This window comes from Vibrio sp. J383, from assembly GCF_023503985.1.
GTDB classification, from domain to species: domain Bacteria; phylum Pseudomonadota; class Gammaproteobacteria; order Enterobacterales; family Vibrionaceae; genus Vibrio; species Vibrio splendidus.
Map to the genome: position 1 here is coordinate 2,417,142 of NZ_CP097293.1, position 57,671 is coordinate 2,474,812.

Genomic DNA, 57,671 nt, shown 5'->3' on the forward strand with positions numbered 1-57,671 from the left:
GAAACAAGACGGGCTTAAGCAAAGTTTTGGTGGCGATACGCTGAATACTGCACTTTACTTATCTCGCTTAACAAAAGAGCAAGATATCAACACGAGCTACGTAACTGCACTAGGCACTGACCCATTCAGTACCGACATGTTAAAAAATTGGCAAGCGGAAGGTATCGACACGAGCTTAATAGCTCAGCTGGATCACAAACAACCAGGGCTTTACTACATCGAGACCGATGAAACTGGTGAACGCAGTTTCCACTACTGGCGTAGTGATGCTGCAGCGAAGTTCATGTTTGATCAGGAAGATACGCCTGCTCTTCTTGATAAGCTCTTCTCTTTTGACGCGGTTTACTTAAGTGGTATTACGCTGGCAATCTTGACAGAAAATGGTCGCACGCAGCTATTCAACTTCTTAGACAAATTCAAAGCTCAAGGCGGCCAAGTATTCTTCGACAATAACTACCGACCTAAACTTTGGGAAAGCCAACAAGAAGCGATTTCTTGGTACTTGAAAATGCTTAAGTACACAGATACGGCTCTGCTGACGTTTGATGATGAGCAAGAGCTATACGGCGACGAAAGCATTGAACAATGTATTACACGTACGTCTGAGTCTGGTGTGAAAGAGATCGTCATTAAACGTGGCGCGAAAGACTGCTTAGTGGTTGAAAGCCAAAGCGCTCAATACGTTGCACCTAACCCTGTAGATAACATCGTTGATACGACTGCCGCTGGCGACTCGTTCAGTGCAGGCTTCTTGGCCAAGCGCTTGAGCGGCGGTAGTGCTCGTGATGCTGCATTTGCAGGTCATATTGTAGCAGGAACCGTGATTCAGCATCCAGGTGCTATCATTCCTCTAGAAGCGACGCCTGATCTGTCTCTATAATTACGCACTTTAACTATTAATCAAGGGTTTGCTTAGTTGAAAGCAGGCCCACATTTAACGTGAGAAAGAATTCATGACGACATTAAATGAACAACTAGCAAACCTAAAAGTAATTCCTGTAATCGCGATCAACCGTGCTGAAGACGCTATCCCTCTAGGTAAAGCGTTGGTTGAAAATGGCATGCCATGTGCAGAAATTACACTACGTACAGAATGTGCAATCGAAGCGATTCGCATCATGCGTAAAGAATTCCCAGACATGCTAATCGGTTCAGGCACTGTACTGACTAACGAGCAAGTTGACGCATCTATCGAAGCTGGCGTTGATTTCATCGTAAGCCCAGGTTTTAACCCACGTACTGTTCAATACTGTATCGACAAAGGTGTTGCAATCGTACCAGGTGTTAACAACCCAAGCTTAGTTGAGCAAGCAATGGAAATGGGTCTTCGCACGTTGAAGTTCTTCCCTGCTGAGCCTTCAGGCGGTACTGGTATGCTTAAAGCACTAACAGCAGTTTACCCTGTTAAATTCATGCCTACTGGCGGCGTAAGCTTGAAGAATGTTGATGAATACCTATCGATCCCTTCTGTTCTTGCGTGTGGCGGTACTTGGATGGTTCCAACTAACCTTATCGATGAAGGTAAGTGGGACGAACTAGGCAAGCTTGTTCGTGACGCAGTTGATCACGTTAACGCTTAATCTGTTTTAGATTTCGTGATAAAGCCTCACTTCGGTGGGGCTTTTTGTTATCTGGCGTTTATTGCGCTGACTAACCGTAAAACACGCTCAATCAACGTTCTGTTTCCCCATACCCTATCGCCGTTCTCCCTATGGCCTCGTACAGCTCCGTGACTAAGACAGGCAAGAACGAGTGATGTAAGGCTTTCAAGCGACCTCAGTATGCATCTAGCGAAGCGTTACTGGTGCTCCCTACCGCTTATCCAGCTCCTTACCCATCCCTTTATCCGACAATATTCCTTTTAAATACGTCGTCAAACATCTCTCATAGCATGCACTGAAGACCACGATAGACAAAGTGAGCCGAAAGTGTGTCCCGTCGTCCAATTTAACGCCGACTCAGTGACAAACATTCCAAATACGCGTCTCTCTAGCACGAAAAAATTAATCAATAGCATGGAAAGGCTACAGAACCGCAGACAAACACAAAATAGCGACATAAAAACAATAAGCTACACTTAAATGCCAGAAACAATATTTTGCGATTTAGTACTGAGACTTAACGTGAATCCCGTCGCACAACCACGCTCAGTTGTAGCATATTTGTTACGGTTATAATTAAAATCTTATAAATAAGGCAAACCAAAGCCTCATTACTTATATTGTAATACATATAAACATTTAGACTTCAATTTGTCTTGGATCTAGAGTAATTCACAAAGACAATTAAAATCAATAAAAACAGAAGGTTAAATTAACTTACCGTGTGTACCCAAAAATCAATGCGACCTAGATCATACTAAAGACATATTGTAGTACAAATAAGCCTTTGAACGCGTTAATCTAAGCCCAGTTAATTATGATATTTAAAAGGCTGAAAAGATGACTATCGATACTTTTGTTGTTCTCGCCTACTTCTTCTTTTTAATCGCGATTGGTTGGATGTTCCGTAAGTTCACCACCTCTACCAGCGATTACTTCAGAGGGGGCGGCAAAATGTTGTGGTGGATGGTTGGTGCAACCGCCTTCATGACACAGTTTTCAGCATGGACGTTTACAGGTGCCGCAGGACGCGCGTTCAATGACGGTTTCGTTATTGTAATCCTATTCTTAGCCAATGCTTTTGGCTACTTCATGAACTATATGTACTTCGCTCCAAAGTTCCGCCAACTTCGTGTGGTAACTGCGATCGAAGCTATTCGTCAGCGCTTTGGTAAAACGTCTGAACAGTTCTTCACATGGGCAGGTATGCCTGACAGCCTTATCTCTGCGGGTATTTGGCTAAATGGTCTCGCTATCTTCGTAGCAGCGGTATTCAACATCCCAATGGAAGCAACCATTGTGGTAACGGGTATGGTTCTAGTATTGATGGCAGTAACAGGCGGCTCTTGGGCGGTTGTTGCTTCTGACTTCATGCAAATGCTCGTTATCATGGCGGTTACGATTACTTGTGCGGTTGCAGCTTACTTCCACGGTGGTGGCCTAACTAACATCGTTGCAAACTTCGACGGCGACTTCATGTTAGGTAATAACCTTAACTACATGAGCATCTTCGTACTTTGGGTTGTGTTCATTTTCGTGAAGCAGTTCGGTGTAATGAACAACAGCATCAATGCTTACCGTTACCTATGTGCAAAAGACAGTGAAAACGCACGTAAAGCGGCAGGCCTAGCATGTATCCTTATGGTTGTTGGCCCACTAATCTGGTTCCTACCACCTTGGTACGTAAGTGCATTCATGCCTGATTTCGCATTGGAGTACGCTTCAATGGGTGATAAAGCGGGTGATGCAGCTTACCTAGCATTCGTACAGAACGTAATGCCTGCAGGTATGGTTGGTCTTCTTATGTCAGCAATGTTCGCTGCAACAATGTCTTCTATGGATTCAGGTCTGAACCGTAACGCTGGCATCTTTGTAATGAACTTCTACAGCCCTATTCTTCGCCAAAACGCGACTCAGAAAGAGCTGGTTATCGTAAGTAAGCTAACCACTATCATGATGGGTATCATCATCATCGCGATTGGTTTGTTCATCAACTCACTACGCCACTTGAGCTTGTTCGATATCGTAATGAACGTGGGTGCATTAATTGGCTTCCCAATGCTGATTCCTGTACTACTAGGTATGTGGATTCGTAAGACGCCTGACTGGTCTGGTTGGTCTACGCTAATCGTTGGTGGCTTCGTTTCTTACATCTTCGGTATCTCTCTTCAAGCAGAAGACATCGAGCACCTATTCGGTATGGAAACAGCGCTTACTGGCCGTGAATGGAGCGACTTGAAAGTGGGTCTTAGCCTAGCTGCTCACGTAGTGTTTACTGGTGGTTACTTCATCCTAACTTCTCGCTTCTACAAAGGCCTATCGCCTGAACGTGAGAAAGAAGTTGACCAACTATTCACTAACTGGAATACGCCGCTAGTAGCGGAAGGTGAAGAGCAGCAGAACCTAGATACTAAACAGCGTTCAATGCTTGGTAAGCTTATCAGCACAGCAGGTTTCGGTATCCTAGCAATGGCTCTGATTCCAAACGAACCAACAGGACGCTTGTTGTTCCTACTATGTGGTTCGATGGTACTCACCGTTGGTATCCTACTGGTTAACGCATCTAAAGCTCCGGCTAAGATGAACAACGAGTCAGTTGCTAAGTAGCTAAACAGCTAAACAGCTAAACAGCTAAACAGCTAAATAAGCAGCTAACAAGTTAAACCAAAATGAAGCCCATGTTATTCGATAACATGGGCTTTTTGTTTGTCTACGGTTTATCAAAATGGAATATGAAACACATCTTTATCAATGTTCACAAATCAATAAAGTTACCTATCTCCTGCCCTCGTTTTATCTTCTTTTACAACCTTTCCAATGGTTTGATCTCTTTCTCTGATTGTTTCTGTTACTTTGAATGACAACATAAACACAACAGATAATTACAATGAAAAAAACATCACTATTACTTGCTTCCATTGCTCTGGCACTTTCTGGTGTCGCACAAGCTGACCAGCTAGAAGACATTCAAAAATCAGGCACACTTCGCGTCGGCACCACAGGCGACTACAAACCTTTTTCTTACTTCGACGGCAAAACCTACTCTGGTTATGACATTGACGTAGCCAAACATGTTGCAGAGCAGTTAGGCGTTGAATTACAGATTATTCGTACCACATGGAAAGATCTGCTAACCGACCTAGGCAGCGATAAATACGACATCGCGATGGGCGGTATCACACGTAAAATGCAGCGCCAGTTAAACGCTGAACAAACTCAAGGCTACATGACCTTTGGTAAGTGTTTTCTAGTCGCGAAAGGCAAAGCTGGACAATACGACAGCATTGAAAAAGTGAACCTTTCTTCTGTGCGTGTTGGCGTTAATATCGGCGGGACTAATGAGATTTTTGCGGATGCTAACTTGCAAGACGCGAGCTTTACGCGTTACGAGAACAACCTAGACGTTCCGCAAGCCGTTGCGGAAGGTAAAGTTGATGTAATGGTGACAGAAACTCCTGAAGGTCTGTTCTATCAAGTGACGGACGAACGTCTTGAAGCGGCACGCTGTGAAACACCGTTTACCAACAGTCAATTCGGTTACCTGATACCAAAAGGTGAACAACGCTTGTTGAACACAGTGAACTTCATTATGGATGAGATGAAATTGAAAGGCGTCGAAGAAGAGTTCCTGATCCACAACTCTCTTAAGTAACTCTTTACGATTTATACAGTGACAAAAAAGAGGCCAGCAATGCTGGCCTCTTTCGTTATGGTTAAATGGTTCGCTTTTAGTTTAATCGTTAGATTCTAATAGCTAGCCTCCAATTTGGCGTTAACCGTGAGTGATGACATTTTGTTGCACTAACGCATCCAGAATGTCTGACGGCATGGTGCCACTTAAGGTTAGTTGTGGCGCAAGGTCTTCAACCACAATCACCTGTTCTGTGGTCCCTAAACCATCAGGATTGATCGTTAGTTCAATATCATCCCCTTCCACTTTCGCGTCTATCTGTTGTAGCAATGCAGACATGTCTGGAGATGTATTCTTCAGCTCAGGTAATACTTCACGGAGATCGATTTGGTCTCCTTCAGACAGGCTGAAATCGGTAATGGTGTCTTCAACGCCATCTTCAATATTGAGCCATACAAACGAATCCATACCATTGCCACCAGTTAGAATATCGGAACCGCCGCCACCAATGAGTGTGTCGTTACCGTCACCGCCAACCAGCGTATCGTCACCCGATCCACCTACAAGTCGGTCATTTCCAGTTCCGCCAGTGAGGTTGGTATCAAAGTTACTCGCTAAAAGTTGCACATCGTCTGTTTCAGAAGACAGATCGAGATCTATTGGATTGGCAACAATATTGAGATTCAGATCGATGTTTTGAGATATTGCAATATCGTTGTTGTCCGCCTCTTCAGATACCGCCTCAACTTTCAAGGTGTAATTACCCGGGGTTAACGGCTTCCCTAATGATGACTGCTCGACGAGTCTGAGACTATCGATCGCATCAGCGGTAGCTATCCAAGTATCACCCACCAACGAAACCGTACCCACATCACTGGTTACATCAACACAACCCGAACATCACTAATCTTCAACGTTAACTCTTCAGTAATGTCCGTCAATGCAGCGACAATTCCAACTAAAGCGACTCCACTATTAGCGACCACAGATGAGCTGGTCGTAATGTTTCTCACATAGTTAAATGCCGGATCAATAGACAAGGTTGGCGCATTAGCGACTGGTGTCACTGCGATATTATAAACCACTGGTGCAGTTTCAATCGCGATACCAGAAGGGTTACCGCTGTCTTTGGCGATTACTTCTAAGCCAATGCTATTGGTTGGAGACAAGCTCGCATCGAGGTAGACACCGTTTGGACTGGTTGGCGTATCAATCAGCGCATTCAGGTCACTCAAAGTACCAACTAAGATAACCGAACCAGTGTTGTTGCCGTTGACCATCACTGTCGTCACTGCCGGAAGTGATACGTTCAATGTACCGTAATCCACTGTCAGCGTGACTGTCATTAAGTCATTAGAAAATGCATCCACATAATCTGGGTCACTAACATTGATACCACTCAATAGCTGACCAGCATCCTCGTCAATAATTGTAGTGACACTGTCACCATTAACAACAGGCGTATCGTTCACTCCGTCGACAATCGCTGTGATCTCTGCAGTATCTGTTAGGAAATCATTAGCGCCGTTGGTTGTACCATCATCCTCGACGGTATAGGTGAACTTAACGTTACCGTTGTATTCATCAGCAGCCGTAAATATCCAGTACGGGCCAGTAATCATAGCGTCATCAGCGCCACCGACGTTCTCGAAGCGCTGTAATTGGCCTTGGCCTTCATCGAGCACCAGATTAGTCACGGTAATCGTGTCGTTTTCCGGATCGCTCGTCGCTGTAATTAAGTCGCCCTCTTTAATGATCAACTGCCCTTCTTCAAGGATGTTTCCTAAGTCGATATCTGTTGCCACTGGCTGATCATTCACTTCCGTTACCACAACGCTAATTTCGCCGGTATCTGTTAAGAAATCATCAGTGCCGTTGGTTGTACCATCGTCCTCAACGGTATAAGTGAACTTAACATCACCGTTGTATTCGTTGGCTGCGGTAAATACCCAGTACGGGCCAGTGATCGTAGCATCATCAGCACCGCCCACGTTCTCAAAGCGTTGTAATTGGCCCTGACCTTGATCGAGCACCAAACTGTTCACAGTAATCGTGTCGTTTTCCGGATCAGTGGTTGCGGAAATCAGGTCTTCCTCTTTAATGACCAGCTGTCCTTCTTCAAGCATGGTGCCCAAATCAATGTCCGATGCCACTGGCTGGTCGTTGACTTCTGTCACCACAAGGCTGATTTCAGCGCTATCGGTTTTAAAATCATCCGCACCATTGGTTGTACCATCATCGATAATGGAGTAATTGAATTTAACGTCGCCGTTGAAATCATTATCTGCAATGAATATCCAGAATGGCCCCGTAATCCCAGCGTCATCAGCACCACCAGCATTTTCAAAGCGCGTTAGCTGACCTTGCCCTTGAGTAAGAGTTACGCCGGTTACCGTGAGGTTATGGTTTTCTAGATCAGAACTCGCTGCAATCAAGTCACCTTCAACAATCACGATTTGACCATCTTCCGCAATCGAGCCTAAATCCACATCAGTCGCGACCGGAGCGTCATTCACTTCCGTCACCTTAATGGTGAACGTAGTTTGATTGGTTTGAGCGGTATTCGGATCACCCGCGTCAATCAAGCCGTTATTACCACCGTCATCGAGCGTTGCATTGATCGTGACTAAACCACTCTGGTTGAGATAGTTCTGGTCTGGGTCGGGTTTGAAAGTCACGACCCCATTGGTCAATGCGGTATTGATGTCAGCTTCTTTACCTGTAATCACAAGAGAGCCGTCAGGTTGCAAGACAAACGTCACATCAGGTGAGCTCGTAAACTCAAATACACCTTGCGCTCCCGGCAGTGTTTGATCCACTTGTAACGTAAGAACATAAGGTGTATCTGGGTTATCAAAGTTAGCGTCAACATCGTAGATACTGAAGTTATCGATAGCGATGCTAATATCTTCCGCCGTTTCAATGTTGGTCACATTCACAAACGTCGGTTGATCGTTGATAGGATCAATCACTAAATCAACATCGAAGCTGGTTGGCGTGCCTAAGTATTCGGTGTTGTCAGCGTCTGTATCTACAGAGCGAACCGTAATTTGCAATGGTCCGTTAATGCCAAGCACATTGCCCGTATCGCTGTTGTGTTCACCCGAATTAAATACGATCTTATCGAGCGACTGAGCAGGAACATCAAGTGTCCATAATTGTGTCCCCGAATCGTAACTAGCCAATGTCGTGCCGTCTGGATAGAAAATAGAAGCATCTTGAGGCACACCCGCCACTTCAACTCGAAGTGTTTCAGGTGCATTTTCAGTAAACGTTCCGCTTCCTGTTGCCGATAGTTCTTTATCCAAAATCGTCGCATTGATTTCGATATCAATGTTTTGACCTTCATTGCCAGTCACAGAGTCAGTTGGGTTGGTATCAACATCATCGCCAACAGGTACCACATGCAGTTTGAAGCTTGGCAAGTTTGCCGCCGCAGTTGGCACACCCAACAAAGATTCTTGAGTGAAGACTTCAACACCAAACTCAGCCGTACCACTGAAGTTTTTCGGCGGTAAAATCGACAGCTCACTCAGGTCGAATGACAGTCCTGATGCTTGAGGCAGTTGAACACTCCATTCACCACCACCGTTGTTCTTCACTGTGTAAGTTGAGGCAGCATCTGCACTCATTAAGAAGCCATCGGGTACACCCGTGAACTTAATCGAAACGAACTGCTCTGAGCCATCAAGGTCAGTCAATGCGATCGATACTGGCCCCGTACCTGACAAGGAAATAAGTTGGTCTTCATTACCTGTAATCTCGATAACATCCGGATCACTGCCCGGTCCTGTGACAAGGACATCATCCACGACAGGAACCACTTCAAAGTTCACGCTCGTAGAGAAAGTATCCGTATCGACTGCGCTGCCAGCAGGAGAAGCTGTCTCATTGTAGGTAGCCGTGTCGGTAATTGTCCCGCTGACATTCACTTGAACCTGATTAACGTCATTACCCGTTGGATAATTAGGAGCAGCTCTGAACAAGACGTTATCTAAAGCACCCGCGTTGATCTGAGCTTCATCGAAGGTCACCGTTGTACCAAGAGATACACCCGCGCTGGTATAAAACGCACCGACACTCGTGTCATCCAAAGTCAGCGTAATAGATGTGAATTTTTCGTCACCACCTTCAACCCCACTTACTTGGTCAGTAATAGTTGAGCTGAAATCAAGCTGGATATAGGTATCTTCGTAGCCAACTGGATCTTGCCCAGCTTGGCCATCAGTATCGACAGGATTAAACAAGTCGTCCAATGAGCCTGTGACTGTAACGTCGATGTCTGGGTTGCCTTCAACATCTGGCGCGACTTTGATTACCACATCGGTCACCAAGGTTTTTTCATCACCTGAAAGGAGGTCTTTGGTCACAATGGTTAGTGGTAACTTAAAGTCACCAGAGTAGTCCGCTGGTAGGTCCAGTAACAGCCCAGAAAAGTCCGTTGAAACGCCTTGGTCGACTGTCGTCTCAAAGACATACTTTCCATTAACGAAATCGACTTCACTGCTTCCCGACAAACTAATTGGGAAGGTGCCTCCTGGATTAATAGTAACTGAGTCATCAATAATGATGGTCACTTGGTCTGTTGAAGCATCTTCGCCAGAGAAAGTGATCAAACTATTTAGTGCAGCTCCTAAGTCTAGCTGTGTATCTTCTATAGCATCGACAACGCTATCTGGTGTCATCGTAATATCTGCAGCCACCTCATTCCCGCCAACAAGCACTTGAGGGAACGATAGATTAACTTCGCCTTCCCTTTGAACCGCAGGGGATGACTCAATTTCAACACCATCACCGCGATCAACTACTGTACTAAAGATGGTCATCTTGATGTCATTGAAAACGCCAGCGGTGCCTGATACAGGTGGAAAAGCAAGACCGTTCGGTGCACTGATGCTAAACAGATCTTCATTGGTTACAACCCAACGACCATTACCTTCATAAGCAGCTCCAATAACAAGTAACTGATTGAGCACATCATCTGATAGCGCCGAGTCGTCCACGTTTGTCAATTGAATAACTAACTGGTCCACTTCTTCGATAGCAGACGAAGTATCAGTTTCTTCGTAACGAATGACGAATTCATCCGTTACCGATGTATTGTCACTGTTGGTTGTAAATTTGAGGACACCGGTCAGAGCATCCGCAACCACTGTTGTTAGATCTATAATACCCGCAACCTGATTGACGACAAGCTTGTTGGCGGCGTCTTCTGGTTCAACCACAGGTCGAACTTGAACATCAATAGAACCGTTAATCGTCGCGGTAACGATGCCTTGACCAGGATTGCCAGCATCAACGTATTCATGATCTCGCTCTTCGATCATTACAACAGTATCAAGCGTGAAATCAGTACTTGAATCTTGAGCTGGAGTGATTTGGATGAAGTTATTGTTCAGCGCGATTTGAGTGAACTCTTCTGGCGTCTGGCCACTCTTAGGTGTGATGGTTAAAGTGCCTGCGGCAGCATCGTAAACCCAAGTGACATCGCCATTAACCACAACACTTTCAACATCCGTTGGAATATCACTGATGACAATAGAAGTGAAATGCTCATCATTATCAATATAGTCAGTACCCTCTGGGTGCCAGTCAATGTTGATAGCGGTATCTTCATCACCATTAGTAACCGTGTTGTACGTCGCAGAGGTATCGATTCTAGGTTCGACTAGCACTCTAATTTCTTGATCAAACGTAAGCGTGTGACCATCATTCTCAGTCACAATCACTTTACCTTGAATGTGAATATTCTCGGTTGAAGAGTCGACAGGTCTGATGCGAATGCCTGAAGTTTTACCCGCCTCAGTAATGTTCGCTTCGTAGATAGGTTTGGACAAGTCAGGGCTACCGCCCGGTCCGGTTTCATAACCGACAAAGTTAAGGTCAATCACTGTTCCGTCACCGTCTTCTAGAACAACGCCATCGGGTATACCCGATAGAATAACGGTTATTGATTCTGACCCATCGTCAGCTAATGGTGTAGTGCCAGTATCTGGTCTTCTCTCTCCCGACAACACGGTGAAATCAAGCTCAGCAAAGGTATCACCATTTTGGCTCTCTTGAATCGTGGTTTGAACACCAGATGTAGTGCCATCTGTAATTGCACTCCAAGCCGTGCCATTCGTTCCACCATAAGGAGTATCGGCAACGCCTTTGACTTCAACGTTGACGGTTTTAGTTCCTAATATCTCCTCATCGACTTGGGCGCCCGTGGATAGATTTGCCGTATCTTTGACCACACCCGTGACATCGAAGGTGAAATCGACATTACTGTGTTTAGTTGGAACAACCTCAACGTTAGCCAAATCGGAATACGCGATTTCTTGATAATCCACACCATTGATCGTGATGGTCGGAACGACTGTCGTGGTGCCTAAGAAGTAAAGCACTGCTCCTTCCGTAACATTACTGATGCGCACAAACAGTTCTTCAGAACTGTCAGAATCGACCGAACCTGTCATGGTAATAACTTCGTCTAGCGTGAACGCGTCTTTATTGTCCAAAGGCCCGACGTAATCTGGATCATCGATATTGTCTTCGTTGATCTGAATTCGACTAACACTGAATGTGCCAGGGTCCGCATCGGCGGTCACATCAATAACAATACTTTGTTCCACAGAACGAGCCGTCGTCTTATCGTTTGCTCCACCGCTGGCTGAATCATCGTATGGGTTAAGCGTCTCTTCCGTAATTGCCGTCGCTTTGAACTCAATCTGCCCTGAGAAGTTATCAATAGGGTTAACTACGGTGCTATTGATATCAGCAGATGCGATGATATAAACACCATTAACGGGCGTTAACACATTGCCATTTTGATCAAGTAACTCAAACTTCCCGTCGCCTTGAACGGCTTCAAGTTCATAGGTAATCGTCTCAGTATTACTGTTATCTTGCGATTCTGCGTTCAGCTGCAACGTGACATTGTCTTCATCTTCGTTGACTTGATACTGATACGTGCTGTTGGAATCATCCCAAGTCGCAATATCCGCTACCGCTTCAATCTCGATTCTGAAGTTTGAGTTAATGGTGTGCTCCGTAGTGCCATTTTTCTCAATTTCAAGCTCATAACGAACTCGCCCACCAGTTTCATCCGAACTAGCGTGTTGGTCTGGAACAAAGAACAGGTTGTCTATCGTCGCGATAGTTTGTCTTGGTTCACTCGGGTTTGGAGCGAAGCTTTGTTCGAGTTCAGGAGAGCCAAATATAATGCTCCCATTTGACTCAGGCACTAATTCAATGTAGTCAGCACCATCAAAGTAATAAAAAGTACCTTGGTGACTATCACCTCCGTTCGGGCTTTTAATCGTCAACTGCCCAATAGATTCAGCGTTATCTTGGTCATACAGACTAACTTGCAGCGCAACTTGCGCTGGCGCATTCGGCAAGCCATTTTGGTTATCTTGAACATTCTCAAGAGTCGGCTCATCACCTGTTGCGTAAGGTATGGTTGAGTCTCTACCCGCATCCTCGAAGGTCGTCACTTTCAGCGCAATTCTTGTAGAATCCCTATCAGTAATCGTAATATCTAACGGTGTTTCAGAGGTGTCTAAATCGCCATCCGTCGCAATCACGTTAATCGAGAAGTCGATAGTGTCTAGGCCGTCATGATCGAGATATCCGTTAGCTCTAAATTCAACCTCACCATTTGAGTTGATGCGTAAAGTACCAAGCTGCCTTTCCTGAGTACCACCATTGCCATCATCGGTTTGCTCATAAACGCGGATAATTCGACTTCCGCTTTGAAGATTTAATGCGTCACTGTAATCAGTCGCATTACCTCTTTGGAAAACAATATCTGCACCATTATTTGAGATACCCTCAATTCGACTCAGTACCGCACCATCAGCCCCCACATCCGTCGCATTAGCAAACATGTCGACTTTAGAGTTGTTGTAACCCTGCCCTTCAAGACGAGTAATCGATTGAGTTGTCACCAACGGAACATCATCAGTAACCGTGATTTTTAAATCGATCGCGTTTGATTGGTCTTGATCAAAATCTTCTGCAACAACAGAGAAATTAAGGTCAATCGCATTTTCATCTGCACCATCAGGGTGTTTAAGTGGTTTAAACAATTCAAATTGGTAGCTGTTATCCGAGGTATCGAAAATAATCTCGAACACGGCTTCATTACTCGTTGCAGTTTGAGCAACGTAAGTAAATGTTGTGCCGTTTTGTGAAACAGCTAGCCACTCTAAGCTTTCTCCATCAGAGGTTAAGCCCGTCAGAACCAAATATTCATCAACCAGCTCATACAGCACAACGCCATCCGCACCTTCATCAACAGTGAACAGTCCATTGATAATGGTATCTTCAGATTGATCGGAACCAATACCAGTAAGATCGTCTTCATCAACAACCGTTTCACCCGTCGGCGCCGTCATTACGGGCGCATCATCTAGCACCTCGATTGGTAATACATATTGGTTAGAATCGTCACCATCACCATCAACAGCAACAACATCAAACGGTATTGTGAGTGTATCGAGGTTGCTCGGTGTCGTAGCGTGATTGAGAGGGCCAAGCAAGGTAAACGTGTAAGCACCATCATCAGTCAGCACTAATGTGAAGATTGGCGTTCCGCCTGGGTCAGTTGCGCCTTGGTAGGTGGTCGTGTTAGCAGCACCTGTGATCTCAGCGATCTTAATACCTTCACTGCCCGACGATAGCGTGGCTTCCAACGTTGATATATTACGTAGTTCGTAAACCTCGACTTGGTCTGCACCTTCTGTGGTTACAAACGAACCTGTCGCTTGTGCCAGAGCGCCCAAGTCATCTTCATCAACCACAAACGTACTCGCGACAGTGGTATCAGTAATGGTTGGAACATCATCGGTAATCGTCACGGTAAGGGGTTTCATCACTGAATCAGTGTTGTCTTTGTCGACTGCGATCACTGGCAAGGTGAAGATTTGATCATTGTTACCTTGTACAGGCAGGTGATCTAACTCTTCCAACAAGGTGAATGTGTACTCTCCTAGAACCACGCTGCTAAAGGTGATGGTGAAGATATCCGTTTGGACACCGCCGCTTTCAACGTAACCAATATAATTATCGCTGTTTAGAGGATCTTCTTTTAACTGAACCACCAAACCATCCGCTTTCAGATCGCCTGATGTGTTGAATTGAGCCGGATCAATACGGAAGTGGCTCACATCATCACTTCCTGCTGTGAAAGTAATGGTTTCAGTTTGGCTAACAGGTAAACCCGGTGAAGAACCATCAATCAGATTTGCTTCAGCCAACGCGACAGTCGGTACGGTGTCGATTGTTGGTGGCGCGCCATCTGCAATAGTTAGCGTTACAGTCGAAGTGACAATATCGCCATCTTTATCTTCCGATGTCACTGTAATGGTTTTAACGATGTTACCACCCGAATGATCGAGATTACGGTTAGGTTCGAAACGTACATCCCCTTCGAGATTGATAAACAGAGAACCTTCAGTGAACACAAATTCCTGCTCACCCGTGTCAGTTTGTACCAGAGACTCTTCGGGTTGGCTGCCATAGGTAAACTTAGTGATTGTGGCGCCATCTGCACTTTGCGCAGGCATCACATCAAAGACTGCTGTAGTAGGTGTTCCCGTGGTTGGCTCAGTAATGTTGAGCACACCTGACTGCATCAGCTGAACATCATCGGTGATGGTGACTGTAAGCGGTTTAGACGCTGAAATATCACCATCGGTATCTTCTGCGTAAACAGAAAGATCAAAGCTCAGATCGTTATTTCCTAAACCATCAACATGATCTAAACGTTCAAGTAGAGTAAACGTATATTGGCTCGGATTCGTATCGTCAAAATCCAGAGTGAAGATTACTTTCTCAACACCCGAACCATCCGTCGTGAATGCAATGTAGTCGCCTGAATTTACAGGGTCTTCACGCAAACTCAGTGACAAACCATCCGACTTCAACGCGCCGTTGGTATTGAATAGCCCTACTTCCACCACTATTTCAGCAATATCATCACTGCTTGCAAGTGAAGTAATGGTTTGAGTCATACTCACAGGGTTTACGCTAGGCGTAGAACCATCAGCAAGTAAGCTTTCTGACAATGCCACACCCGGTACAACGTCGATTGTTGGCCCATCACCATCAACAATGGTGAGAGTGACTTTTGATGAGAAGATGTCGTTATCAAAATCTGAAGACGTGAACACGATTGACTTAACAATGTCTCCCGCAGAGTGATCAAGGTTTCGATTTGGCTCAAACCTTACGTCACCATCTAATGTCACAAACAATGAACCTTCAGTGAAAACAAACTCTTGATCACCACTGATGCTCTGATTCAGAGTAATTGGAGAGCTACCGTCGTACGTAAACTGCGTTATAGTCGCACCGTCTGCACTTGGTATTGGCATCACATCAACGGTACTTGTCGTTGGCGTACCAGAATTTGGCTCGGTAATGGTTAAGAAGCCATCTTGCATTTGCTGGATGTCATCTTCTATCGTAACCACCACATCGCGCTTTGTTGACTCAGAATCATCTGTATCAACAGCATAAATAGGTAAGCGGAAAGTAAGGTCGTTGTTGAGCACGCCATCAAGGTGATCAAGCGCCTCAATCAAGGTAAATGTAAACTGAGCTTTGTTTGCACTATCAAAGCTAATGGTAAATACATCGGTAACGTTACCCATACCATCATCGGTATAACCAATGTAGTCACCAGCAGAAGCAGGATCTTCTTTTAATTGAACGACAAGGCCATTTGATTTCAACAGATCGCCCGGATTGAATTCGTTGGTCGCAATTCTAAAGTGACTAAAATCATCACTTCCTTCGGTGTAAGTGATTGTGTGAGTCGAACTGACCGCAGAGCCACTTGGCGTCGAGCCATCCGCTAGGTTAACTTCCGATAAGTTAACATCTGGAACCACGTCAATTACTGGATCGATACCGTCTTTGATCGTCAAGGTGACGTCCGCGGTATCTGTATCGTTATCAAAATCACTGGTGGTGACGACAATCGTTCTTACAATGTCGCCGGATGAATGGTCAAGATCTCGGTTCGGCTCAAAACGAACCTCCCCTTCAATGGTGATGTACAGTAAGCCATCGGTTACGGTAAAGACCTGTTCTGTAGAGATGCTTGGGTCTAACGTTACAGCGGTGCCACCATCGTAAGTAAACTGTGTCACTTTCGCGCCATCAGCACTCTGCGTTGGCATAACATCAATGATTGATGTCGTAGGTGGCGTACCCGATGCCAAATCAGCTAATGAAGGCTCCGTAATACTCAAGGTACCATCTTGAACGCCTTGTACGTCATCGGTGATCGCAACTGTCATTGGCGACATTGCAGAATCATCACCATCCGCATCAACCGCTAACACAGGGACATCGAAACTTAGTGTATTGTTTTGTAACCCATCGACATGATCTAACGCTTCAAGCAGTGTGAACGTGTACTGCCCTAAATTGCTCGTCGAGAAGCTAATCGTGAAGACGTTGGTTTCTACGTTAGAACCGTCTTTAACGAAGCCAATGTAATTACCAGAATTAGCTGGTTGTTCTTTTATTTCGACATCTAGACCGTTCGATTGCAAAGCCCCTGAAGTATTGAACTGCGTAGGGTCAATTCTGAAATGGCTTACGTCGTCACTACCCGCTGTGTAGGTAATGGTTTGTGTCATTGTCACTGGATTGCCCGTTGGCGCAGAGCCATCAGCCAGATCCACTTCAGACAACGTAATCCCGGGAACGAGGTCGATTGTAGGAAGGTCACCATCAACAATCTTAAGTGTCACGGTCGATGTAACAATATCGCCATCGAGGTCAACAGACGTCACCTCAATAGATTTGGTAATATCACCGCCTGTATGGTTTTGATTCCGCACAGGTTCGAAACGTATCTCACCTTCCGTCGTAATGAATACCGAGCCTTCCGTGAAGACAAACTCTTGTTCACCATTCACATTTAAATCAAGGCTTTCTGCAGTATTGCCACCGAAAACAAATGAAGTGACTTTCGCTCCGTCGGCGCTTTGGTTTGGCATCACATCAAAGGTATTTGATGTTTCAACACTTGCTGCCGGCTCACGACTGGTGATTGTGCCGTCTTGCATCAACTGCACATCGTCGCCAATGGTCACACCAAGCTGAGAAACTAACGAATCATCGCCATCACTATCCACCGCATACACAGGTAAATTAAAGCTTAAATCGTTGTTGCCACGCGCATCTTGATGATCCAGAGCTTCGATTAAAGTAAATGTGTATTCACCTAAGGTTCCGGAGTTGAAGTCCAGTGTAAATACTGTCGTCTCTACATTAGACGAGCTGGTAGTAAAACCAATGTACTGACCAGAGCCTTGAGGATCTTCACGCAGTTCGACCACTAAGCCATTCGACTTAAGCGCATCGTTAGTATTGAACTCGGTTGGCTCTAAACGGAAGCGAACCACATCATCACTTTGGTTGGTGAAAGTAATCGTCTGTGTTGAGCTGACCGCGCCGGCACTTGGTGCAGAACCATCAGCTAGGTTTGTTTCTGAAAGCGTAACACTTGGTACCGCATCGATAGTTGGAATATCACCATCGGTAATGGTCAGCGTAACGGTTGAAGTCACAGGATCGTTATCAAAATCACTTGAAGTAACCACTATCGACTTCACGATGTCTTCGCTAGCAGAGTGGTCAAGGTCACGATTTGGTTCAAAGCGCACTTGACCTTGAAGAGTGATGAATAGCTCACCTTCGGTGAAACTAAACTGCTGCTCACCTACGATGCTTTGATCGAGTGTTTTGACAATACCGCCAAATGAGAATTCAGTGATCGTCGCACCATCGGCACTCTGATTTGGCATCACATCAATGGTGTTGGTTGTGATTGTTCCGTCTGCAAGATTTGGCTCAGTGATATCTAACGTACCGTCTTGCATGATTTGAACATCATCACCAATGGTCACATTGAGTTGAGACACCAGTGAATCATCGCCATCACTGTCTACCGCATAAACAGGAAGATCAAAACTCAGATCGTTCTTATCTAGGCCATCTGCATGGTCTAGCGCTTCAAGTAAGGTGAAGGTGTATTCGCCCAACGTACTTGTAGAGAAAGCAATCGTGAATACAGGAACTTCAGCATTCGAACCATCGGCAATAAAACCGATATAAGTCCCCGGATTAGCCGAATCTTCTTTTATCTCAACCGAAAATCCATTCGATTTCAGTGCACCGCCCACATTGAACTCTGTTGGCTCAATACGGAAACTCGCCACATCATCACTTTGATTGGTGAAGGTAATCGTCTCAGTTTGACTGACTGCACTGCCGCTTGGAGTTGAACCATCTGCAAGGTTGGTTTCAGACAAGGTAACGCTTGGCACTGCATCAATGGTTGGGATATCACCATCAGTAATAGTCAGAGTGACCGTTGACGTCAGTACATCGTTATCCAAATCGCTTGAAGTCACCACAATCGACTTCACGATGTCTTCGCTCGCTGTGTGGTTTAGATTGCGATTTGGCTCGAAACGCACTTCACCTTGCAAGGTGATGAACAGTGAACCTTCAGTAAATACAAACTTCTGTTCACCGGTGTCGTTTTGGTCGAGTGTTATTGCCGCCCCGCCATCGTAAGTAAACTGAGTGATTGTCGCGCCATCGGCACTTTGGCTAGGCATCACATCAACAGTGGCTGTCGTCGGAGTACCCGCAGCCAAATCTGCAACCGTTGGCTCAATAATATTAAGCGCTTGGTTTTGCATGACCTGTACATCATCACCAATGGTCACATTCAGTTGAGACACCAGTGAATCATCACCATCGCTATCAACCGCATAAACAGGAAGATCAAAAGTCAGATCATTCTTCACTAAGCCATCTACATGATCCAACGCTTCAAGCAGGGTGAAGGTGTATTGACCTAAATTGGTATCCGAGAAGCTAATCGTAAACACGTTAGTTTCAACGTTCGAACCATCAGTCACAAAACCGATGTAGCCACCCGGTGTAGTTGGGTCAGCTTTCAGTTCGACCGCCAATCCGTTCGATTTCAGAGCACCACCAACATTAAAATCAGTCGGTTCAATACGGAAACTCGTCACGTCATCACTTTGGTTAGTAAAGGTAATGGTTTGAGTTGAACTTACCGCACTTGCATTCGGAGCAGATCCGTCGCTCAGATTCGTTTCTGACAGAGTAACGCTTGGCACCGTGTCAATCGTTGGGATATCGCCATCAGTAATGGTTAGCGTTACCGTTGAAGACACAAGATCGCTATCGGAATCACTTGAAGTTACGACTATCGACTTCACGATATCGCCACCAGTATGGTCAAGGTTACGACTTGGTTCGAAACGAATATCGCCTTGCAGAGTGATATATAATGCCCCATCAGCAACCACGAACTTTTGCTCACCCGTATCATTTTGGTCAAGCGTTAATACCGCCCCACCATCGTAAGTGAACTGAGTAATGGTCGTGCCATCAGCGCCTTCTTCATCGAGAACATTAACCGTTGTCGTAGTAGGCGTGCCTGCCGCTAAATCCGCGACCGTTGGCTCTTCAATTGTGAGAGAGTCATTAACCATCACTTGAATATCATCAGTGATAGTTACAGCCAGTGGTGACATTAGCGAATCATCGCCGTCGCTATCAACCGCGTATACTGGCAAGTTGAATGTTAGGTCGTTATTGCCTTGAACAGGCGTGTGGTCAATCGCTTCCAGAAGCGTGAAGGTGTACTCACCCAAAGTGGTACTGCTGAAATCAAGAGTGAAAACGGTAGTTTCAGTATTCGAAATATCAGTCGTGAAACCGATATAATTACCCGAACCCGCAGGTTCTTCTCTAATCTCTATCACCAGACCATCGGACGTGAGAGAATCGCCAACGTTAAATTCACTAGGCTCTAAACGGAATTTCTCAACATCGTCACTTTGGTTGGTGAAAGTGATCATCTCGGTTTGACTAACCGCGCTACCACTCGGGTTCGAACCATCACTCAGATTCGTTTCAGATAAGCTAACCGTTGGAATCACATCAATAGTTGGGATATCGCCATCGGTGATCGTCAATGTAACCGTTGAAGTCACCGAATCTTTATCGAAGTCGCTTGAAGTCACTACTATCGACTTCACGATGTCTTCGCTAACGGAATGGTCTAGATCGCGATTAGGTTCAAAGCGCACTTCACCTTCAAGGGTGATAAACAACTCGCCTTCTGTGAAGCTGAACTGCTGTTCGCCAGTGTCATTTTGATCAAGCGTTCTTAGCTGACCGTCATAAGTAAACTGAGTGATCGTCGCACCATCAGCACTTTGGTTTGGCATCACATCAATGGTGTTGGTTGTGATTGTGCCGTCTGCAAGATTTGGTTCGATGATATCTAACGTACCGTCTTGCATGATTTGAACATCATCGCCAATGGTCACGTTAAGTTGAGACACCAGTGAATCATCGCCGTCCGTATCAACCGCATAAACAGGCAGATCGAAACTCAGATCGTTATTATTTAAACCATCCACATGATCTAACGCTTCAAGTAAGGTAAAGGTGTATTCGCCCAATACACTCGTAGAGAAGGCAATCGTGAACACTGGAACTTCAGTGTTCGAACCGTTGGTAATAAAGCCAATGTAAGTACCTGGGTTAGCAGAGTCTTCTTTTATCTCGACCGCAAAGCCGTTCGATTTCAGTGCACCGCCCACATTGAACTCGGTTGGTTCAATACGGAAACTCGCCACATCATCACTTTGGTTCGTGAAAGTAATCGTCTCAGTTTGACTTACTGTACTTCCGCTTGGTGCTGAACCATCATTAAGGTTAGTTTCAGACAGAGTAACGCTTGGCACTGCATCAATGGTCGGAATATCACCATCGGTAATCGTCAGCGTCACTGTGGAAGTCAGAACGTCATTGTCTGAATCGCTTGAGGTCACCACAATCGACTTCACGATGTCCTCGCTAGCCGTGTGGTCTAGATTACGATTGGGCTCGAAACGAACTTCGCCTTGAAGAGTGATGAACAACTCGCCTTCTGTGAAGCTGAACTGCTGTTCGCCAGTATCATTTTGATCAAGCGTTCTTAACTGACCGTCATAAGTAAACTGAGTGATCGTCGCGCCGTCAGCACTTTGCGTTGGCATCACATCGATGGTGTTGGTTGTGATTGTGCCGTTTGCAAGGTTTGGCTCAGTGATATCTAACGTACCACCTTGCATGATTTGAACATCATCACCAATGGTCACATTCAGTTGAGACACCAATGAATCATCGCCATCACTGTCGACGGCGTAAACTGGCAGATCAAAGCTCAGATCGTTATTTACTAGGCCATCTACATGATCTAGCGCTTCAAGCAAGGTGAAAGTGTATTGACCTAGGTTGGTATCTGAGAAGCTAATCGTGAACACGTTGGTTTCAACGTTCGAGCCATCCGTAACAAAACCGATGTAACCACCCGGTGTGGTTGGGTCAGCTTTCAGTTCGACGGCCAATCCATTTGATGTCAAAGCGCCACCAACATTGAACTCCGTTGGTTCAATACGGAAGCTTGTCACATCATCACTTTGAGTGGTGTAAGTAATGGTTTGAGTTGAGCTAACCGCGCTGCCACTTGGTGCAGAGCCATCACTCAGATTTGTTTCCGACAAGTTCACAGTTGGAACATTATCAATGGTTGGGATATCACCATCGGTAATGGTCAACGTGACGGTTGAGGTCAGCACATCGTTATCGGAGTCACTAGACGTCACCACGATCGATTTCACGATGTCTTCGTTCAGCGTGTGGTCTAGATTACGATTAGGCTCAAAGCGCACTTCACCTTGAAGCGTGATGAACAGTTCACCTTCTGTGAAGCTAAACTGCTGCTCGCCGTTATCATTTTGGTCAAGCGTTCGAAGTTGGCCATCATAAGTGAATTGCGTCACCGTTGCGCCATCAGCACTTTGACTTGGCATCACATCAATGGTGTTGGTTGTCACAGTGCCAGCGGCCAAATCTGCGACGGTTGGCTCGACGATATCTAACGTACTATCTTGCATGATTTGAACATCATCGCCGATGGTGACGTTTAACGGAGACATCAATGAATCGTCGCCGTCGCTATCTACCGCGTAAACAGGCAGATCAAAACTGAGGTCGTTATTGCCACGGGCATCTTGGTGGTCCAACGCTTCGATGAGCGTGAACGTGTATTCACCTAATGACCCAGAATTAAAGCTTAATGTGAATACTGTAGTTTCTACGTTTGTGGCACTGGTCGTAAAACCAATGTAGTCACCCGACCCTGCCGGATCTTCACGTAGCTCAACGGCTAAACCGTTCGATTTAAGATCGTCGTTAGTATTGAACTCCGTTGGCTCAATACGGAAACGAACCACATCATCACTTTGATTGGCAAACGTGATGGTTTGAGTGGAGCTTACCGCGCTGCCACTCGGAGCAGAGCCATCGCTCAGGTTAGTTTCAGAAAGCGTAACACTTGGAATAACATCAATCGTAGGGTTATCACCATCCGTAATCGTCAGCGTTACGGTAGAAGTCAGAGCGTCGTTATCGAAATCACTTGAAGTGACCACAATCGACTTCACGATATCTTCACTAACGGAATGGTCTAGATCGCGATTTGGCTCAAAGCGCACTTCACCTTCAAGGGTGATAAACAGCTCGCCTTCCGTGAAGCTGAATTGCTGCTCGCCAGTGTCATTCTGATCAAGTGTTCGTAACTGACCATCATAAGTGAACTGAGTGATCGTCGCGCCATCAGCACTTTGAGCTGGCATCACATCAATGGTGTTGGTCGTCACCTTACCATCAGCTAGATTTGGCTCAGTGATATCTAACGTACCGTCTTGCATAATTTGGACATCATCACCGATGGTCACATTGAGTTGAGACACCAGTGAATCATCGCCATCGCTATCTACCGCATAAACAGGAAGATCAAAACTCAGATCGTTCTTATCTAGGCCATCTGCATGGTCTAGCGCTCCAAGTAAGGTAAAGGTGTATTCGCCCAACGTACTTGTAGAGAAAGCAATCGTGAACACTGAGATTTCAGTGTTCGAACCATCGGTAATAAAGCCAATGTAAGTACCCGGATTGGCCGAGTCTTCTTTTATCTCAACGGCAAAGCCATTCGATTTCAGTGCACCGCCCACATTAAACTCTGTTGGCTCAATACGGAAACTCGCTACATCGTCGCTGCCTGCGGTAAAGGCAATCGTCTCGGTAGCGCTAACTGTACTTCCGCTGGGCGCAGAGCCGTCATTAAGGTTGGTTTCAGAGAGAGTCACAGGTGGGATCAAATCAATGATCGGATCTTGGCCATCGGTAATACTCAGCTCAAGTGTTGAGGTATCAGTATCTCCATCGCCATCTTCAGCTAAAAATGAGAACTGTTTGACGATAGTTTCACTGTTTGAGTGGTCGATATCACGAGCGACTTCAAAGCTGAAGTCACCGTTTAATGAGATAGTGACGACACCTTCAGTAAAACTGAAAGTCTGGGTAGCATCGGGGAGCAGGCTTTGATCGAGTGAGTAATCAACACCGTCGTAGTTAAACGATTGAATTGTAGAACCATCTGCACCTTCAAAATTGAACAGGTTATACGAAACAATAGTATCGCCCGCTAAGGTCGGCTCGGTGACTGATTCAACCTTATCAACTAACTCAACGACATCGTCTTTAACATTAACGAGAATCTCAGCAGCTTCTGGTGTACTTGAACCGCCAGACAGTGCAGAGCGGTCACCATCCGCATCAACCGCATAAATTGGCAATGCAAAGGTCAACAGCGCATCTTCAGCGCCTTGATGTGAAAGGTCTTCATACAGATTAAATTCGTAGCTCCCTAATGAAGGGCTATCCACTTTAACGTCAAAGACCGTAATTCTCGAACCATTGACCTCAACATAACCTTCGTAAGTTCTTACACCGTTGGTTTCATCAATCAACTCAAGTAGCACAGCCTCGCCATTTGAAACCAAGCTGTCACCAGTATTAAATTCTGCCGGTTCGAGTTCATAATGGTCAATGATGTCACTTTCAAAAATGTCCGCGGTGATACTGCCAGTGCCAGACACTGGCACCGTGCCCTCTTGTGAGCCGCCAACAATGCCCGCTTCATCAACATCAATACTGTCAACATTAGTAATAACAGGGCTATCGCCATCAGTAATGGCTATGTTGATAGTGTTGGTTACAACATCTTGGTCAAAATCGGTAATCGTGATCGGTAGAGAGAATGACAGCGTGTCCGAGCTCACTTCTTCTATTGGCTTGAACTGTTGAAAATTGTACGTGCCGTCGTTATCGAGAGATATAGTGAGAACAACCTCACCTCGACCTTGGATGGACAGAGTAATCGTTGTTCCATCATCAGAAAGTCTGGCAAGCGTGTTTTGATTATCGCTGAGCAACCCATCAAACTGGTCCAGTGCACTTGCATCAAATACGGCTGATTGAAGATTATCACTACCAATATTCGAGAATGTTCCTTCAATTGCCGCGCTGCTAGTTTCAACGTTAGTGATATTGACACTTTCAGCAGACGGATCTACCCCGTCAAACACTGAAACTTGTGCGTTAACGAGTGTTGCTAGCGGATTCCCAGCGGTATCTTCGCCTTGAATATCAAAGATAATATCAATTTGATCGCCAGTATAGGAAACCTGACCACCACCAACAGACGGTACATGGTCAATTGGCTGAGAAATCGTTGTGGTTAGAGAAAGCTCAATGTTATTACCAACACTAACGGCATCAATGTCGATACGTAATACTTCATCGGTACCTTGAACACCAACGATTGAATTAGTCGCCGCATCATACGTGAAGGTGACGGGCTGGCCACTTGAAGTAATATCGCTGTTTAATTCACTAAGCAGTGAAGCGAGGGATAGCGTTTCTGGTACGAAAGAGTCAGGGGCGAGAGCTAAACTACCAGCAATAATCGTTTCTGTGGATGTTATAGATTGGGGATAAGTATTGCCAGATATTGAGCCTTCAGTCAGTGTTTCACTGATTGATTGGCCACCTGATGAACGGGTGATCGACCTGAATTCGTCTCTATCTTCATCAACGGTTTGTTCTGCTAGACCAGCGGTCTCAAAGAATGTCGATGGATGAGTTTCTGTGTAGTTATAATCAATCGTCACAAAGCCGGCATTTGCAGAACCTAGTCCGCCACCAGCAGCCGTTGCTTCTAAGATTTGAGTCGGATCGGCACCGCCTAAAATGGCATCTTGAATAGCAGCAAGGTCATCATCAGTAAAAGTTCCTGCGTCTGCTTGCTGTAAATCAAAATTGACCTCCCCCGCAATTGGAGCGTCTGTCCATGCGGCAGTCTCATCAACACAGCCAATACAATTCTCTCCAACCGCAATCGAATCATTCTGAACGCCTAATACAAGCTCTGACTTGTTGGCCGTAATCACGATCTCATTTTCACGGATGATATCGCCAACTGAAATCTTTCTTGCGCTGCCGTCAGGCTTAACTACGACGACATCTCCACTAGTTGCTTCCACTACCGCAACCTGGCGCGAAACTTCGATATCCATATATCCCCCGTTGTCACAAAGCACTATTCTCTAGAGCTGTGAAAATTATTTGTAATAGCAATTTCAGGTTTTAATTGAATGCATACTTAGCTCTCATCAATGGCAATCCATTGTTATGCCCAATCGGCTTGAAAAGAGAGAAGTATTTCACCTGTTTTTTTATAGTTTACTTACCCTTAAGCCTAGTCTTCCCTATAAAAAATGCCATGTCTGTGCGACGAGACGTCTTTTCATAAATCTAGGTATTCTGGCTGGGGTTTTAAAACCTGAGTTAAAAGTTAGTAGGATACTGATTTATATGCAAATAAACGCACAGTATAATTACACCTCATTATTTATAAATATATACAGCAATAAAGTTGATAAATCATTAGCGAATATGTGGCATCAATTGAGGTGAGCTATGTGTTAACTTCAAAGCAGAGGCAAGTCCCACATTTGAGACAGCAACCAGAGTAAAGATGATGTATTTCTATCCAGAGTCAATTAAACGACTTGCATAAGGCACATCTGATAGCGCATTAGTTCATAACAGGGAGAAACTGCTCGTTTCCAACGATGAGTTACTCTATTTATCCACCACCAAAAACAAAAAAGCCCACTAAGTTGAACTTTAGTGGGCTTTAAAATCAGTATGTAGCGTTATGCTGTTAGCTTTAAAAAATTATGATTTAGCGAGACGATTTGCCGTCCAAACATAAAGCAGTTCAAGCGCAATCGTCGCACCAGCCAATGCGGTAATCTCACTTTGGTCGTACGCTGGAGAAACTTCTACAACGTCCATACCAACCATGTTGATACCCTGCAAGCCACGGATGATTTTCAGAACTTTATCTGAGTTCAAACCACCACACACTGGCGTACCAGTACCCGGCGCAAAAGCAGGATCGAGACAATCGATATCAAATGTCAGATACACAGGCTTATCACCAACAATACCTTTCACTTGAGCAATGATCTCGTCCACGCTCATGTCGTTTGCTTGCATCGCATTAATGACATTAAAGCCATGACCTTCCTGTTTATACTCAGTACGAATACCAATTTGCACTGAATGCTCAGGTGAAATTAAACCTTCATTAGGCGCATGGTAGAACATGGTACCGTGATCGTAACGACTACCCTGACTGTAAGTGTCAGTATGTGCATCGAAGTGAATCAGAGCCATTTCACCGTACTTCTTGCCGTATGCTCTTAGCAAAGGCAATGTAATGAAGTGGTCACCACCTAAACCTAACAGTGTTTTACCACTGTTTAGAATCGCATCAGCGGCTGCTTCTAAACGCTGAGTTAAATCTTCAGCATCACCGCAATCAAACACAAGATCGCCAGCATCAATCACCGAGGTATGTTCAAATACATTGAAGTCCCAAGGAAACTTTTTGCCTTCCCACGCCAAGTTTACCGACGCACGACGAATCGCATCCGGTCCCATACGCGCGCCCGGACGACCCGAGGTCGCCATATCTAACGGCGCGCCCAACACAACCACATCAGCATCGTTATCGATTGGGTTCTGCACCAATGGACGGCGCATGAACGTCATCGCATTGGAGTACAGCGAGTAATCTGGTTTGGTAAATAGATCGTTCATTAAAAATCCTCAAGATAGGTGTAACCCATCAAGCCTTGCTCTAACTCTTCAAGTACACTTTGCTGCTCTTGCGCAGGCACTTTAGCCGTGACCAGTTCTTTGTAGTTCTGACGAATCAGGTCCATATCGATATGAACGTAACGCATCATGTCTTCAACCGTGTCGCCTTCGTTGATGTAGTCGATATTCGCTTGACCACTTTCATCAACATTCACCACGACACTGTGGGTATCACCAAATAGGTTGTGCATATCGCCCAAGATCTCTTGGTATGCGCCTACTAAGAAAAAGCCCATCAGATAAGGTTCATCTGGGTTCCATGCAGGAACTGGCAGTGTTGTTTCAATACCTTGACCATCAACGTACTGATCAATCGTACCGTCAGAATCACATGTGATATCCAATACCACAGCGCGTCGCTCATCCGCATTATCCAAACCACTTAGAGGCAATACAGGGAATACCTGATCGATACCCCAAGCATCTGGTAACGATTGGAACAGCGAGAAGTTCACGAAGAACTTGTCGGCTAAACGCTCGCTCAACTCGTCCAAAATAGGACGGTGGTAACGGTTCTTAGTGCTCATACGAGAGCTAAGTTCGTAGTTAATACGCAAAGACATCTGCTCAGCCCAAGCACGGTGCTGAAGATTCAGCATACCTGTTGCAAATTGGTTGTGCGCCTCTGCGATATCACTCTGCGTGTCGTTGTAGATCTCGATCAACGCTCGATCATCGTTACCTGCATCTAATTCTAAGAAATTCTTCCACATGTTGTTTAGCAACATTGGTGCATCAGCTTCAGGCGCAGCCATATCTTCCGGAGAATAGCTTTCTGTGCCAATCACGTTGGTCACAAGCACAGCATGATGCGCAGTCAACGAACGACCAGATTCTGAAATGATCACAGGTTGTGGCTGATTGTAGAGCTTACAGATATCCCCTACTGTCATCACAATGTTTCGAGCGTATTCAAGCAAGCCGTAGTTCATTGAGTTTGAAGACTGGCTACGTGTACCGTCGTAATCCACAGCCAAACCACCACCAACATCTAAGTACTTCAATTGAGCACCGATATCGCGCAGTTCACAGTAGAAACGTGCCGCTTCACTCACACCATTTCGCACATCACGAATATTGCCCATTTGTGAGCCAAGATGGAAATGCACTAACTCTAAAACATCGAGTTGGTCTTCTGCTTTTAAACGTTCAATAACGGTCAATACTTGTGATGCAGACAAACCGAATTTCGACTTCTCGCCACCACTTGCTTGCCATTTACCTGCACCTTGAGATGCAAGACGAATGCGTAAACCTAAACGAGGTTTCACGCCAAGCGCTTTCGCTTCAGAAAGAACAAGATCAAGCTCAGAGAGCTTCTCTAGAACGATAAATACTTTATGACCCAGCTTTTCGCCAATAAGAGCAAGACGGATGTATTCTCTGTCTTTGTAACCGTTACACACGATCACCGAGCTCGCTTTTTGAGCCAGTGCCAATACCGCTAATAGTTCAGGTTTGCTGCCCGCCTCTAGACCAAGCTGCTTCTGCTCTAATTGAGCTTGGCTCGCTAAGATCTCGTCAACCACTTCTTTCTGTTGGTTAACTTTAATAGGGTAAACAAGTAGGTAACGATTATCGTACTGATATTCGTCGATCGCTTGGTTGAATGCGTTACAGATATTGTGCACACGTTGATGCACGATTTGAGGAAAACGCACAAGAGCAGGCAAACCAATATTTCGCTGCTCTAACTGTTTTACGATCTGACTAAGAGGAACTTGATGATCGGTTTCGCTCGGTGAAACATACACCTCGCCATTATCATCAATTCCATAAAAACCTTGGCTCCAGTGCTTTACATTATACTCAGCACGGATGCGTTCCAAATTAACCGAATTTTCCAATTCTAGAGACCTCACACTATAGGGCCATCGACAGAAGATACCTCATTGGAATAGCGAGGTATAACCCAACAAAAAACGTTCGAAAACGATTTGTTGGCTGCATTAACCGATATTATTAAGAGTGAGTCCAACCATTGATATTTGTGGTTACGATTACGTTTTTTTATCGATGATCCGACTTAAAGTGACAGGTAAGGTATTACAAGGTTTTAGGCCAAAAAACAGGCTGAAGCGCATTAGATTTAAAGCACTTTCTAACAAAAAATCAGGTGAATAAAATACCAAAGACACATAAAATTCTTGGCTAATCAGGTCAAGTTAAGTCAGGGTTTTGACAAATATGACCACTTCTCAATCTGAACTCTCGCTATCACAAACACTACTTGTATCCCACGATTCGAGGCCTATAAACACTTCGTTCTTCCTACTAAAACTCGCTCACTTCAATGTTGTAACCGCTCAATTTTTGAACTTTTCTCGCGCATATCTTGTATTCGGTTCGATCTTCTTGTAATTTCAGCTGACCAACCAATCGGTCAGCTTTCGAATTTAGGGGATACTATGAGCCATAATCTAGACCTTGAACCAACCACGTCGAACATCAACGACATGGATAAAATATTCAACCGACAAAAAGATCACTACCGCAGTAATGTTAATCCAACGCTTGAGCAGAGAAGAAAAAGCCTCTCGGAATTAAAAGCGTTGCTAATACGCTACCAAGAGCAATTGATTGACGCAGTGTCTGAAGATTATGGTCATCGCGCAAAACACGACAGCTTGATTGCTGATATCACCCCTTCTCTTCACCAAATTAATTACAGTGATAAGAACCTTAAGAAGTGGTTGAAGCCATCACGCCGCAAAGCCGGTTTGATGCTGACGCCAGCAAAGATCACGGTTCATTATCAGCCTGTGGGCGTTGTAGGCATTATCGTTCCTTGGAACTTTCCTATAATGCTCTCTTTAGGTCCTCTCATCACTGCGTTAGCGGCGGGCAACACTGCAATGCTCAAGATGTCCGAGTTTACTCCTGCGACCAACCGAGTTTTAAAAGCCATGCTGGCCGAAGGCTTTAGTGAAGATCAAGTCGCGATTATCGAAGGTGAAGCGGATGTTTCCGCTAAATTTAGCCAGCTCCCGTTTGACCATATCCTTTTCACAGGCTCGACCTCTGTGGGTAAGCACGTCATGAGAGCAGCAGCCGACAACTTAACGCCAGTAACTTTGGAGTTAGGCGGCAAGTCTCCAACGATTATTGCTCCCGACTTTGATGTGGCTGACGCCGTTGAACGCATCCTGTTTGCAAAAAGCTTAAACGCTGGCCAGATTTGTGTGGCGCCCGATTACATCTTATTGCCACGAGAAAAAGTCGATGCGTTCATCACAGCTTATAAGCAATACTTCAAAAAGCTGTATAAAGCAGGCATTGAGAGCAAAGACTTAACTTCAGTGATCGATATGCGTCAATACAATCGTTTGAAGGGGGTGATTACAGATGCTCAATCTAAAGGCGCAGTCGTTCACACCGTCACCGAACAAGCGCAAGACGATGTAAACCACAGAATGACGCCGCACCTTCTCACCGAAGTGAACGACGACATGGTCGCAATGCAAGAAGAGTTGTTTGGCCCCGTACTGCCTATCGTTCCTTATGATTCTATTGAAGAAGCGATCAGCTACATCACAACAAGAGAACGTCCGCTTGCTTTGTACCTGATGAGTCATGATAAGCAGACTCAAGATCTAATCTTATCGAGCACGCACTCTGGCGGCGTGTGTATTAATGATTCTTTGGTGCATGTGGCTGCAGAAGACGCGCCGTTCGGTGGCATAGGCCCTTCAGGCATGGGACACTACCATGGCATTGAAGGCTTTAAGACCTTTAGTCATGCTAAAACCGTTCTCAGTAGAGGTAAAATTAACTTCACCAAGTTAATGCACCCTCCTTACAACAATCCAGTTAAAAAGATTCTGTTCAAAGTACTCAATAGATGATCACTAAAAGACAAAAAATCCTAGATACTGCACTCTTGCTCTTCTCTCAAAAGGGGCTAGAGGGCACATCTACCGGACAAATAGCGAAAACAGCCGGCGTGGCAAAAGCGACGTTGTTTCACCACTTCGAGAACAAATCTCTATTGATTGATGAACTGTTTCGCGAGCTGAAGTTGGAGCTATTCTCTACCCTTCAACAACACACTGATATTGCTGAGCAGGATCTCTATCAAGCCTTTAAGTTCATGTGGATCACTGGGATTGAATGGGCACTAGAAAATCCGGTTGCGATGAAGTTCTTCACCAATGTTCATTTCGACCCAACGACCCAAACTCGAGAAGTAATCGTCTCGCAGATGTTCGCGTCGCTAGACGAGATCATTTTGAAAGGACAAGAGGACGGTGAATTGATGGCATTAGACATTAACCTTGTAAGGCACTTCATCCACAGTCACTTTCTGATTTGTGCAAACTGGCTTATTGAGCAAAACGAATCTCCACCAGAGCAAACATCGAAGTACATCAATGATAGCTTTGATATGTGTTGGCGAGCCGTTGGTGGACAAACCAAGTAGCTTTAGCTTTAAGCCCAAGGCTCTAAGCTCTAAGCTCTAAGCTCTAAACCCAAAGATATAAGTTCTAGACTCAACTTATTTCCAATAATGATCACTAAAGCGCCACACAGGCGCTTTAATTATTTGAACACAATTTAATCACTTTAGCATATTGACTCAGAGTACGTTCTTTCAGTACCATCCCACCATCATTTCAAAAGAGAATAACGCCATAATGAAGTACTAACATCCTGACATCCGATTTATTTTTATAAAAATCATTTGGACACTCGGGGTTAGTGGGCGTTACTTCGTCATCTATTTTCGCGACAAATCAAGCTCTTAAAGATCCGTTTTTTGACAAGCTACATCTTTAAGATCAGTACCTTAAAGACAGAAATCAGATCAGCACTCTATTTCCTATCTTTGATTGGTACGCTACCTAAGTAACGTCTTGGCGATCTATTCTTAGACTCCTATGTTGGAGTCTATGTAGAAAAGCGCCTCACCCCTTTTACTCGTTTACACGTAAAGGGAGGTATTTTATGCCTACTATATTAGCCAACAATCTCTCATTCCAACTCGATACTGGTGAGTGGTTATTCAAAGACATCACCTTTAGTTTGAGCAGTCGCCTGACAGGCTTAGTCGGAAGAAATGGGGCTGGAAAGTCACTACTGCTTTCGTTACTGGTCGGGCAAACACAACCCACATCCGGCAGTGTTTCCAAACAAGGCTCGATCGGCTTTTACTCCCAGTTGCCATCAACGCTACTGGATTCCGCCACCACCATCGCTGACTTCTTAGGGCTCACCGAAAAGTTAGATGCATTAAAAGCGATAGAGCAAGGTAGCTGCGAACTGCAGCACTTCAATATCATTGGAGATGATTGGGATTTAGAGACACGTACCCAGCAGTTGCTAGGTACACTCAAGATCACTAGTGATTTGAACACGCTTTGTTGCTCTTTGAGTGGTGGGCAACTTGCCCTGTTACAGCTTCATCGGCTATTCGTATCAAATAACGACATACTGATCCTCGATGAGCCTTCGAACCATTTGGATAACGATGGACGCAATTGGTTACTAGAACAATGCCAGTTGTTTGAAGGCAAGGTACTTGTCGTCAGCCATGATCGAAGCTTATTGAGACAAATGGACGGGATCTACCATCTAAACAGCTTGGGCGTACGTTTCTATAAAGGAAATTATGATGATTACTTCAAACAAGTGTCTAGCCAAAGCGAAGCGCTAGACAAACAGATTGCGCATCATCAGTCCGAAAAGAAACGACTCGAGCGTCAAACTCAAGCCAACAAAGAAAAGGCGCAGCAGCGAGAGTCTCAGGGAAACCGACTCAGAAAGTCAGGTAGCCAACCTAAGATATTATTGGACGCTATGAAAGATAAAGCAGGTCAAAGCCAAGCCGCGTCGGCGACAAGTCAAAGGAACCTCATTGACCAAAACCAACATAAACTTCAGTCGCTTAAAGAACAGAAAGAGCGGATGAAACCACAAGCTTTGTATCTACAGCAAAGTAATTGCAGTAAAAAGAGCTCTTTGTTAACCGTTGAAAACTGCCGCCTTGTTTACGGCTCAGGTTCGCCAATCAGTTTCTCTTTATCACAAGGGGAACGGTGTTATCTAACCGGTGCTAATGGGTGTGGAAAGTCGACACTGTTAAAAGCGATTCATGGCCAACACTCGAACTATATCGGCTCAATTAAGCGCTTAGGGGCAACCGTCTACTTGGATCAACATTTTGGCCTGTTAGACACCAACGAGACGATGTTTGATAATTTAATGAAGCGTAGCTTTGGATTAACAGAGAGCGACGCGCGAACCCTGCTCGCTGGAATAGGATTCAGGCGAGACTCCGTATGCCGAAAAGTGGCTCATTTAAGTGGTGGTGAAAAAATGAAACTGGCGATGTTGATCGTTAGCCATAAGCAAGACACCCCGCTTCTATTACTCGATGAACCGGACAACCACTTAGACATCGACTCAAAGCAAATATTGGCGTCCGCTTTGCGTGAATACAAAGGCGCATTTATCTTGGTTAGTCATGACAGCGACTTTGTTGAGGAGGTCGGCGTCAGCCAAAGCCATATCCAGCTTTAGTCATATGCCTAAACCTTGAGTCTTAAACCTCAGCCAGTTAGGCGAGCTTCATTACTGATGCTCGCCTTTCTCGATTGAGACAAGTAAACTACGCGCCTCGAACATCTATTCATAAGGCTAAGGTTTGCATACTCTAGAACAATTAAAATCAGGGCAACTTAAAGGGATTAAGCGCTTACAACTGTCAGAAGGTCTCACCGAGTTTCCTTTAGAGATATTGGAACTTGCTGATTCTCTTGAGATCCTAGACCTTTCAGGCAATCAACTGTCAGATTTGCCAGAAGAGTTATCACAGCTGACCAACCTGCGTATTATCTTCGCGTCAAATAACCTGTTTATGCACCTTCCTGATGTTCTGGGGTCACTTCCTAAGCTTGAAATGATTGGCTTCAAAACCAACCAAATCAAAACCGTTAGCGAGCAATCTCTGCCTAATCAATTGCGCTGGTTGATCCTGACAGACAATGCGATCGAGGTTCTCCCTCACTCTTTAGGTGAAAGACCACGCCTGCAAAAACTTGCATTAGCGGGTAACAAAATTCGTGTTTTACCAGAAAGCATGAAAAACCTATCAAGCCTTGAGCTAGTTCGCCTGTCTGCAAACCAATTGACTGAATTCCCAGAGTTCCTAATCAAACTACCAAAACTGGCTTGGTTAGCGTTTGCTGGAAACCCATTTTGCAAACACCCGAGCAGCTTAGATAGCGTGCCTGCTGTTAGTTCACAATGCTACTCACTGAATCAAGTGCTTGGCCAAGGCGCGTCTGGTGTGATTTCTCATGCTAACTGGTTAAACGGTGACTTTGATTTCCCACAAGAAGTGGCTGTTAAAGTATTTAAAGGCGAAGTGACCAGTGACGGCTACCCACACGATGAACTTGAAGCGTGTCTTCAAGCAGGCCAACATAACAACCTAGTGAAGTCGATAGCTCAAGTAGATGAACAAGACTATCTCGCATTGGTGATGGAACTTATCCCAAGCAGCTATTACAACCTAGGCTTACCTCCTACTCTTGAAAGCTGTACTCGCGATACGTTCAATGAAGGCTTTGAGCTTTCAATTGCTCAGATCAACAGTATTACAGCTCAGATGATTGATGTGTTTGAACACCTGCATGCCAACAAAGTTTGTCATGGTGATCTATACGCACACAACACTTTAGTTAACGAACAAGGTCAGATGATCTTTGGTGACTTCGGAGCGGCGACTATCTACGGTTACCTGACTGAAGAGCAGCAACAAGGCATTCGCCGAATTGAAGCGCGTGCATTGAAGTACTTTATTGAAGACCTTCTGACCGTATGTGCAAAGCAAGACCAAGACAGCGAGCTTTATACTCGATTGGCGAACTTCAAAGCTTAATGGCTTAATGGTTTAATGGTTTAATGGTTTAATGGCTTAACTTAATAGCGCGTTGATTAGAAATACTCGGTCGAATTGAAAACAACAAAGCCAACATCACTGTTGGCTTTGTTATTTTTGGAACATCACTCATTTTAATGGGCAAACAAGGTCGACTAAAAAGGATTAACGTTCAGCTTGCACCAATTTCAGATACGAATGCAGTTCACCATTTTTATATTCCACCGCAGAATGAATATTAAGATCAGCACGAGCCACAACAGCAAACTGGTAGCGGTTGTCACCCTTCAGAATCTCGACGTGTAACAAACCGTCAGCTAACTGCCACTGCCCTGTTGTTTCAAATCGATCGAACAAACGGTATTCAGTTAGAGAACCGTCAGCATTAAAGTGCACTTCAGTGATATAGCCGCCAGGGCAACTCTTAACCCACACTCGACTCTCGATATCGCTGACAGTAAAGTCACGCTTTGTATCACGCCACGCTAGAAAGCCTTCATTATCATAAAGACCAATGTCGAGATCAATTCGAGAAATTAACGGTAGCTCAGTTTGCTCACGACAATAAAGTTGAAGCAAAATTTGCTGAACTGTTCCGCTCAGTAATTCACTCATTGTGACTTCCCTTTCTTATTGTTCAGCGGTTAAACACTGTAGTGATTAACAAATTTCATTTAGAGCGGGTTATACAAGCTCGTAAGAAACCACATACAGCTGAGAGATACCCGGATAGATATCTTGAATCACGTCTTTGAGTACTTGCAGCGTCATGTTCTCTTGCTGAGCATGGAATTCACCTAAGTCATCAAACAGGATTGGTTCAACACTGATGATCTTAAGGTTACAGAACACACGGCCTTGCTCTAGCGTCGATACTTCCACAACGCTACCTGGCTGGTAGTCGCGTTCAGATTCATCGCGAATAGTAATGGTCTTTTTGCCAGAAAGGATGTCAGTTTCAAAACGTTCGAAGAACGTCATAGTGGTAGGTGCGGTCATTTATCTCGGTCGCTTAACATTAGAGGTTAGGTAGATGTTTATATACCAGAATGCCTGTTCAAGCGAATAAAAATTAGATGCGAAATTTCATCTCGTCATTCCCTAGACTGACGAAGGAAGGAAGGAAGGAATCTCTAAGGAGCCAAATTACAGGCAATAAAAAAGGAGAACCGAAGTTCTCCTTTTCTTAAACCTTTAAGCTAACTCTAAATTATAGAGATGCTTTCGCTTTTTCAACTAGAACAGCAAATGCTGCTTTGTCGAATACTGCGATGTCAGCAAGAATCTTACGGTCGATCTCGATAGATGCTTTCTTAAGGCCATTGATGAAACGGCTGTAAGATAGACCATTTTGACGAGATGCCGCATTGATACGTGCAATCCAAAGTTGACGGAATTGACGTTTCTTGTTGCGACGGTCACGGTAAGCGTATTGACCAGCTTTGGTAACTGCTTGGAAAGCTACGCGGTAAACACGTGAACGTGCTCCGTAGTAACCTTTAGCTTGTTTTAGAACTTTCTTATGACGTGCACGAGCTTGTACACCACGTTTTACGCGAGGCATTATGCTTCTCCTAAACTAAACGAATTTATAAACTAAAAAGAATTAAGCGTATGGCATCATACGTAGAACTGCAGCCACTTCACATTTTGGAAGGATTGAGTTCGGACGAAGCTGACGCTTGTTCTTAGTAGTACGCTTAGTCAGGATGTGACGTTTACCAGCGTGCTTAAACTTAATACCACCAGCAGTTTTCTGGAAACGCTTAGCAGCACCTTTGTTGGTTTTCATCTTAGGCATGATGAATAACTCCGCATTGTTGAGTTGTTAATAACATAGTAATTAGGGCGAATAAAACCCTACAGCCTATGGCTGCAAGGTTTAATTACTTGTAAAGCCGTTAATTACTTCTTTTTAGGGGCCAACACCATGATCATCTGGCGACCTTCAATTCTCGTTGGGAAAGATTCGACAACTGCAAATTCTTCAGTATCGATTTTCAAACGATTAAGAACGTCAACACCGATTTCTTGGTGAGCCATTTCGCGGCCACGGAAGCGAATTGTTACCTTCACTTTGTTGCCGTCTTCAAGGAAACCAGTCAGGTTGCGTAGTTTTACCTGATAGTCTCCAATATCAGTTCCAGGTCGGAATTTGATTTCCTTGATCTGAACCTGCTTTTGCTTTTTCTTCTGCTCTTTCGCAGCTTTGCTCTTCTCGAAGAGGAACTTACCGTAGTCCATCACACGACAAACTGGCGGCTCGGCGTTAGGGCTGATCTCTACGAGATCCATACCAGCTTCATTTGCAGCTTCCATCGCTTCAGCGATTGTTACTACACCAACAGCTTCGCCGTCTGCGCCAGTTAGACGCACTTCACGAACGCCACGAATGTCACCGTTTAAACGGTGCTGGTTTTGTTTGGCCGGTTGTTGGCCACGTCTTCCGCCTTTAATAGCTATTCCTCCAGATTGAGCTTACGGTTTGAAACCTCGGCTTGGATGTATGAAATAAAGTCATCCACTTTAAATTTACCAAGGTCCTTACCTTTACGTGTACGTACTGCAATTTCGCCGGCTTCCATTTCTTGGTCACCACACACAAGCATGAACGGTACACGTTTCAAAGTATGTTCGCGGATTTTAAAGCCAATCTTCTCATTTCTCAAGTCTGCTTTGACTCTAAATCCACTTTTTTGCAGTTTTTTCGCAATTTCTTGTACATATTCAGACTGTTTGTCCGTAATGCCCATAACAATTGCTTGTTCTGGCGCCAACCACGTTGGGAAGAAGCCAGCGTATTCTTCAATAAGAATACCGATGAAGCGTTCTAGTGAACCTAAAATCGCGCGGTGGATCATAACTGGCGTGTGACGCTCGTTATCTTCACCTACGTAAGTTGCACCTAAACGTTCTGGTAATGCAAAATCGAGCTGCACTGTACCACATTGCCATGCGCGGTCCAAACAATCATGCAAAGTAAATTCAATCTTAGGTCCGTAGAACGCACCCTCGCCTTCTTGAATCTCGTATGCAATCTCCATCGCCTCAAGCGCTTGCTTAAGATCGGCCTCTGCACGGTCCCACATTTCGTCTGAACCTACGCGCTGTTCTGGACGAGTAGATAGCTTAACAACAATGTTTTCGAAACCGAAAGTTGTGTAAGTATCGTAAACCATTTCAATACAAGCTTTAACTTCTTGCTGAACTTGGTCTTCAGTACAGAATACGTGAGCATCATCTTGAGTGAAGCCACGAACACGCATAATGCCGTGAAGTGCGCCAGACGGCTCGTTACGGTGACATGAGCCGAACTCAGCCATACGTAGCGGTAGATCACGGTAAGATTTCAAACCTTGGTTGAAGATTTGAACGTGACCAGGACAGTTCATTGGCTTAATCGCGTATTCACGGTTCTCTGAAGAAGTAGTGAACATCGCTTCAGCGTACTTATCCCAGTGACCAGAACGTTCCCAAAGAACACGGTCCATCATTAATGGGCCTTTAACTTCTTGGTAATCGTACTCAGTCAGCTTCTGACGAATAAATACTTCTAGCTCGCGGAAGATAGTCCAACCATTGTGATGCCAGAACACCATGCCTGGTGCTTCTTGCTGCATGTGGAATAGATCTAAGTGCTTACCGATTTTACGGTGATCACGCTTAGCCGCTTCTTCTAGGCGCACTAGGTGAGCCTTAAGCGCTTTCTTGTCGTGGAATGCAGTGCCGTAGATACGTTGAAGCATCTTGTTGTCACTGTTACCACGCCAGTAAGCACCCGCTACGTTAAGTAGTGTGAAGTGTTGGCAGAAGCCCATATGTGGAACGTGTGGACCACGACACATATCGATGTATTCTTCATGATGGTAGAGGCCTGGACGATCGTCTTTAGAAACGTTCTCATCCAAGATTTCGATTTTGTAAGCTTCGCCGCGAGCTTCGAATGCGTCACGCGCTTCCTGCCAGCTAACTTTCTTCTTAACAACCTGGTACTTGGTCTTCGCTAGCTCTTTCATACGCTTTTCAATCTTTTCTAGATCTTCTTGCGTTAGAGAGTGCTCAAGGTCGATATCGTAGTAGAAACCGTTATCGATGGTAGGACCGATCGCCATTTTCGCTTCTGGAAAAAGCTGCTTAATCGCGTGACCTAAAAGGTGAGCACAAGAGTGACGAACGATCTCAAGGCCATCGACTTCATCTTTAGCTGTGATGATTTCTAGGCTTGCATCGTTTTCGATAAGATCACAAGCATCAACACGCTCGCCGTCTACACGACCAGCAATGGTTGCTTTCGCAAGACCAGGACCGATTGATAGGGCAACATCTAGAGTTGATACAGGGTTGTCAAATTGACGCTGACTACCGTCAGGAAGAGTAATAATTGGCATTATTTGTCCTTTACAGTGGTGTTGCACACCAAGCAACACATGAAAATGTTTAATATATGTTTTTCAACCAACAAGTATGTTGATCGGAGATATATGCATAATAAAGATACCCACATAGAAGCAAATACAGATGCCCCATTTGTGAGTAGCCGAACATTGTAACGAAATTATATGAAATGACAATGTTAGTCCCACAGCGCCACAAAAACTACATAACTTAAATGTCTCTTCTATATAGGACCTTCTAACACCCTAAGCTAACGTTCAATGATTGGTTCTTTGTCTTTATTTACAAACAAAAAAGCCGAACGGTTAAGTTCGGCTATAGAAATCGTACTGTCTTGTCTCTATTAATAGAAAACGCGACTACTAACAGAAAGAGCAACTACGCACTCATGATTCTTGAGACGGCGTTGCGAATGTCTGAATCCGCCGCGTTCGCAGGCAAGCTGAATGAGATGTATTGGTCGCCTCGGAAGCTCATTGAGCGGTCGATTTCTGCTAGGCAGTGAACCATTGAACCTTCAACGATGAATGACAGCTCGATCTCTTTATTATTAATAAAGCCACCACTGCGAAATTCAATCTCTTGGTAACAGCCCGAACGAGAAGCAAAGCTGTTGCCTTTCAAGAAGCCCTTCTCTACGTCTGCTTTCACCATTACCATACCCGATGCTTCCATGCCTTGGATGATTTTAGCGACTGTTGGCAGTGGATGAACGGAGATAAAGTCACGGTCTTTAGGGTCAATCGCGAAGCCTATATCTAGGTTGGTTTCAACCCACACATGGCATTGGTTCGTTTGTGCGTTCAACGCGGTGACTGGCGTTTCATCATTTAACTTAAGACGGAATGGCACCAGTTTGGTTTCACCCGGTTGGATAACGAAAGGCTCTACCGCTTGAATACGACCCAGTGAAAAGGTTTCGTAGCTAGTACTGTCTTCCGTTTCTACTTTTACTTCTGTGTTGAGAACCAAGTTAATCAAGTCGATTTGTTGTTCAACGTCGCCACCAACAATGTGAACATTGCCAGACAACTCTCCGCCTTGGAAAACTTCAATATTATCTAAGACAGTATCAACCTTTGCTGCACCGATGCCCAACGAGGCCTTTAATTTCTTAAACATATTATTTCCCTTTCTAATTATCTGATTTACGAATAGTTATTGCGTGACAATTTGCGACACTTGCCTCACAGAATCAAGCAATTTGCCCCATCTATGTTGAATAAGGTCACATTGCCCGAGGAAATGTTGAAATCGTGAATAAATCCGTTACTCTATTTGTATAGTCAAATAAGGTTTCATTATGTCGAAAGCACCGCTCTACCTTCAGATAAAACAGTTCATAGATGACAAGATCAGCAGTGGTCATTGGCCGGTGGGTTACCAAATCACCACAGAACTCGAACTTACCGAGCAGTTCAATGTGAGTCGAATGACGGTCAATAAAGCCATTCGAGATCTGGTGTCTGAAGGCAAGCTCATCAGGAAACCAAGACTGGGGACTTTTGTTTGTGAACCAGACGAAAAAGCGCAATCTCCGCTGCTTGATATCAACAACATAGCGCAAGAGATCAAAGACCGAGGCCAAACGTATACTAGCCAAGTTATCAAACACGATAGCATTAAGGCTGATGAAAGCACGGCTACACGGTTAGGTGTGATGATTAACGCAGAAGTGTTCTATAGTGAAATCATACACTTTGCGGACAACGCACCGATACAACTGGAAGCGCGTTGGGTGAACTCTCAAGCCGCCCCAAAATACCTAGAGCAAGACTTTTCAACCTCTACGCCCAACGAATACCTTTCAAAAAACTGCCCGTTGAGTGCTATCGAGCATACCGTTGAAGCCATTATTCCTGACTCTCAAATCAGAACGTTACTAAAACTTTCTGAATCAGAGCCTTGCCTACTTTTGAATAGAAGAACGTGGAGTAAAGAGCGTCTCATCAGCTTTGCATTACTCTACCATCCTGGCTCTAAGTACAAATTAAGCTCCAAGATACTTCTAGATTAAAGAACATCATCCTGATCGCCGATCACATTTTTGCAACATCAACTTGATTCGGGTCAGCGTTTAGCCTATTTATTTGTATATACATTTAATGTTTAGCAAAGATCTAGGTGATTATGAATTTGATCCTCAAAAACGCACGAGTAGTCTCGATGAGTTCGGGAGTCGACGGTTATCAGCCCTCTTCCCCTCAAGATATCGTTATCGAAAGCGGTAAGATCGTGTCCATCTCTTGTTCAAACCACGAGGGACATGCTTCTGAGGTAGAACAACCGAGCACTGATGGCTCTGCAGATTACATCACCTATGATTGCAAGAACAAACTCGTCACCCCTGGGCTGATTGATTGCCACACTCACCTCGTATTTGCGGGTAATCGCGCCAACGAGTTTGAGCAGCGTTTGAATGGTGTCTCTTACACCGACATCGCCAAGCAAGGCGGCGGGATTCTCGCGACAGTCACAGCAACCCGCGCAGCGCAAGAATCTGAACTGGTTGAAATGGCATTACCGAGACTTGATGGCCTACTAAGAAGTGGCGTAACCAGCATCGAAGTAAAATCTGGCTATGGTTTAACGCTTGATGATGAACTCAAGATGTTACGCGCTGCTAAAGCGTTAGAAAATCATCGCCGAATTAAGATCACCACCACTCTCCTTGCAGCGCATGCAGTACCACCTGAATACAAAGAACAACCGGACAGCTACATCGATCTGGTTTGCCAAGAGATCATTCCTAAAGCTGCAGAGCAAGGGCTCGCCGATGCAGTTGACGTGTTTTGCGAATCTATCGGCTTCAACCTAGAACAAACCGAACGTGTCTTTGCAACAGCCAAACAACATGGGCTCGCGATTAAAGGCCATACAGAGCAGCTTTCTAATATGGGTGGCAGTGCGCTTGCAGCAAAATACGGCGCACTCTCTGTTGACCATGTTGAGTACTTAGATGAAACCGGGGTAAAAGCACTGGCAGAATCAGGCACAGTTGCCACCTTGCTACCCGGTGCTTTCTATTTCTTGAAAGAGACTCAACAGCCGCCTATCGCCCTACTTCGTGAACACAACGTTCCAATGGCGATCGCGACCGACTTAAACCCCGGCACCTCCCCTTTTGCAGACTTAACGCTGATGATGAACATGAGCTGCACCCTGTTTGGTACAACGCCTGAAGAAGCGCTGCGCGGTGTAACTTGTAACGCGGCGGCTGCCATTGGCGACTCACAAACCAAAGGCAAAATTGAAATTGGTTATGCCGCTGATTTGGCTATCTGGAATATCGACCACCCTGCCGATCTAAGCTATCAAGTCGGTGTTCCTCATCTGCATAAACGCATTGTTAATGGCGAGGTATGTCATGACTCAATCTAATTCCAACGGCATTCAAAAGAACTCAGAAACCGTACATAACTTCGTGTGGACTGGGCGTAATGATCTTGAAGATGGCGCACTCGGCACACGCGTACATCACATTACCAAGCAAGTGCAACATAGTGACTTAAGTAACGAGCTTAATGACCGTGCCATCGCCTTGGTCGGCTTTGCCAGCGATGCTGGAGTTGCAAGAAATAAAGGACGCGTAGGCGCGAAACAAGCACCTAACCTAATTCGTCAAGCGTTGGCTAATATGGCTTGGCACAGTGACGCACACATCGCGGATCTCGGTGATATCGAGTGCAATGATGGCCAACTTGAAGTCAGTCAAAAACAGTGTGCTTCGGTTATTGCCAATGCTTTATCAACCAACAAAGTGATTACCCTTGGCGGTGGTCACGAGGTTGCTTGGGCATCTTTCCAAGGTCTCGCTGAGCATTTACATAAAGCTGAACGTCTTGATAAAGGTCAGCCAGAACGCAAACCTAAGATCGGCATCGTTAACTTTGATGCTCATTTTGATCTTCGTGAATTTGAAAGCAACATCGCCGACGTTAAACCCAGTTCAGGTACGCCTTTTAATCAAATCAGCGATTACTGCCACACACATCAATGGCCGTTTCATTACGCTTGCCTTGGTGTGAGTGCAGCCAGCAATACCAAAGCGCTGTTTAACAAAGCTGACCAACTGGGCGTTTGGTATGAACACGACCGCAACATGACCCAAGTGAACCAAGTCGCTCAACTGGTTAAGTTACAAAAATTCATCGCTGAGTGTGATTACCTCTATCTCACTATCGATCTAGACGTATTTCCAGCAGCGACAGCGCCGGGCGTCAGTGCACCAGCGGCAAGAGGCGTGAGCTATGAAGCACTCGCTCCTTTTCTAGAACAGATTTTCAAACACAGTGAAAAACTCATTATCGCGGACATTGCGGAATACAACCCAGACTACGACATCGATGGCCAAACGGCTCGATTGGCGGCACGTTTGTGTTGGGATATAGCCAGTGCAATGGCCAGCGACTAATCCAGCTATACCGATAACTACAACTACAACTACAACTACAACGATATAACGTGAAACAGAAGGAATTCCAAAATGACGGAACACCACAACAGTGACCCTCGTCTCGACACGACTCGCGAAATTCGCGCACCTCATGGCACCACTTTGCGCGCTAAATCTTGGTTAACAGAAGCACCACTGCGTATGCTGATGAACAACCTAGACCCTGATGTGGCAGAACATCCACATGCACTGGTTGTGTATGGCGGTATTGGTCGCGCTGCGCGTGATTGGAAATGTTATGACAAGATTGTTGAAGTATTAGAGCGTTTAGAAGACGACCAAACGTTGCTTGTTCAATCAGGTAAACCTGTGGGCGTGTTCCCGACTCATAAAAACGCGCCTCGCGTACTGATCGCGAACTCGAACCTTGTTCCACACTGGGCGAATTGGGAGCACTTCAACGAACTCGATAAAGAAGGCTTGATGATGTACGGCCAGATGACCGCAGGTAGCTGGATTTACATTGGCTCTCAAGGCATCGTTCAAGGTACTTATGAAACGTTTGTCGCTATCGCGAAGAAGCATTTTCAAGGCGAAGCAAACGGCAAATGGGTGCTTACTGGTGGTCTTGGCGGTATGGGCGGTGCTCAACCTCTCGCTGCAACAATGGCTGGCTTCTCAATGATTGCGGTTGAATGTGATGAATCACGAATCGACTACCGCTTGCGCACTGGCTATGTCGACAAAAAAGCCACCAGCATCGATGAAGCGATGGCAATGATTAAAGAATCAGACACGCCAATCTCTGTTGGCCTACTCGGTAACGCAGCAGACGTATTCCCAGAGTTAGTTGAACGCAATATCACACCTGACGTAGTGACTGACCAAACCTCTGCCCACGATCCACTGAACGGCTACTTGCCTCAGGGTTGGACGATGGAAAAAGCGGCTCAAGAACGTTTAGCTGATGAAGCAAAAGTGGTCAAAGCCGCTAAGCAATCGATGGCGATTCAAGTTCAAGCTATGCTAGACCTGCAATACCGTGGTGCTGCGACCGTAGATTACGGTAATAACATTCGCCAAATGGCACTGGAAGAAGGCGTGGAAAACGCATTTGATTTCCCAGGTTTCGTTCCAGCCTATATACGACCTTTATTTTGCGAGGGCGTCGGTCCGTTCCGTTGGGCTGCCCTATCTGGCGACCCAGAAGACATCTACAAAACAGACCAAAAAGTAAAAGAACTGATTCCAGATAACCCACATCTACACAACTGGCTAGATATGGCGCGTGAACGCATACAGTTCCAAGGCTTACCCGCTCGTATTTGTTGGGTTGGTTTGAAAGATCGTGAACGTTTAGGCCAAGCATTCAATGAAATGGTTAAAAATGGCGAACTAAAAGCACCAGTTGTTATCGGTCGAGACCACCTAGATTCAGGTTCAGTGGCAAGCCCGAACCGCGAAACAGAAGGCATGATGGATGGATCAGATGCTGTATCAGATTGGCCTCTATTGAACGCTCTGCTAAATACTGCAGGCGGCGCAACATGGGTTTCTCTCCACCACGGTGGCGGCGTTGGCATGGGCTTCTCGCAACACTCAGGTATGGTGATTTGTTGTGACGGCAGTGAAGATGCATCGCAGCGCATTGCTCGTGTACTTCACAACGACCCAGCAACAGGCGTTATGCGTCATGCTGATGCGGGTTACGATATTGCCAAGCAGTGTGCTAAAGAGCAGAAGCTTGATTTACCTATGCTAAACGAAGAACTTCGTCGCCTTTAATTTCTGGAGAGAACATGTTGAATTTATTACTTAAACCAGGACTTCTAGGCCTGCCTGAACTGCGTAAGATTAGCCGTAGCCCTGTAAACTTATCACTCGATCCAGCAGCGATTCCTGATATTGAAGCGAGCATGCACGTTGTCGAACAAGTGATTGCTGAAGATCGCACTGTGTATGGTATCAACACGGGGTTTGGCTTGTTAGCAAATACCAAAATCGCGCCTGAGGATTTAGAAGTACTCCAGAAAAGTATCGTACTTTCTCACGCGGCGGGCATTGGCAAATTCATGTCTGATGAAACTGTGCGCTTGATGATGGTACTTAAGATTAACAGCTTGTCTCGCGGCTATTCAGGTATCCGACTTAAGGTCATCAATGCTCTTATCGATCTAGTGAACGCACAAGTTTACCCGTGTGTACCACAGAAAGGATCAGTTGGCGCATCTGGAGATCTCGCTCCCCTTGCACACATGAGTACAGTTCTACTAGGTGAAGGCCAAGCACGCCACAACGGCAAAATCATCACAGGCTTAGAAGCAATGCAGATCGCAGGCTTAGAGCCAATCACACTTGCTCCGAAAGAAGGCTTAGCTCTGTTAAACGGCACACAAGCATCGACAGCCTTTGCATTAGAAGGTCTGTTCGCAGCTGAAGACTTGTTTGCGTCTGCAACCGTATGTGGCGCGATGTCCGTTGAAGCAGCGCTGGGTAGCCGTCGTCCGTTTGATCCGCGTATTCATCGCGTTCGTGGTCACCGTGGCCAAATGGATGCAGCACTTGCTTACCGTCATATGCTTGATCAAAAGAGTGAGATTGGTGAATCACACACTTGTTGTGAAAAGGTTCAAGACCCTTACTCACTGCGTTGTCAGCCTCAAGTGATGGGGGCGTGTTTACAGCAGATTCGTAATTCAGCAGAAACCTTAAACATTGAAGCAAATGCCGTATCCGACAACCCGCTAGTTTTCGCTGACGATGGCGACATCATTTCGGGCGGTAACTTCCACGCAGAACCTGTCGCAATGGCAGCCGATAACCTTGCACTAGCGATAGCTGAAATCGGTAGCTTGTCAGAGCGTAGAATGGCGTTGTTGATTGATAGTGCGCTAAGCAAACTTCCGCCTTTCTTAGTCGATAACGGCGGCGTGAACTCAGGCTTTATGATTGCTCAAGTAACGTCTGCAGCACTCGCTAGTGAGAACAAAACATTGGCTCATCCTGCGTCAATAGACAGCCTACCTACTTCTGCAAACCAAGAAGACCACGTATCAATGGCTACCTTTGCCGCTCGTAGGCTTAGATACATGGCTGAAAACACCCGTGGGATATTGGCAGTAGAATATTTAGCAGCAGCACAAGGGCTAGACTTCCGCGCTCCGAATCTATCTTCTCCTCGTGTGGAAGAAGCGAAACAGATTCTGCGTGAAAAAGTCAGCTTTTACGACAAAGACAGATATTTTGCTCCGGATATTGAACAAGCGAACTTATTGCTCAAATTATCCGTTCATAATCACCTAATGCCAGAAGGCACTTTGTGTAGCTTTTAAAGCAAAAACATTCTGAACAACACCCATTAGAGTGTCATATAAACAAGGGCTATTAATTAGCCCTTGTTGCATTGAGCCAAAGGCCATATCTCCCTTAAAATCGTCACATACCATCCAACGTATTTATCTAATTGACTGATATATAAGAAAAGTTAACTGGATAGACCATTAGAACGAAGTTAGTTAGCTATAATCCACCCCAGATTTGATGACTAATAGCGATACTATGTTTCTGACACCTTACTTTTCTACCGAAGACAATCAATTTCAATTCACTCGTGAACAGGCTAGCCACTTTGCTAAAAAAGTAGCCGCTGACTTCAACCCAATTCACGATGAAGACAACAAGCGCTTCTGCGTGCCTGGCGACCTTTTGTTTGCAGTTCTTCTGCAGAAAGAAGGCATCAGCCAAAAAATGCGTTTTGATTTTTCAGGTATGGTGGGTAACGGTATTGCGCTAAGCGTTGACAACAAGTGTGAGAAAGAAAGCTCACTGGTTGACGAGAAAGGCAAAGAATACCTACACATGTCTTGTGAAGGTGAAAAGAGCCACGACCAAGCATTCATCGAGCACGTAGTAACAAACTACGTTAAGTTCTCTGGCATGAACTTCCCACACATCATGGTTCCTCTTATGGAAGAACAACAAATGATGATCAACTGCCAGCGTCCTCTAGTAATTTACGAGAGCATGGAAGTTGAATTTACTCGCCTAGACCTGTCTCACCCAGAAGTTGAATTCTCTGGCGCGACTTTTGATGTTGAAGGCAAACGTGGCATCGTGACTCTGAACTTCGATTTCAAAGAAGACGGCGAAGTAGTCGGTAAAGGCGTGAAACGCATGGTAGCAAGTGGCCTTAAGCCATACGACCAAGCTTCTGTCGACGACCTAGTAAACCGCTTCAACGAGCGTAAAGAGATGTTTCTAGCTCAGTTCGCCGCTGCTGCTTAATCAGCATCCTTATTTACACATCTCGATGTAAATAAGCTCTAGAAAAAGATCAATAAAGCCCAGCTTGATACCCTCAAGCTGGGCTTTTTTAGTACGATCCCTGACTACACGAAGACACTCAAGCCGGCACTCAAGTCAAAACTAAATCCAACGCCTAACCTTTTGTTTGTAATCAACATATTCCGCACCGAATAATTGCTCTAGAGCGCGTTCTTCTGGCTTAATTTGGAACTGATTCATGTAGATTACGAAGCCAAAGCTGAGCAGCACACTGAAGATATTCTGGAAGAAGTAGCCAAAGCAAAACAGTAGGATGAATAGCCCTAGATACATTGGATTTCGTGTGTAGCCAAAGATTCCACTGTCCACCACTGCAGAAGCGGTTTCGACTTTGATCGGATTAACGGTGGTTTTCTGTTTTCGGAATTCCCATATGCCTGATATTCCAATCACACCACTCAATATGATCCCGATGCCTAGCACAACCATTCCATAAGGTAATGCCAGTGTCCCTTGGCTCAACTGCTGAGCGCAGAAGTATGATGCTACGAATACAATAATGAACAGTGCAACGGGTGGGACTTTTAATTCTAGAAATTTCATACTTTTCCTTATTAACATTCCTTTGTTAGTTTAGAAAAAAGCCCAGCAATTGCTGGGCTAAATGTATTAAAGAATTTTTGCTAGCGCCTGTAATGGGTGAGCAAGCTTCTCACCTTCAAAACGCTTCACTTGGCTACGGCAAGAATAACCCGTCACCAAACAACGATCTTTTGGTAAGTCCTGCATTTGAGGTTTCCAGCTTAAACCATATATGTCTTTCGACATTTGCAGCTTATCGACTTCATGGCCGAAAGTACCTGCCATACCACAACAACCGACAGGAACACTGGTTAACGCAGCACCAAAGTGTTTGAAGATAGCGCCCCACTCTTTTTCAGCGTTCGGCATTTTGGTCTTCTCAGTACAGTGAGCGAACAAGTACCACATCTCTTCACTTGCAGAACGAGCTTCGAACTCACCTAACGATGGCATTAACCATTCATGCACGGTGAGCACATCAAAGTCGCCGCGTTTGTCACCTAAGATCTCGACGTATTCATCGCGATAACAAAGTACCAGTGCAGGATCAACACCGACCAAAGGAATACCGATATCCGCCACCATCGACAAGAAATCCGATGTCGATTTCGCCTCACGAGTAAAACGACTCAAGAACCCTTTAATGTGCAGTGCTTTACCATTTGGTTTGAACGGCAGCAGTACCGGTGTTTTGCCAAGCTTTTGAGCCAGAGTGACGAAGTCTTCAATCACCTCAGCATCATAAAAGCTAGTAAACGGGTCTTGAACGATAAGTACATGCTGTTTCTTCTGCTCAGAAGACAAGCCTTCTAAGTACTGTAAGTCGAAGAGTTGCAGTTCTTTACTCGCCAAACGATTTTTTAGCGTAGGCACCGACATCAGTGGTGCATCAACATAACCAACCGTTTTAGCCGTTGCGGTTTGTATCCACTTTTGACCCAATGCCGCGTTCACGACTTTCGGCGCTTTCGCCATCAGCGGCAGCATGGTTTCAATGTTGGCAACTAAATAGTCTTTTGCTGGGCGCTGATAGCGCGAGTAATAGATGTTTAAGAATCGAGAACGGAAGCTCGGCACATCGACTTTTATCGGACATTGGCTCGCACACGCTTTACACGCAAGACAACCGTTCATCGCTTCGTGAACTTCATGCGAGAAATCGTACTCATGGCGTTTGTTCATCGTGTTACGAACACGCTCAACCATGGTTTTAACCGGAGTATTGTCCTTCAGCGCTTCTTGCTCTAAATCGAGAATATCGACGCCTTGTTCCGTTAACTGACGCAACCACTCTCTTACCAAACCTGCGCGGCCTTTTGGCGAATGACGACGGTCTGCAGTGACTTTCATCGAAGGACACATTGGCGAGCTAGTATCGTAGTTGAAGCACAAGCCGTTACCATTACATTCCATGGCTTGTTTGAAGCTATCACGAACTTGTACGTCGATCTGACGGTCATAGAAGCCGCGCTTGGTATCGGTGACTTTCACCAATTCAGCGTCGCTTTCTAACGGCGTACAGATCTTGCCTGGGTTCATCTTGTTGTGCGGGTCGAACGCTGCTTTAACACGTCTTAATTCGGTAAACAGTTCCTCACCAAAGAAGTCTGGGCCATACTCAGAACGGAAACCTTTACCGTGCTCACCCCACATCAAGCCACCGTATTTCGCCACCAGCTTAACCACTTCATCAGAGACTTCGTGCATTAATGCTTCTTGCATCGGGTCACACAAATCTAAAGCCGGACGAACATGCAGTACGCCCGCATCCACGTGACCAAACATGCCGTAATTCAACTCTTTTGAATCGAGTAAGACTCTAAATTCAGAGATGAAGTCGGCCAAGTTTTCCGGTGGTACACAGGTATCTTCAGCAAAAGCGACTGGCTTAGCTCGGCCTTTCGCCGCACCCAATAAACCTACCGCTTTCTTACGCATGTTGTAGATTCGGCCAATGCTCGCCAAATCGCTGCACACTTGGAAACCAATCACACCGGCTTCTTCGGTTTCAAGCATGCTTTCAAGCTGTGCCGTCAGTGCTTGAACTTGTTGTTCAACTTCTGCTTCATCTTGGCCTGCAAACTCAACCATGTTGATGCCAAGCATCTCTTTATTGGGAACATCCATAAGCAGGTCGCTCACGGTGTGCCAAACGATGTCTTGCTTCGCTAGGTTCAATACTCTTGAATCAACCGTTTCTACAGACAGCGCTTTCGCTTCTACCATGAACGGCGCATTACGCAGCGCAGAATCGAACGTGTTGTATTTCACGTTGACCAGCGTTCGCGCTTTGGGAATCGGCGTTAGGTTGAGCTTTGCTTCCGTAATGAAGGCTAATGAGCCCTCTGCGCCACATAGGACGCGCGTCAGATCAAAGCTGTCGTCTTGTTCGTTGATTGCATTCTTTAGGTCGTAACCTGTTAAGAAGCGGTTCAACGGTGGGAATTTATTAAGAATTTGAGCGCGCTTGTCTCGACAAACTGCCTCAGTAACCGCAAGGGCATGGTGAGCAAATTCACCCTCAACTGGCAAGCCGTGTGATAAATCAGACTCTAGACACGAACCATCCGCGAACACCGCTTGCAGCGACAATACATGATCTGACGTTTTTCCGTACTTCAACGACCCTTGGCCCGAAGCATCGGTATTGATCATGCCACCTAAGGTTGCTCGGTTACTGGTAGAAAGGTCTGGAGAGAAAAAGTAACCGTAGGGACGTACCGCATCATTCAATTGGTCTTTAACGACGCCAGACTGAACTCTTACCCAGCCTTCTTTCTCGTTAATCTCAAGAACCTTATTCATGTGTCGTGAAAGGTCAACCACGACACCTTTTGTTAAGGATTGTCCGTTGGTTCCGGTACCGCCGCCACGAGGGGAAAAGGTTACACGTTCGTAAGCGGATTTAGCACCCACCTGACCGAGCAACACAACGTCTTGAGTTGTTTTAGGAAGGATGACCGCCTGTGGCAATTGCTGATAGACACTGTTATCAGTCGCCACAGCCAAACGGCTAGAATATTGAGATTCAATGTCGCCAGTAAAGCCCGCTGTTTTTAGTTCATCTAAAAAGCGTACGACTACTGGATCGACATCAGCATTAAGTTGAAGTCTTGGTAACATTTGCTTCCTGCCCCTACTTCGCTGATCCAATCAGCATTGGGTTATCTGGGATTTTTAATAATTTTCTTTGAATTTCGTCACTTTACTACTATTAAGATCATATAAAAAGGTGATCAAATCAGAATCTCAGTGCAAGAATGGAGAAATAGTCACTTTCGTCTTAATTCAGTCCAATATACTGAATAACATTTTGTTTAAGACATCTCCATGAGCACATCACAATGAAAAAAAACAAAACAGTCACTACTGAAGATATTCTTCTTAAGCTATGCCAATCAGTCTCAAGCGTACTCACTTCAGCGACGGCTTCTCAGGTGTCCTATTCAGCTATGGTTCAAAAGATCAACAAGACAAGTCTGAAGCCAGACTTTGGTTGTTTCGTCTTATTTGACGGTGGCTTTTCTGGTCTTGTTGTCATCAATTTTACGTCTAAAGCCGCGCTAGAGATCTATACCAATTACATGCGTAACATGGGTATGCCAGAAGATGAGCTGGCGGTACTGCACACTTCAGACGAAGTGGGCGATGTTTTAGGTGAGTTAATGAACCAGTTAGTTGGTGATTTCACCAATAAGATCCGTAAAGAACTGCAAACCAACATCACACAGAACCAACCGAAAATGCTGGCATTGAACAAGCAAGTAAACCTATCTGTTGATACTAACCTCGATCGTCCACAAGCCCGTCGTGTGACCTTCTCGACAGCAAACAACAACATCTTCTATCTAGAGCTTGCAATGGATAAGACAGAATTCATCCAATTGGAAGAATTTGAGATCGCTGAAGACGAATGCCCAGACAGTATTCTTGAGGCTACTCAGAAAAAAATGCAGGAAGCGAATAAGCCCGCTCAAAGTTCAGGTAATGATTCTGCAGCCGATCTACTCGATGAACTTGGTATCTAGTTTGCTAATGCTCTAGTTAATCCGGAAAATCGTGTCACTAACGCCATCAATACGCTTGATGGCGTTTTTGTATTACCCAGAAGCCATCTCTTCCATCCTTCATAAATGGCTCACCGCGTAATAACAAATGACTTTTGACTTTGCTGTTACCTGCCAAAACATGTAAAATGTCGGACTTTTCAAAATTTGCGGTAATGATTAAGTAGTCGATGGATAAGAAAAAAGCCCTAAAGAAAATTGCCAAGTGCCTTGAGCTTGGAAATTCTGCGAACGTCAATGAAGCGGCCAATGCGATAAAAATGGCGCATAACTTGATGCTGAAATATGGTCTCGAGAAAGACGATATTGAATTTATCAAGATGGGGAAAACTCAGTCCAGTCACCTGTTACCTGCAAATATCAGCTCTACACTGCTGCGTGTTATTCGCGGTATTAACACCAAGTTTGGCGTAGAAGCCGTATTACTGAACCACAAAGGCCTTAAGCGTGTGGAGTTCATTGGTGAAGCTGATCGAGCAATCTTTGCTGCCTTTGCTTTCGATATTATTTATCGCGAATTGAACGAGCATACGGGTCAATTCAGAAACAGCTTTGCAGGATCTGGTACAGGAACTCTCGAAGTCACTCGTCGTGTGAATTCTTACGTCTCTGGTTGGGTAGAAGGTGCGCTTGAAAAGTTGCCAATCATTACCCCGGACGACGAGTCAAACAACAAAATCAATAACTACATTGATAAAGAATTTGAAAATATTGACCGTGAAACCTTCAAACAACAACTCAGAGAAGCGATGAAAAACCTCACCGCTGACTATGAAGTTGGTTTGAAGAAAGGTCGTAAGCTTTCAGTAAACCGCCCTGTTGGCGGAACTCAAGCAGCTAAAAAAATCACCAAATCGTAGAGCATGCCATTTAGCTAAATCATAATGCTTGCTCTTTACATTTCCTCAGCACATTGTTAAAACCATCAATAATACTTATAGGACTATATGTTTGTCATTCGCAATCCATGCGTTTGACAGAAGTACATGATGGAGAAATACGTTGAAAAAAATCACACTAGCCCTAGCGCTTACTGTCGCTCTAACGGGTTGTCAGGCAACTCAACGCCAAAATGCTACAACAGGCGAATCTGAGACGAACTCTGCAACTCAAGGCGCTCTAATTGGTGCAATCGCTGGTGCCGTTGCTGGTGCTGCTACTGGTGACGATTCTAAAGATCGCCGTAAACGTGCACTCATCGGTGCTGCTGGTGGCGCCGCCGTTGGTGGTGGTATCGGTTACTACTTCGACCAACAAGAAGCTGCACTTCGTGAAGAGCTCATGAACTCTGGTGTTCAAGTTGAACGCGTTGGTGAGAACCAGCTTCTACTTCGCCTAGAAAACGGCATTGGTTTTGGTTCTGGCTCTTACGCTTTAGAGTCTAGTATTCACAACACACTACGTGGTGTTGCTCGTATCTTAGTTGAATACCCAGACACTAGCCTAGTGATCGACGGTCACACTGACAGCACTGGCAGCGAGTCGTCTAACCAAATCCTTTCTGAGCGTCGTGCTGAATCTGTTCGTGCATTCTTGATCTCTCAAGACGTTGCTGCAGGTCGTGCCATTGCTCGTGGTAACGGTGAACGTTACCCTCTATGTGACAACAACACGTCTCAAGGTCGTGCTTGTAACCGTCGCGTAGAAATTCAAATCTTGCCGCTTAAGTAGCACGATTAAAGCCCAGTTACCTTTATCTATTGAATTAACCACTATATAGTTGCTTGTCATTCGTATCGCTTATTTTAAGCGTTACGACTTAACACTCAGGCACATAGCGTATTCATCCTGATACATCGGGACTGGGCTTTTTTACGAGACTTATCTTTTGCTTATCCTATCCAACTTTCTGTCATCGTCATTTCTTAGGCCTCTATTTCTAGCCCTCATCTTTTCCACGATACAGTTGTCCACTCCACATTTCGTGCACGCAGCAAGCAGTGATGAACTTTCGTTAGCTCCACAATCTCAACAGTCACAACCTCAAGATCCAGTTTCTCAATATCAACTCGCTCAAGCTTATGAATCGGGTATCGACGTCCCTTTGAGCACCAGCGATGCATTTTATTGGTACTCGCAATCAGCGGATAACGGCAATGCAAATGCGCAATTTAGGCTGGCTGAATTATATTTATCAGGGACAGGTGTCGATCAAAGCAACAAGCTAGCTTTAGAATGGTTTATCAAATCAGCATTGCAAGGTAACAAACGCGCCTCAGTTGAGGTCGCAAAGATCTATGAGTCCTCACTTGAGAAAGATCTACTCCAACCATTAGATGCAGCACAGCTATGGTATGAAGCGGCCCTAAAAGACAACCCTGATGCAGAAGATGGTTACAATCGCGTTCTGGAAGCACAATTCAACCAACAACGCGCCAAGCAGATTTCTTCGATTGAGCAGCTCAATGACAACGTCAGTGCAAAAGCCAATACGAATCAACCAAGTACCTTCCCTTCAGCACTAACTTCTAGAGACCAAGCAACACGTTTTAACCTAACAAACTCTGACTATATGATCGGCGCAGTACTGGCCGTTTTAATTGCAATAGTGAGTATCAGCACGACTCTGGTTGTATCGCGAAAGCGACAGATCCTGAAGTCTGGTGAGTTAAATCAGCAACAGCAGACACTTGAAGCGCAGCTTAGCGCGAAAGACTTCACCATCAAACAGCAAAAACGCCAACTTCAGACTATCTATAACGAACTGAAGAAGCAGAAAAACAACAAGAGCTTGAACAATTTTCAGGTAGCTTGTGCGCTATTTGGCTACACGCCTAGCTCAATTCCGGACCAGAAAAGCATCAAGATACGATACAAACAATTATCAAAGATCTACCATCCGGATGGTCTCGGATGTGACGAAGAAATGAAACGTTTGAACAATGCGCTAAAAACCATTTTACAAAATGTTACAAAAGCGTAAACAACTACACATATTAAATTTGCAAGGTCGCAAAGATATCGATTTTATTAGTGTTGCAATCGATCCCCCTCTCAAAAACGGGTAACAAACTATTAACTAATGGGTCTTACTTGTGTCATAATTTGCGCCGAAAATACACCTGACTTAAACAGGTGAGGAGAGAATATGTTCACAATAGAAGGCGTTTGTGATTGGTGCAAAAAGCCAAGCCTAGTTAAAAAGCACGACTACCTAGATGGTAAGTGTCATCATGCATGTAAAGAGTGCAATGATATTGCAACCATTGATGTTCGCCAGTTCAATATTGGTGAAATGGAAATGAGAGCAAAACTCTCCCAAGCGACATTGAGATAAGCAACACCGTTGAAATATAAGAAAGCGCCTAAGGCGCTTTTTTTGTGTCTGTGGTTTTAGATCTTCTCTCTTCTCTCTTCTCTCTTCTCTCTTCTCTCTTCTCTCTTCTCTCTTCTCTCTTCTCTCTTCTCTCTTCTATACAGGTGTATACAGTACTTTTCTGTCAAAACCACTGTATACACCTGTATAAGGCTCACATTTTTTCAAATTATGAGACAAAACAGCAAATTCATTCTAATTTAATTTATCAATTAATTTCAGTAACTTAAAAGCATTACACCTATAACTCAAGACAAAATCGTCCAATAATCCCGCAAAAAACGCTTGATCTTATAAGCAATCAAAACTACTGTATACACATACAGCATGTATATAAGGACAGCAAAATGATTCAAGCACACGTTAAAGCCCAACACTCTAGCCCGCTAGTTCACTGCGCATTTACATCAGTTTCTCGTAAAAGCAAAAATTCAAACGAGGAAGCGTTATTTGCAAGAATGGCGTTGCTGTCCAACCAACATCAGTGGCTACTGTTTACCGCTCAAACACCGAGACCATCCGCTAAGCAGCTGAAGCAACATAATGTTTGCTGCGACCGAGTTATTCATATGAAAGCCTCTCATCAGATGACTGAGGTAGAAACCGTCGAGAAAGCCATTCGCTCTAAGAATGCGAGTGCGATTGTGGCAAGTGCATCGATTGATCAATTCAGTCAGCAATACCTAAGAACATTAGGAATGCGCTTTCAGTGTGAAGTCTTCTTTATGGATGCGAATTCAGAGCGTATTCACTAAGCCACCTTGCTTAATAACATTTTGGCTCAAAAACATAGCCCATACACATAGCTTAATCTTTTAGCTAACAAACTTAAGTTAACTTAACAAACATAGCTCCAAAACACAGTCCAAATATACTGCCTTCCCCTGCCCTACGATTCGCCTATTTTTTGGCGAATTGTTAGGCGGGGGTTTTTATTTAAACAATAGATTTAGCAATCGTTTGCTTTTTATCTGGAAGGAAATAGTAGATTGAGTATAATGCCCGTCTAAACATGTGCACACCGCACTTCTCTGTATGACGTTTGATAAAAGATAGGAATGTCTAAATGAGCCTTGCTGATCAAGTTCTTGCCGTAAATGATGACCTACCAATCCGTACTGACAAACCTGTCCACAGTGGCAAAGTTCGCTCAGTCTACTGGTTAACTGAAGAAGATAGTCAACGACTAATCAAAGAGAAAGGCTACGATGTAGCACCAGATGCGCCTTTAGCAATCATGGTGATCAGTGACCGTATCTCTGCATTTGATTGTATCTGGCGTGGTGAAGGTAATCTTAAAGGTGTTCCAGGTAAGGGAGCGGCTCTGAATGCTATCTCTAA

34 protein-coding genes (2 of these 34 cut by a window edge) are annotated in these 57,671 nt (G+C 45.0%); 21 read left to right on the top strand and 13 right to left on the bottom strand.

The features are described from left to right. The 4 genes from kdgK to M4S28_RS11005 all read left to right on the top strand — a co-directional run. Window positions 1-880: the 3' portion of a 2-dehydro-3-deoxygluconokinase gene (gene kdgK / locus M4S28_RS10990; RefSeq protein ID WP_017077178.1), read on the top strand. 53 nt of this gene lie to the left of the window's left edge; 880 of the gene's 933 nt are visible here — the last part of the coding sequence; its start codon lies beyond the left edge, outside the window; the stop codon is at window positions 878-880. Between the two features lie 73 nt (window positions 881-953). Beyond that, entirely contained in the window at window positions 954-1,580 is a 627-nt protein-coding gene (locus tag M4S28_RS10995; protein WP_017069898.1) for a bifunctional 4-hydroxy-2-oxoglutarate aldolase/2-dehydro-3-deoxy-phosphogluconate aldolase, read from the top strand. 861 nt (window positions 1,581-2,441) lie between these two features. Beyond that, window positions 2,442-4,208 carry a sodium:solute symporter family transporter gene (locus M4S28_RS11000; protein WP_065606762.1) on the top strand — a complete coding sequence of 589 codons (1,767 nt, stop codon included), beginning with the start codon at window positions 2,442-2,444 and terminating at the stop codon, window positions 4,206-4,208. A gap of 280 nt (window positions 4,209-4,488) precedes the next feature. Beyond that, window positions 4,489-5,253, top strand: coding sequence for a transporter substrate-binding domain-containing protein (locus M4S28_RS11005; RefSeq protein ID WP_249631802.1), 765 nt, complete (start codon window positions 4,489-4,491; stop codon window positions 5,251-5,253). Window positions 5,254-5,373: 120 nt separating this feature from the next. On the opposite strand, the gene M4S28_RS26615 is transcribed toward M4S28_RS11005, so the two are convergent. From M4S28_RS26615 to speA, 4 genes are all read right to left on the bottom strand, one after another. After that, window positions 5,374-6,102 (bottom strand): calcium-binding protein, encoded by a 729-nt coding sequence (locus tag M4S28_RS26615; RefSeq protein WP_445329531.1) that lies wholly within the window; start codon window positions 6,100-6,102, stop codon window positions 5,374-5,376. An 8-nt stretch (window positions 6,103-6,110) separates the two neighbouring features. After that, the gene (locus tag M4S28_RS11015) at window positions 6,111-25,754 is read right to left on the bottom strand and encodes a retention module-containing protein (protein WP_249631803.1); all 19,644 of its coding nucleotides are present in this window, start codon (window positions 25,752-25,754) and stop codon (window positions 6,111-6,113) included. Between the two features lie 664 nt (window positions 25,755-26,418). Next, window positions 26,419-27,348, bottom strand: a complete 930-nt coding sequence (gene speB / locus M4S28_RS11020; protein WP_017082742.1) for an agmatinase — start codon at window positions 27,346-27,348, stop codon at window positions 26,419-26,421. Then, window positions 27,348-29,237 carry an arginine decarboxylase gene (gene speA / locus M4S28_RS11025; RefSeq protein WP_249632733.1) on the bottom strand — a complete coding sequence of 630 codons (1,890 nt, stop codon included), beginning with the start codon at window positions 29,235-29,237 and terminating at the stop codon, window positions 27,348-27,350. The genes speB and speA overlap by 1 nt, the downstream gene beginning before the upstream one ends. Before the next feature lie 579 nt (window positions 29,238-29,816). Here speA and M4S28_RS11030 point away from each other — a divergent pair. From M4S28_RS11030 to M4S28_RS11045, 4 genes are all read left to right on the top strand, one after another. Then, entirely contained in the window at window positions 29,817-31,253 is a 1,437-nt protein-coding gene (locus M4S28_RS11030; protein WP_249631804.1) for a coniferyl aldehyde dehydrogenase, read from the top strand. Next, complete coding sequence (locus tag M4S28_RS11035; RefSeq protein WP_249631805.1) at window positions 31,250-31,828, top strand: TetR/AcrR family transcriptional regulator; 579 nt, start codon at window positions 31,250-31,252, stop codon at window positions 31,826-31,828. Before M4S28_RS11030 ends, M4S28_RS11035 begins: the two co-directional genes overlap by 4 nt. A gap of 524 nt (window positions 31,829-32,352) precedes the next feature. After that, the gene (locus M4S28_RS11040) at window positions 32,353-33,927 is read left to right on the top strand and encodes an ABC-F family ATP-binding cassette domain-containing protein (protein WP_249631806.1); all 1,575 of its coding nucleotides are present in this window, start codon (window positions 32,353-32,355) and stop codon (window positions 33,925-33,927) included. Window positions 33,928-34,051: 124 nt separating this feature from the next. After that, on the top strand, window positions 34,052-35,290 hold the full coding sequence (locus M4S28_RS11045; RefSeq protein ID WP_249631807.1) for a leucine-rich repeat-containing protein kinase family protein: 1,239 nt from the start codon (window positions 34,052-34,054) through the stop codon (window positions 35,288-35,290). A 165-nt stretch (window positions 35,291-35,455) separates the two neighbouring features. Here the strand turns inward: M4S28_RS11045 and M4S28_RS11050 are convergent, their stop codons facing one another. The 7 genes from M4S28_RS11050 to M4S28_RS11080 form a co-directional block, all read right to left on the bottom strand. Then, entirely contained in the window at window positions 35,456-35,905 is a 450-nt protein-coding gene (locus M4S28_RS11050) for a hypothetical protein (protein WP_104215282.1), read from the bottom strand. Between the two features lie 69 nt (window positions 35,906-35,974). Further along, complete coding sequence (gene yqfB, locus M4S28_RS11055) at window positions 35,975-36,289, bottom strand: N(4)-acetylcytidine aminohydrolase (RefSeq protein WP_004733516.1); 315 nt, start codon at window positions 36,287-36,289, stop codon at window positions 35,975-35,977. Window positions 36,290-36,500: 211 nt separating this feature from the next. Next, window positions 36,501-36,854 carry a 50S ribosomal protein L20 gene (gene rplT / locus M4S28_RS11060; RefSeq protein ID WP_004733517.1) on the bottom strand — a complete coding sequence of 118 codons (354 nt, stop codon included), beginning with the start codon at window positions 36,852-36,854 and terminating at the stop codon, window positions 36,501-36,503. Window positions 36,855-36,896: 42 nt separating this feature from the next. Beyond that, window positions 36,897-37,091, bottom strand: coding sequence for a 50S ribosomal protein L35 (rpmI, locus tag M4S28_RS11065; RefSeq protein WP_004733518.1), 195 nt, complete (start codon window positions 37,089-37,091; stop codon window positions 36,897-36,899). A gap of 104 nt (window positions 37,092-37,195) precedes the next feature. Continuing rightward, window positions 37,196-37,666 (bottom strand): translation initiation factor IF-3, encoded by a 471-nt coding sequence (gene infC, locus M4S28_RS11070; protein ID WP_004733519.1) that lies wholly within the window; start codon window positions 37,664-37,666, stop codon window positions 37,196-37,198. An 83-nt stretch (window positions 37,667-37,749) separates the two neighbouring features. Then, a complete protein-coding gene (gene thrS / locus M4S28_RS11075; RefSeq protein WP_029222394.1) occupies window positions 37,750-39,678 on the bottom strand; it encodes a threonine--tRNA ligase in 1,929 nt (642 codons plus the stop codon). Window positions 39,679-40,063: 385 nt separating this feature from the next. Then, on the bottom strand, window positions 40,064-40,807 hold the full coding sequence (locus M4S28_RS11080) for a sporulation protein (protein ID WP_249631808.1): 744 nt from the start codon (window positions 40,805-40,807) through the stop codon (window positions 40,064-40,066). 181 nt (window positions 40,808-40,988) lie between these two features. Here M4S28_RS11080 and hutC point away from each other — a divergent pair, with 181 nt between their 5' ends. The 6 genes from hutC to M4S28_RS11110 all read left to right on the top strand — a co-directional run bounded on the left by hutC (window position 40,989) and on the right by M4S28_RS11110 (window position 48,365). Beyond that, the gene (hutC, locus tag M4S28_RS11085) at window positions 40,989-41,702 is read left to right on the top strand and encodes a histidine utilization transcriptional repressor HutC (protein ID WP_249631809.1); all 714 of its coding nucleotides are present in this window, start codon (window positions 40,989-40,991) and stop codon (window positions 41,700-41,702) included. 113 nt (window positions 41,703-41,815) lie between these two features. Further along, window positions 41,816-43,066, top strand: a complete 1,251-nt coding sequence (gene hutI, locus M4S28_RS11090; RefSeq protein ID WP_249631810.1) for an imidazolonepropionase — start codon at window positions 41,816-41,818, stop codon at window positions 43,064-43,066. After that, window positions 43,053-44,099 carry a formimidoylglutamase gene (gene hutG, locus M4S28_RS11095; RefSeq protein ID WP_249631811.1) on the top strand — a complete coding sequence of 349 codons (1,047 nt, stop codon included), beginning with the start codon at window positions 43,053-43,055 and terminating at the stop codon, window positions 44,097-44,099. The genes hutI and hutG overlap by 14 nt, the downstream gene beginning before the upstream one ends. A gap of 72 nt (window positions 44,100-44,171) precedes the next feature. After that, window positions 44,172-45,866, top strand: a complete 1,695-nt coding sequence (gene hutU / locus M4S28_RS11100) for a urocanate hydratase (RefSeq protein ID WP_065103379.1) — start codon at window positions 44,172-44,174, stop codon at window positions 45,864-45,866. Between the two features lie 14 nt (window positions 45,867-45,880). Continuing rightward, entirely contained in the window at window positions 45,881-47,413 is a 1,533-nt protein-coding gene (gene hutH, locus M4S28_RS11105) for a histidine ammonia-lyase (protein ID WP_017085756.1), read from the top strand. 226 nt (window positions 47,414-47,639) lie between these two features. After that, complete coding sequence (locus M4S28_RS11110; RefSeq protein ID WP_010438254.1) at window positions 47,640-48,365, top strand: DUF3581 domain-containing protein; 726 nt, start codon at window positions 47,640-47,642, stop codon at window positions 48,363-48,365. A 141-nt stretch (window positions 48,366-48,506) separates the two neighbouring features. On the opposite strand, the gene M4S28_RS11115 is transcribed toward M4S28_RS11110, so the two are convergent. Together M4S28_RS11115 and ydiJ are read right to left on the bottom strand one after the other, a co-directional pair. Then, complete coding sequence (locus M4S28_RS11115) at window positions 48,507-48,968, bottom strand: methyltransferase family protein (RefSeq protein ID WP_249631812.1); 462 nt, start codon at window positions 48,966-48,968, stop codon at window positions 48,507-48,509. Between the two features lie 66 nt (window positions 48,969-49,034). Further along, on the bottom strand, window positions 49,035-52,070 hold the full coding sequence (gene ydiJ / locus M4S28_RS11120; RefSeq protein WP_249631813.1) for a D-2-hydroxyglutarate dehydrogenase YdiJ: 3,036 nt from the start codon (window positions 52,068-52,070) through the stop codon (window positions 49,035-49,037). Window positions 52,071-52,291: 221 nt separating this feature from the next. Between ydiJ and M4S28_RS11125 the strand changes: the two genes are divergently transcribed. The 7 genes from M4S28_RS11125 to M4S28_RS11155 form a co-directional block, all read left to right on the top strand. After that, on the top strand, window positions 52,292-52,975 hold the full coding sequence (locus tag M4S28_RS11125; RefSeq protein WP_004733423.1) for a DUF3334 family protein: 684 nt from the start codon (window positions 52,292-52,294) through the stop codon (window positions 52,973-52,975). Between the two features lie 209 nt (window positions 52,976-53,184). Then, window positions 53,185-53,874, top strand: a complete 690-nt coding sequence (locus M4S28_RS11130) for a DUF2786 domain-containing protein (RefSeq protein WP_004733422.1) — start codon at window positions 53,185-53,187, stop codon at window positions 53,872-53,874. A 142-nt stretch (window positions 53,875-54,016) separates the two neighbouring features. After that, window positions 54,017-54,685 carry a YiaD family glycine zipper/OmpA-like lipoprotein gene (locus M4S28_RS11135; RefSeq protein WP_004733421.1) on the top strand — a complete coding sequence of 223 codons (669 nt, stop codon included), beginning with the start codon at window positions 54,017-54,019 and terminating at the stop codon, window positions 54,683-54,685. 157 nt (window positions 54,686-54,842) lie between these two features. Further along, a complete protein-coding gene (locus M4S28_RS11140; RefSeq protein ID WP_249631814.1) occupies window positions 54,843-55,937 on the top strand; it encodes a tetratricopeptide repeat protein in 1,095 nt (364 codons plus the stop codon). A gap of 165 nt (window positions 55,938-56,102) precedes the next feature. After that, window positions 56,103-56,291 (top strand): hypothetical protein, encoded by a 189-nt coding sequence (locus M4S28_RS11145; RefSeq protein WP_004733419.1) that lies wholly within the window; start codon window positions 56,103-56,105, stop codon window positions 56,289-56,291. 386 nt (window positions 56,292-56,677) lie between these two features. Continuing rightward, window positions 56,678-57,085, top strand: coding sequence for a SulA-like leucine-rich domain-containing protein (locus M4S28_RS11150; RefSeq protein ID WP_004733418.1), 408 nt, complete (start codon window positions 56,678-56,680; stop codon window positions 57,083-57,085). 311 nt (window positions 57,086-57,396) lie between these two features. Continuing rightward, window positions 57,397-57,671: the beginning of a phosphoribosylaminoimidazolesuccinocarboxamide synthase gene (locus tag M4S28_RS11155; RefSeq protein ID WP_004733417.1), read on the top strand. It continues 829 nt past the right edge of the window; 275 of the gene's 1,104 nt are visible here — the first part of the coding sequence; it begins with the start codon at window positions 57,397-57,399; its stop codon lies off the right edge, out of view.

What these genes read in the sequence shown, in the direction of transcription:
- M4S28_RS10995 (WP_017069898.1), top strand. Translation starts at nt 954, where the DNA reads ATGACGACATTAAATGAACAACTAGCAAACCTAAAAGTAATTCCTGTA.
- M4S28_RS11000 (WP_065606762.1), top strand. Translation starts at nt 2,442, where the DNA reads ATGACTATCGATACTTTTGTTGTTCTCGCCTACTTCTTCTTTTTAATC.
- M4S28_RS11005 (WP_249631802.1), top strand. Translation starts at nt 4,489, where the DNA reads ATGAAAAAAACATCACTATTACTTGCTTCCATTGCTCTGGCACTTTCT.
- M4S28_RS11015 (WP_249631803.1), bottom strand. Translation starts at nt 25,754, where the DNA reads ATGGATATCGAAGTTTCGCGCCAGGTTGCGGTAGTGGAAGCAACTAGT.
- speB (WP_017082742.1), bottom strand. Translation starts at nt 27,348, where the DNA reads ATGAACGATCTATTTACCAAACCAGATTACTCGCTGTACTCCAATGCG.
- M4S28_RS11030 (WP_249631804.1), top strand. Translation starts at nt 29,817, where the DNA reads ATGAGCCATAATCTAGACCTTGAACCAACCACGTCGAACATCAACGAC.
- M4S28_RS11035 (WP_249631805.1), top strand. Translation starts at nt 31,250, where the DNA reads ATGATCACTAAAAGACAAAAAATCCTAGATACTGCACTCTTGCTCTTC.
- M4S28_RS11040 (WP_249631806.1), top strand. Translation starts at nt 32,353, where the DNA reads ATGCCTACTATATTAGCCAACAATCTCTCATTCCAACTCGATACTGGT.
- M4S28_RS11050 (WP_104215282.1), bottom strand. Translation starts at nt 35,905, where the DNA reads ATGAGTGAATTACTGAGCGGAACAGTTCAGCAAATTTTGCTTCAACTT.
- yqfB (WP_004733516.1), bottom strand. Translation starts at nt 36,289, where the DNA reads ATGACCGCACCTACCACTATGACGTTCTTCGAACGTTTTGAAACTGAC.
- rplT (WP_004733517.1), bottom strand. Translation starts at nt 36,854, where the DNA reads ATGCCTCGCGTAAAACGTGGTGTACAAGCTCGTGCACGTCATAAGAAA.
- rpmI (WP_004733518.1), bottom strand. Translation starts at nt 37,091, where the DNA reads ATGCCTAAGATGAAAACCAACAAAGGTGCTGCTAAGCGTTTCCAGAAA.
- thrS (WP_029222394.1), bottom strand. Translation starts at nt 39,678, where the DNA reads ATGCCAATTATTACTCTTCCTGACGGTAGTCAGCGTCAATTTGACAAC.
- M4S28_RS11080 (WP_249631808.1), bottom strand. Translation starts at nt 40,807, where the DNA reads ATGTTTAAGAAATTAAAGGCCTCGTTGGGCATCGGTGCAGCAAAGGTT.
- hutC (WP_249631809.1), top strand. Translation starts at nt 40,989, where the DNA reads ATGTCGAAAGCACCGCTCTACCTTCAGATAAAACAGTTCATAGATGAC.
- hutI (WP_249631810.1), top strand. Translation starts at nt 41,816, where the DNA reads ATGAATTTGATCCTCAAAAACGCACGAGTAGTCTCGATGAGTTCGGGA.
- hutG (WP_249631811.1), top strand. Translation starts at nt 43,053, where the DNA reads ATGACTCAATCTAATTCCAACGGCATTCAAAAGAACTCAGAAACCGTA.
- hutU (WP_065103379.1), top strand. Translation starts at nt 44,172, where the DNA reads ATGACGGAACACCACAACAGTGACCCTCGTCTCGACACGACTCGCGAA.
- hutH (WP_017085756.1), top strand. Translation starts at nt 45,881, where the DNA reads ATGTTGAATTTATTACTTAAACCAGGACTTCTAGGCCTGCCTGAACTG.
- M4S28_RS11110 (WP_010438254.1), top strand. Translation starts at nt 47,640, where the DNA reads ATGTTTCTGACACCTTACTTTTCTACCGAAGACAATCAATTTCAATTC.
- M4S28_RS11115 (WP_249631812.1), bottom strand. Translation starts at nt 48,968, where the DNA reads ATGAAATTTCTAGAATTAAAAGTCCCACCCGTTGCACTGTTCATTATT.
- ydiJ (WP_249631813.1), bottom strand. Translation starts at nt 52,070, where the DNA reads ATGTTACCAAGACTTCAACTTAATGCTGATGTCGATCCAGTAGTCGTA.
- M4S28_RS11125 (WP_004733423.1), top strand. Translation starts at nt 52,292, where the DNA reads ATGAAAAAAAACAAAACAGTCACTACTGAAGATATTCTTCTTAAGCTA.
- M4S28_RS11130 (WP_004733422.1), top strand. Translation starts at nt 53,185, where the DNA reads ATGGATAAGAAAAAAGCCCTAAAGAAAATTGCCAAGTGCCTTGAGCTT.
- M4S28_RS11145 (WP_004733419.1), top strand. Translation starts at nt 56,103, where the DNA reads ATGTTCACAATAGAAGGCGTTTGTGATTGGTGCAAAAAGCCAAGCCTA.
- M4S28_RS11150 (WP_004733418.1), top strand. Translation starts at nt 56,678, where the DNA reads ATGATTCAAGCACACGTTAAAGCCCAACACTCTAGCCCGCTAGTTCAC.